At 67.3% G+C, this 57671-nt stretch carries 50 protein-coding genes, 1 pseudogene and 2 riboswitches (1 of these 53 running past the window's edge); of the genes and pseudogenes, 32 read left to right on the top strand and 19 right to left on the bottom strand.

The features are described from left to right. The 4 genes from thiC to DFP85_RS05515 form a co-directional block, all read right to left on the bottom strand. A protein-coding gene (thiC, locus tag DFP85_RS05530) for a phosphomethylpyrimidine synthase ThiC (protein ID WP_133635308.1) crosses the window boundary here: on the bottom strand, positions 1-1843 show its 5' portion. Its footprint begins 62 nt before the window's first position; only the first 1843 of its 1905 coding nucleotides appear in the window; it begins with the start codon at positions 1841-1843; its stop codon lies beyond the left edge, outside the window. Positions 1844-1922: 79 nt separating this feature from the next. Then, positions 1923-2034, bottom strand: a riboswitch (TPP riboswitch). An 85-nt stretch (positions 2035-2119) separates the two neighbouring features. Next, positions 2120-2788, bottom strand: a complete 669-nt coding sequence (tenA, locus tag DFP85_RS05525; protein WP_133635307.1) for a thiaminase II — start codon at positions 2786-2788, stop codon at positions 2120-2122. A gap of 73 nt (positions 2789-2861) precedes the next feature. After that, a riboswitch (TPP riboswitch) is annotated at positions 2862-2985 on the bottom strand. Between the two features lie 61 nt (positions 2986-3046). Continuing rightward, the gene (locus DFP85_RS05520) at positions 3047-3673 is read right to left on the bottom strand and encodes a YceI family protein (protein WP_208108456.1); all 627 of its coding nucleotides are present in this window, start codon (positions 3671-3673) and stop codon (positions 3047-3049) included. 16 nt (positions 3674-3689) lie between these two features. Next, positions 3690-4445, bottom strand: a complete 756-nt coding sequence (locus tag DFP85_RS05515) for a CDP-alcohol phosphatidyltransferase family protein (protein ID WP_133635306.1) — start codon at positions 4443-4445, stop codon at positions 3690-3692. 200 nt (positions 4446-4645) lie between these two features. Between DFP85_RS05515 and DFP85_RS05510 the strand changes: the two genes are divergently transcribed. The 5 genes and pseudogenes from DFP85_RS05510 to DFP85_RS19075 all read left to right on the top strand — a co-directional run. Beyond that, positions 4646-5632: a zinc-dependent alcohol dehydrogenase gene (locus tag DFP85_RS05510; protein WP_133635305.1), complete on the top strand. Its 987-nt coding sequence runs from the start codon at positions 4646-4648 to the stop codon at positions 5630-5632. Between the two features lie 17 nt (positions 5633-5649). Continuing rightward, positions 5650-6048, top strand: a complete 399-nt coding sequence (locus tag DFP85_RS05505; protein WP_106230076.1) for a 6-pyruvoyl trahydropterin synthase family protein — start codon at positions 5650-5652, stop codon at positions 6046-6048. Continuing rightward, complete coding sequence (locus tag DFP85_RS05500) at positions 6048-7187, top strand: glycosyltransferase family 4 protein (protein WP_243737211.1); 1140 nt, start codon at positions 6048-6050, stop codon at positions 7185-7187. Before DFP85_RS05505 ends, DFP85_RS05500 begins: the two co-directional genes overlap by 1 nt. Next, on the top strand, positions 7184-8059 hold the full coding sequence (locus DFP85_RS05495; RefSeq protein WP_133635304.1) for a class I SAM-dependent methyltransferase: 876 nt from the start codon (positions 7184-7186) through the stop codon (positions 8057-8059). Before DFP85_RS05500 ends, DFP85_RS05495 begins: the two co-directional genes overlap by 4 nt. Before the next feature lie 2 nt (positions 8060-8061). Then, positions 8062-8934, top strand: a pseudogene (locus DFP85_RS19075) (lysylphosphatidylglycerol synthase transmembrane domain-containing protein); the annotation flags it as partial. 84 nt (positions 8935-9018) lie between these two features. Here DFP85_RS19075 and DFP85_RS18870 read toward each other — a convergent pair. Beyond that, a complete protein-coding gene (locus DFP85_RS18870; RefSeq protein WP_243737220.1) occupies positions 9019-9666 on the bottom strand; it encodes a RibD family protein in 648 nt (215 codons plus the stop codon). A 274-nt stretch (positions 9667-9940) separates the two neighbouring features. On the opposite strand from DFP85_RS18870, the gene ribA reads away from it, so the two are divergent. Continuing rightward, positions 9941-11083, top strand: a complete 1143-nt coding sequence (ribA, locus tag DFP85_RS05485; protein WP_133635302.1) for a GTP cyclohydrolase II RibA — start codon at positions 9941-9943, stop codon at positions 11081-11083. Between the two features lie 21 nt (positions 11084-11104). On the opposite strand, the gene DFP85_RS05480 is transcribed toward ribA, so the two are convergent. The 4 genes from DFP85_RS05480 to DFP85_RS05465 are packed head-to-tail and all read right to left on the bottom strand — an operon-like array spanning position 11105 to position 16237. Further along, positions 11105-11920, bottom strand: a complete 816-nt coding sequence (locus tag DFP85_RS05480; protein ID WP_133635301.1) for a creatininase family protein — start codon at positions 11918-11920, stop codon at positions 11105-11107. Next, positions 11917-12717 (bottom strand): FkbM family methyltransferase, encoded by an 801-nt coding sequence (locus DFP85_RS05475; protein WP_133635300.1) that lies wholly within the window; start codon positions 12715-12717, stop codon positions 11917-11919. Before DFP85_RS05475 ends, DFP85_RS05480 begins: the two co-directional genes overlap by 4 nt. Before the next feature lie 20 nt (positions 12718-12737). Further along, positions 12738-14684 (bottom strand): glucans biosynthesis glucosyltransferase MdoH, encoded by a 1947-nt coding sequence (mdoH, locus tag DFP85_RS05470; RefSeq protein ID WP_133635299.1) that lies wholly within the window; start codon positions 14682-14684, stop codon positions 12738-12740. Beyond that, on the bottom strand, positions 14681-16237 hold the full coding sequence (locus DFP85_RS05465; RefSeq protein ID WP_133635298.1) for an OpgD/OpgG family glucan biosynthesis protein: 1557 nt from the start codon (positions 16235-16237) through the stop codon (positions 14681-14683). The genes mdoH (DFP85_RS05470) and DFP85_RS05465 overlap by 4 nt, the downstream gene beginning before the upstream one ends. 129 nt (positions 16238-16366) lie before the next feature. On the opposite strand from DFP85_RS05465, the gene DFP85_RS05460 reads away from it, so the two are divergent. Genes DFP85_RS05460 through DFP85_RS05450 form a run of 3 tightly spaced genes read left to right on the top strand, consistent with a single transcriptional unit; the run spans position 16367 to position 20051 of the window. After that, positions 16367-18004: a sulfatase-like hydrolase/transferase gene (locus DFP85_RS05460; protein ID WP_133635297.1), complete on the top strand. Its 1638-nt coding sequence runs from the start codon at positions 16367-16369 to the stop codon at positions 18002-18004. Positions 18005-18033: 29 nt separating this feature from the next. Next, entirely contained in the window at positions 18034-18624 is a 591-nt protein-coding gene (locus tag DFP85_RS05455) for a YceI family protein (protein ID WP_133635296.1), read from the top strand. Positions 18625-18644: 20 nt separating this feature from the next. Beyond that, on the top strand, positions 18645-20051 hold the full coding sequence (locus DFP85_RS05450) for a mannose-1-phosphate guanylyltransferase/mannose-6-phosphate isomerase (protein ID WP_208108455.1): 1407 nt from the start codon (positions 18645-18647) through the stop codon (positions 20049-20051). Between the two features lie 47 nt (positions 20052-20098). On the opposite strand, the gene mdoH (DFP85_RS05445) is transcribed toward DFP85_RS05450, so the two are convergent. The 5 genes from mdoH (DFP85_RS05445) to DFP85_RS05425 form a co-directional block, all read right to left on the bottom strand. Further along, on the bottom strand, positions 20099-22003 hold the full coding sequence (gene mdoH / locus DFP85_RS05445; RefSeq protein ID WP_133635295.1) for a glucans biosynthesis glucosyltransferase MdoH: 1905 nt from the start codon (positions 22001-22003) through the stop codon (positions 20099-20101). Further along, positions 21990-23534 (bottom strand): OpgD/OpgG family glucan biosynthesis protein, encoded by a 1545-nt coding sequence (locus DFP85_RS05440; protein ID WP_243737210.1) that lies wholly within the window; start codon positions 23532-23534, stop codon positions 21990-21992. Before DFP85_RS05440 ends, mdoH (DFP85_RS05445) begins: the two co-directional genes overlap by 14 nt. A 186-nt stretch (positions 23535-23720) precedes the next feature. After that, entirely contained in the window at positions 23721-24650 is a 930-nt protein-coding gene (locus DFP85_RS05435; RefSeq protein ID WP_133635294.1) for a lysophospholipid acyltransferase family protein, read from the bottom strand. Between the two features lie 3 nt (positions 24651-24653). Then, positions 24654-25037 carry a DUF4870 family protein gene (locus DFP85_RS05430; RefSeq protein ID WP_133635293.1) on the bottom strand — a complete coding sequence of 128 codons (384 nt, stop codon included), beginning with the start codon at positions 25035-25037 and terminating at the stop codon, positions 24654-24656. An 84-nt stretch (positions 25038-25121) separates the two neighbouring features. Continuing rightward, positions 25122-25505 (bottom strand): VOC family protein, encoded by a 384-nt coding sequence (locus tag DFP85_RS05425; RefSeq protein ID WP_133635292.1) that lies wholly within the window; start codon positions 25503-25505, stop codon positions 25122-25124. A gap of 87 nt (positions 25506-25592) precedes the next feature. Between DFP85_RS05425 and DFP85_RS05420 the strand changes: the two genes are divergently transcribed. The 11 genes from DFP85_RS05420 to DFP85_RS05370 all read left to right on the top strand — a co-directional run bounded on the left by DFP85_RS05420 (position 25593) and on the right by DFP85_RS05370 (position 40689). Continuing rightward, positions 25593-26231, top strand: coding sequence for a class I SAM-dependent methyltransferase (locus DFP85_RS05420; RefSeq protein WP_133635291.1), 639 nt, complete (start codon positions 25593-25595; stop codon positions 26229-26231). 377 nt (positions 26232-26608) lie between these two features. Beyond that, a complete protein-coding gene (locus tag DFP85_RS05415) occupies positions 26609-27958 on the top strand; it encodes a purine-cytosine permease family protein (protein ID WP_133635290.1) in 1350 nt (449 codons plus the stop codon). A gap of 164 nt (positions 27959-28122) precedes the next feature. Continuing rightward, positions 28123-30168, top strand: a complete 2046-nt coding sequence (locus tag DFP85_RS05410) for a hydantoinase/oxoprolinase family protein (protein WP_133635289.1) — start codon at positions 28123-28125, stop codon at positions 30166-30168. After that, positions 30165-32138 (top strand): hydantoinase B/oxoprolinase family protein, encoded by a 1974-nt coding sequence (locus tag DFP85_RS05405; RefSeq protein WP_133635288.1) that lies wholly within the window; start codon positions 30165-30167, stop codon positions 32136-32138. Before DFP85_RS05410 ends, DFP85_RS05405 begins: the two co-directional genes overlap by 4 nt. Before the next feature lie 131 nt (positions 32139-32269). Continuing rightward, complete coding sequence (locus tag DFP85_RS05400; RefSeq protein WP_208108454.1) at positions 32270-33292, top strand: helix-turn-helix domain-containing protein; 1023 nt, start codon at positions 32270-32272, stop codon at positions 33290-33292. Positions 33293-33361: 69 nt separating this feature from the next. Then, entirely contained in the window at positions 33362-33649 is a 288-nt protein-coding gene (locus DFP85_RS05395; RefSeq protein WP_133635287.1) for a cupin domain-containing protein, read from the top strand. A gap of 285 nt (positions 33650-33934) precedes the next feature. Continuing rightward, on the top strand, positions 33935-35329 hold the full coding sequence (locus tag DFP85_RS05390; RefSeq protein ID WP_133635286.1) for an MFS transporter: 1395 nt from the start codon (positions 33935-33937) through the stop codon (positions 35327-35329). 138 nt (positions 35330-35467) lie between these two features. Beyond that, positions 35468-37261, top strand: coding sequence for an acyl-CoA dehydrogenase (locus DFP85_RS05385; RefSeq protein ID WP_133635285.1), 1794 nt, complete (start codon positions 35468-35470; stop codon positions 37259-37261). Positions 37262-37322: 61 nt separating this feature from the next. After that, positions 37323-38954, top strand: a complete 1632-nt coding sequence (locus tag DFP85_RS05380) for an acyl-CoA synthetase (RefSeq protein WP_133635284.1) — start codon at positions 37323-37325, stop codon at positions 38952-38954. Positions 38955-38979: 25 nt separating this feature from the next. After that, the gene (locus DFP85_RS05375) at positions 38980-39828 is read left to right on the top strand and encodes a 3-hydroxybutyryl-CoA dehydrogenase (RefSeq protein ID WP_133635283.1); all 849 of its coding nucleotides are present in this window, start codon (positions 38980-38982) and stop codon (positions 39826-39828) included. A gap of 87 nt (positions 39829-39915) precedes the next feature. Beyond that, positions 39916-40689, top strand: coding sequence for an enoyl-CoA hydratase-related protein (locus DFP85_RS05370; protein WP_133635282.1), 774 nt, complete (start codon positions 39916-39918; stop codon positions 40687-40689). A gap of 88 nt (positions 40690-40777) precedes the next feature. On the opposite strand, the gene thpD is transcribed toward DFP85_RS05370, so the two are convergent. Continuing rightward, entirely contained in the window at positions 40778-41728 is a 951-nt protein-coding gene (thpD, locus tag DFP85_RS05365) for an ectoine hydroxylase (protein WP_133635281.1), read from the bottom strand. A gap of 390 nt (positions 41729-42118) precedes the next feature. Between thpD and rbsD the strand changes: the two genes are divergently transcribed. Genes rbsD through DFP85_RS05340 form a run of 5 tightly spaced genes read left to right on the top strand, consistent with a single transcriptional unit; the run spans position 42119 to position 47008 of the window. Continuing rightward, positions 42119-42538: a D-ribose pyranase gene (gene rbsD, locus DFP85_RS05360; protein WP_133635280.1), complete on the top strand. Its 420-nt coding sequence runs from the start codon at positions 42119-42121 to the stop codon at positions 42536-42538. A gap of 5 nt (positions 42539-42543) precedes the next feature. Continuing rightward, positions 42544-44067 (top strand): sugar ABC transporter ATP-binding protein, encoded by a 1524-nt coding sequence (locus DFP85_RS05355; protein ID WP_243737219.1) that lies wholly within the window; start codon positions 42544-42546, stop codon positions 44065-44067. A 4-nt stretch (positions 44068-44071) separates the two neighbouring features. Then, a complete protein-coding gene (gene rbsC, locus DFP85_RS05350; protein ID WP_133635279.1) occupies positions 44072-45037 on the top strand; it encodes a ribose ABC transporter permease in 966 nt (321 codons plus the stop codon). Between the two features lie 50 nt (positions 45038-45087). Continuing rightward, positions 45088-45975, top strand: coding sequence for a ribose ABC transporter substrate-binding protein RbsB (rbsB, locus tag DFP85_RS05345; RefSeq protein ID WP_133635278.1), 888 nt, complete (start codon positions 45088-45090; stop codon positions 45973-45975). A gap of 13 nt (positions 45976-45988) precedes the next feature. After that, positions 45989-47008 carry a LacI family DNA-binding transcriptional regulator gene (locus DFP85_RS05340; protein WP_133635277.1) on the top strand — a complete coding sequence of 340 codons (1020 nt, stop codon included), beginning with the start codon at positions 45989-45991 and terminating at the stop codon, positions 47006-47008. On the opposite strand, the gene DFP85_RS05335 is transcribed toward DFP85_RS05340, so the two are convergent. Further along, the gene (locus tag DFP85_RS05335) at positions 46989-47744 is read right to left on the bottom strand and encodes a Mut7-C RNAse domain-containing protein (RefSeq protein WP_133635276.1); all 756 of its coding nucleotides are present in this window, start codon (positions 47742-47744) and stop codon (positions 46989-46991) included. The two genes, DFP85_RS05340 and DFP85_RS05335, sit on opposite strands and share 20 nt — an antisense overlap. A gap of 35 nt (positions 47745-47779) precedes the next feature. Next, positions 47780-48661 carry a DMT family transporter gene (locus tag DFP85_RS05330; RefSeq protein ID WP_133635275.1) on the bottom strand — a complete coding sequence of 294 codons (882 nt, stop codon included), beginning with the start codon at positions 48659-48661 and terminating at the stop codon, positions 47780-47782. Between the two features lie 274 nt (positions 48662-48935). Here DFP85_RS05330 and DFP85_RS05325 point away from each other — a divergent pair, with 274 nt between their 5' ends. The 7 genes from DFP85_RS05325 (at position 48936) to DFP85_RS05295 (ending at position 55834) form a co-directional block, all read left to right on the top strand. Next, positions 48936-49280: a hypothetical protein gene (locus DFP85_RS05325; protein WP_133635274.1), complete on the top strand. Its 345-nt coding sequence runs from the start codon at positions 48936-48938 to the stop codon at positions 49278-49280. 52 nt (positions 49281-49332) lie between these two features. Continuing rightward, positions 49333-50181 carry an MOSC domain-containing protein gene (locus tag DFP85_RS05320; RefSeq protein ID WP_133635273.1) on the top strand — a complete coding sequence of 283 codons (849 nt, stop codon included), beginning with the start codon at positions 49333-49335 and terminating at the stop codon, positions 50179-50181. A gap of 606 nt (positions 50182-50787) precedes the next feature. Beyond that, positions 50788-52065: a hypothetical protein gene (locus DFP85_RS05315; RefSeq protein ID WP_208108453.1), complete on the top strand. Its 1278-nt coding sequence runs from the start codon at positions 50788-50790 to the stop codon at positions 52063-52065. Between the two features lie 320 nt (positions 52066-52385). Continuing rightward, the gene (locus tag DFP85_RS05310) at positions 52386-53201 is read left to right on the top strand and encodes a methyltransferase domain-containing protein (RefSeq protein ID WP_133635272.1); all 816 of its coding nucleotides are present in this window, start codon (positions 52386-52388) and stop codon (positions 53199-53201) included. 45 nt (positions 53202-53246) lie between these two features. Beyond that, entirely contained in the window at positions 53247-54020 is a 774-nt protein-coding gene (locus DFP85_RS05305; protein ID WP_133635271.1) for an ADP-ribosylglycohydrolase family protein, read from the top strand. A 436-nt stretch (positions 54021-54456) separates the two neighbouring features. After that, positions 54457-55158: a hypothetical protein gene (locus tag DFP85_RS05300; protein WP_133635270.1), complete on the top strand. Its 702-nt coding sequence runs from the start codon at positions 54457-54459 to the stop codon at positions 55156-55158. A gap of 91 nt (positions 55159-55249) precedes the next feature. Continuing rightward, positions 55250-55834: a hypothetical protein gene (locus DFP85_RS05295; RefSeq protein WP_133635269.1), complete on the top strand. Its 585-nt coding sequence runs from the start codon at positions 55250-55252 to the stop codon at positions 55832-55834. A 260-nt stretch (positions 55835-56094) separates the two neighbouring features. On the opposite strand, the gene istB is transcribed toward DFP85_RS05295, so the two are convergent. Both istB and istA read right to left on the bottom strand, forming a co-directional pair. Further along, complete coding sequence (gene istB / locus DFP85_RS05290; protein WP_133635268.1) at positions 56095-56901, bottom strand: IS21-like element helper ATPase IstB; 807 nt, start codon at positions 56899-56901, stop codon at positions 56095-56097. Beyond that, on the bottom strand, positions 56898-57671 hold a 774-nt coding region (gene istA, locus DFP85_RS05285), incomplete at its 5' end, for an IS21 family transposase (RefSeq protein WP_133635267.1). The genes istB and istA, both read right to left, overlap by 4 nt.

Genomic DNA, 57671 nt, shown 5'->3' with positions numbered 1-57671 from the left:
CCTGCATCACGGCGTCCCGGTCGCCATCGAGGCCCCTGTCCTGAGCCCCGTCCTTGAAGACCGAGTCGCGGACCTCCTGGCTGATCTTCATCGAGCAGAACTTGGGCCCACACATGGAGCAGAAGTGCGCCACCTTGGCCGAGTCCTTGGGCAGGGTCTCGTCGTGGTACTCGCGGGCGGTGTCCGGGTCGAGCCCCAGGTTGAACTGGTCCTCCCAGCGGAACTCGAAGCGCGCCTTGGAGAGGGCGTTGTCACGGCGCTGGGCCGCCGGGTGCCCCTTGGCCAGGTCCGCGGCGTGGGCGGCGATCTTGTAGGTGATGATGCCGGTCTTGACGTCATCCTTGTTGGGCAGCCCCAGGTGTTCCTTGGGCGTGACGTAGCAGAGCATGGCGCAGCCGTACCAGCCGATCATCGCCGCGCCGATGCCGGAGGTGATGTGGTCATAGCCCGGGGCGATGTCGGTGGTCAGCGGCCCCAGGGTGTAGAAGGGCGCCTCGTCGCACTCGGCGAGCTGCTTGTCCATGTTCTCCTTGATCAGGTGCATGGGCACGTGGCCCGGCCCCTCGATCATCACCTGGACGTCGTGCCGCCAGGCGATCCTGGTCAGCTCGCCCAGGGTCTCGAGTTCGGCGAACTGAGCCGCGTCGTTGGCGTCGGCCACCGAGCCCGGGCGCAGGCCGTCGCCCAGCGAGAAGGCCACGTCGTAGCGCTGGCAGATCTCGCAGATCTCCTCGAAGTGGGTGTAGAGGAAGCTCTCCCGGTGATGGAAGAGGCACCACTTGGCCATGATCGAGCCGCCCCGGGAGACGATGCCGGTGACCCGCTTGGCGGTCAGCGGAACATGGCGCAGCAGCACGCCGGCGTGGATGGTGAAGTAGTCCACGCCCTGCTCGGCCTGTTCGATCAGGGTGTCGCGGAACACCTCCCAGGTCAGGTCCTCGGCCACGCCGTTCACCTTCTCCAGCGCCTGGTAGATCGGCACGGTGCCGATCGGCACCGGGGCGTTGCGGATGATCCACTCGCGGGTCTCGTGGATGTTCTGCCCGGTGGAGAGGTCCATGACGGTGTCCGAGCCCCAGCGGATGCCCCAGGTCATCTTGTCGACTTCGGCCTCGATGGAGGAGGTCACCGCCGAGTTGCCCAGGTTGCCGTTGATCTTCACCAGGAAATTGCGGCCGATGATCATCGGCTCGGATTCCGGGTGGTTGATGTTGCAGGGGATGATCGCCCGGCCAGCCGCCACTTCCTGGCGGACGAACTCCGGGGTGATTTCCTTGGGGAGCTTGGCGCCGAAGCCCTGGCCCGGGTGCTGGTGGCCGAGGATGCGCTCGACCTCCTCGGTTCCCAGGGCTTGTCGACGCTGATTTTCCCGGATGGCGATAAATTCCATCTCCGGGGTGATGATCCCCTGGCGCGCGTAGTGCAGCTGGGTGACGTTCTTGGCTTCCTTGGCGCGGCGGGGCGTGCGGGTCAGGTCGAAGCGCAACTGGGCGAGCGTGGGGTCATTGGCGCGGCGCCGGCCGTACTCGGAGCTGGGCCCATCGAGGAACTCGGTGTCGCCGCGCGCCTCGATCCAGGCGCGGCGCAGCTCGGGCAGGCCCTTTCGCAGGTCGATCTCGGCATCCGGGTCGGTGTAGGGGCCGGAGGTATCGTAGACCAGCAGCGGCGGGTTCTGCTCCTCGGCGCCGGAGGTCCTGGTGGGCGAGAGCGATATCTCGCGGAAGGGCACGCGGATGTCCGGGCGCGAGCCCTCGACGTAGACCTTGCGCGAGCCGGGCAACGGCTGGACGGCGGCCGCGTCGACGCGGGCGGTCTCGGCGAGGAAGTGGGCGGTCTTGCTCATGGTGTTCTCCCTTGGATTGTCGGGGTCTTGTCAGGGAGGACACAGGCGGGAAGGACAGGGGCTGCGGCGTCAGGGGGCACACGGCCTGTCGCTTGATCCCTACGCTGGTCCTAGCCAGTTAAGGTTCAACGGGATCCATGCTCGAAAGCGCATGATCTCAGCCGTCTTCAACGGCACCCCGTCAAGCGAGTGGTCGGGCGATCTTTCGGTCACCAGTGTGGTGTTGCCCGCTGGCATGACCAGGTCCAGCGGGCGGGTGGCAATGGGGCCAGTGCCTCAGCTGGCGAGCTCCAGCCCCATCTGACAGAAGTCGATCTCCAGTCGCGTGGCATCGCGGAACACGCTGCAGAGCTCCGCGAAGCGGCGCGGTGTCACCTCCGCCAGGCGGGTGTCTAGCCACTCGAGCTCGGCATGCATGGCGTCCTGGAAGTCGTCGCTCTCGTACATGGCGATCCAGGCGTCATAGGGGTTGGCGTCGCCTCGCACGGTGAAGGACTGGGCATTCAACCAGTGGGCGATCTCGCCGTAGCCCACCAGGCAGGGGGCCAGCGCCACGTGCAGGTCGAGCAGGTCGCCGCGGTGGCCGGTGTCGAGCACGTAGCGGGTGTAGGCGAGGGTCGCGCGGGCCTCGGGCAGGGCGGCGAGGTCGGCCTCGCTGATGCCCCACTCCCGGCAGTAGCCCACGTGCAGGTCGAGCTCCACGTCGAGGATCGCCTTGAGCCCCTCATGGGCCTGGCGCAGGTCCTCCAGGGTGCGACTCTTGTAGCCGGCCAGCGCATAGGCGCGGGCGAAGTGGATCAGGAAGAGGTAGTCCTGCTGCAGGTAGTGGCGGAAGGCGCGCTCGTCGAGGGTGGCGTCGCCCAGGCCGCATACGAACGGGTGCTCGATATAGGCGCGCCAGTCGTCCTGGCAGGCGGTGGTGAGATCATTGAAGCGGTAGCCCATCTTGCCTCCGGTAGCGGTATCGATCCGGAGCATGGGCGAGGGAGGGGTGGCCGGACAGCGGCGCCGAGTCGGCGCTGGCTCACCGCTTGATTCCTACGCCGGTATGAGCCGGATCAGGTTCCACGGGACCAGCGCTCGGTGTCTCTCGACACCCTGCGCCATCTCAGCCGGATCCACCGGCACCCCGTCAAGCGTCGGGTCAGTCTAGCAGGCTGGTCATGACTTGCCAGCCCGTCTATGTATTCCTGGCGAGATCGGCTATTGCCTGATCGCCTCCAGTTCGAGGATCAGTTCCACCTCGTCACCGACCAGGCCGTTGTCGACCCCGTAAGTCATCCCCCAGTCGCTGCGGTTGAGGGTCGTGCGTGCCGACAGTCCCAGGGTGTGCTGCCCGTGGCCGAAGGGATAGGCCTCGGCCTTGTTGAGCGTGATCGCCAGGGTCACGGGGCGGGTCTCGCCGAGCAGGGTCAACTCGCCTTCCAGGGTGCCCTCGCTGTCGCTGTGTGCCTCGAAGCCGGTGGCCTCGAAGACAATCGTCGCGTGACGGCTGGCGTCGAGGAAGTCGCCGCTGCGCAGGTGGTTGTCGCGCTCCTCGTGATTGGTGAACACGCTGTCGGTGGCGATCTCGACCGTCCCGGAGTGCAGCTGCCGAGTCTGCTCGTCGTAGACGAACTCGCCCTGGCCCTCCAGGAACATGCCGAGTGTGTCCGCATAGCCGACGTGTTCGGTCAGAAAGCCGATGGAGAAGTGCTCGGGGTCGATCTCGTAGGTGCGTGGCTCGGCACTGGCGGTCTGTGTCGAGAGCATGCCCAGCGCCAGGGCAAGCCCCGTGGCGAGCGTCAGGGAGGCGCGTGGGGCCGGGGTGTGAGGATGAGACACAGGCATCAGGGTGTCCTTCGGTTCATGAGTGGCTGCCGGCTCGATAGTCCTCTGGAGGTCTTGCCGCGGCATGGCGATACAGCCAGCGGATATCGACGAGGAACGACCAGGTCAGGCCGAGCAGTGCGCTACCCGCCAGCCAGGTCGTCGCGGTGGCACCGACGGCGGGCAGCAGGGCGATCATCAGGGCCGTCACCTGCCAGACGCAGACCGCCTTGCGGCGACGACTCTCCGGCAGGGCAGCGGTCAGCCAGGAGAGCGCGATACCGGCGATAACGAAAGCGTAGCGCATGGCCCCGATGGCCAACACCCAGGGGCCGGCCTTGCCGAGCGACAGCAGTGCCAGGCACAGCACCAGGATCAGGACGGCATCGAGTTCCATGTCGAAGCGTGCTCCGAAATCGCTCTGGGTCGCGGTGCAGCGCGCGACGGCCCCATCCACCCCGTCCAGCACCAGCGCCAGCAGGGCCAGGGCGGCGAGGGGAACGGCGTATTGCGTCAGCAGGCCGGGATCGGCCAGGGTGCCGGCCAGCAGCGCGATCAGCGTCCCGCGCCACAGCGTGATGCGGTTGGCCAGGCCCAGTCCTCCCCAGTGGCGGGGCACGCCTGCCAGGATCAGCCCGGCCATGACCAGGTAGGCGACGGCCGCCAGCAGGGGCACCCATGGGCTTGCGCCGAGCCATGACCACAGCAGTGCCGTCGAGGCCAGCAGGCCCAGGGCGCCTGCCCCAAGGTCACGGACGATCGGGAGGGGCTGGCCTCCGGCGCTCCTCGTCATGCCCAAAGGCGGTTGTCCTGGCATGATGCGGTGCTCGATTGACAGTGTTGCATTGTGCACCCCAGTATTGATGTATCGATATTGTAGAAGAATGAGCGTGCCGCCAACAGCGTTGTCATATGGATTCGATGCTAACGATGTTGCTCACGGTCTCGTTGTGACCTGTGCCGACTGCTGATACTCACGATACGGATCTTGCCATGTCCCATGCTACCGCTACCGCCTTCTGGACGCTGGCCCCGGGTCAGGGCGCCCTGCGACAGGCGCCAGTGGCCATGCCAGGCCCCGGCGAGGTGGGCGTTCGAACCCTCTATAGCGGCATCAGTCGCGGTACCGAATCGCTGGTCTTCGAGGGCCGGGTGCCTAAAAGCGAGTGGCAACGCATGCGCGCCCCCTTTCAGGAGGGCGATTTCCCTGGCCCGGTCAAGTACGGCTACGTCAGCGTCGGTGTCGTCGAGGCCGGTGAGCCTGCGCTACTCGGACGGGAGGTGTTCTGCCTGTACCCGCACCAGGATCGCTACGTGGTGCCCGCGGCCGCCGTGACGCCGTTACCGGACGGCCTGCCAGCGGCGCGTGCGGTGCTGGCGGCCAACATGGAGACGGCCATCAACGGGGTCTGGGACGCGGCCCCCGGGGTGGGCGACCATATCAGCGTGGTCGGCGCCGGTGTGGTCGGCGCCCTGGTGGCCTGGCTTTGCGCAGCGATTCCCGGGACCCGGGTAGAGCTGGTGGACGTGGCCCCGGGCCGCTCGTCACTGGCCGAGGCTCTGGGGCTCGACTTCTCCCTCCCGGCGGCTGCCCGGCAAGAGAATGACCTGGTGGTCCATGCCAGCGGCAACCCCGAGGGACTGCGCCTGGCATTGGCGCTGGCCGGTGACGAGGCGCGGGTGGTGGAGATGAGCTGGTTCGGCAGTGGTGAGGTGACCCTGCCCCTGGGCGAGGCCTTCCACTCGCGTCGTCTGACCCTGCAGGCCAGCCAGGTCGGGCACATGGCGGCCGGCCGCACGACACGCTGGGATTTCCGCCGTCGCCTGGCGCTGGCCCTGGACCTGCTGCGCGCGCCCTGCCTCGACGCCTTGATCAGCGGCGAGAGCGACTTCCAGGAGCTGCCGGCATTGATGCCCCGCCTGGCCGCCGGCGAGGGCGACGTGCTCTGCCATCGACTGCGTTATCCCACCCCTTCCTGATGCGAGGTGCCTGCCGCATGTACCGCCTGAACGTTCGCGACCATTTCATGATCGCCCACAGCTTCCGGGGCGAGGTCTTCGGACCCGCCCAGCGCACGCACGGTGCCACCTATGTGGTCGACGTGACCTTCCAGCGCCGCGAACTCGATGATGACGGCCTGGTCGTGGACATCGGCCTGGCCGGTGAAGCCCTCAAGCGGGTGCTCGCCGAGTTCAATTTCCACAACCTCGATGAGGTGGAGGAGTTCCAGGGCCGCAACACCACCACCGAGTTCATGGCGCGGGTCATCTTCGAGCGTCTCGCCACGGCCGTCCAGCTCGGCCAGCTCGGGGAGGCGGCCATGGGCCTCGACTCGCTGTGCGTGACCCTGCATGAATCGCATGTGGCCTGGGCCAGCTATGAGGGCGCGCTTTGATGCCCGAGGACGCGATGCCCCGGGGTGAGATGCCAGCGCTGACGCTGATCGTCGCCGGTGATCCCGACCAGTGCACCGGGGGCTATGTCTATGATGCCCGGATGGCGGCGGAACTGCGCCGGCAGGGATGGCGGGTCGAGGTAGTCGGGCTCGAGGGACGCTTCCCGTTGGCTGACCCTGAGGCCCGTCGCAGCATGACAACGGCCCTGGCACGGCTGCCCGATGGTGCCCGGGTGGTGATCGACGGTCTGGCCATGGGCGGCCTGCCCAAGGAGATCGAGCAACATGCCGCGCGCCTGCGGATCGTCGCCCTCGTCCATCACCCCCTGGCCGAGGAGACCGGCCTCGGCGTCGCCGAGCAGAGGACGTTTCGCTCAAGCGAGGCCCGGGCGCTGGCCGCGGCCCGCCGGGTGATCGTCACCAGCGCCCACACCGCTCGGGCCATGCCGGGGTATGGCGTCCCCGATGAGCGTGTCCGGGTGGCGGAGCCCGGCGTCGAGCCGGCCTCGCTGGCGGCCAGCGCCCTGGATCACGAGGCAGCGACGCCTCCCTGGCGGCTGCTCTGCGTGGCGACCCTGACGCCCCGCAAGGGGCATGACGGACTGCTGGAGGCGCTGGCCGGGCTGCAGGACCGCGACTGGACCCTCGAGGTCATCGGCAGCCACTCGCGAGACCCCGCCCACGCCGCCCGACTGCTCGAGATCACGCGTCGGCATGGCCTGACCTCGCGCATCGTCTGGGCCGGTGAGCGGGATGCCGCGGAACTGGCAGCGGCCTACCACCGGGCCGACCTCTTCGTGTTGCCCTCCCTCTACGAGGGCTACGGCATGGTCGTGACCGAGGCGCTGGCGCGGGGTCTGCCGGTGATCACCACCACCGGCGGCGCCCTGGCCGATACCCTGCCACCCGAGGCAGGCATCGCCGTGCCCCCTGGTGATGCCCGCGACCTGCGCGAGGCGCTGCGCCGCTGGATGGACGACCCCGGTGTCAGGTGCCGCCTGCGCCGCGGTGCCGTTCGGGCCAGGCAGGGGCTGGCGGATTGGCAACGGGCGGGGCAAGCGTTCATGGCCGCCCTGGAAGCCCTTCCCGAGGCGCCGATAGGTGACCTGGCCCGCCCCGAGCGGAGGCTGTCGTCATGAGTGCCTCCACTGCCCACGACCTGTTCTCCGCGGCGTGGCTGGCGCTGCGGGAGGGGCTGGATGCCCGGTCGCGCAGCCATCGCCTGACCGGGCTCGCCATGGAGTGGCTGAAGGCGCGCCCCGCCCCCCATGGCATCGTCGATCTGGGCAGCGGCAGCGGCAGCAACCTGTGCTTCCTGGCTTCACGCCTGCCAGGCCCCCAGTGCTGGCAGCTGGTCGATCACGATGCCGGCCTGCTGTCCCATGCCCGCCGGCGAGCTGACCGGCTGCGCGACCGCGCCGGCGCCCCGATCGCCCTGACGACCCGCTGCCGTGGCCTCTCGCCGGTCGATGGGGAGCTGCTCGCCGAGGCCGACCTGGTGGTCGCCTCGGCGCTGTTCGACCTGATGCCCCGCGCCTGGGTGGAATCGCTGGTGGCGGCCTGCGCGGCCCGTGGCCAGGCGCTGCTGCTGACCCTCAGCGTGGACGGCGACTGGGCCTTCCTGGACCGCCAGGGCGCGCGCGTCGAGGAGCGCGAGGACCTCGCCGCGCGCACCCTCTTCCAGGCCCATCAGCGCCGCGACAAGGGCCTGGGGCCCGCACTGGGCGGCGAGGCGCCCGCAGTGCTGGCCAGCACCCTGGCTGGCGCCGGTTTCCGGGTGGAGAGCGATGCCAGCCCCTGGCACCTGGCGGCCGGCGACGCCACCCAGCAACCGCTGGCCGAGGCCCTGGTCAGCGGCTGGCACGATGCCGCCCTCGAGCAGGCGCCGTTGGAGGCGACTCGCCTCGGCGCCTGGCGAGACCGCCGCCTGGCGGCCATCCGCGCCGGGGAGCTGGGCGTGACGGTGGGGCATCGCGACCTCTTCGCCCGGCCGGCGGCGGGTCGAGGGTGACCATGGGGCTGGCTCGACCCTCCCGCCTGTGGCGACCACTGGCCAGCCTGCTGCTGCTGGGCGGGCTCTGGGTGTGGCTCGAGCCGGGGGAAGTGATCGATGCGGTCGGTCCCCTGGCGCCGGGCTGGGTCCTGCTGGCGCTGGCCCTGACGCTCCCCCAGGTGCTGCTTTCCGCCTGGCGATGGAGGCTGACCGCGTGCCGTCTCGGTCTGTCGCTGGGCTGGGGGCGGGCGCTTCGGGAGTACTACCTGGCTCTGTTCCTCAACCAGGTGCTGCCCGGCGGGGTGGCGGGGGATGCCGCCCGGGCCTGGCGGCACTCCCGGGCCAGCGGACGCCGGGGCAGCGCCTGGCGGGCGGTGATCATCGAACGCGCCTCCGGCCAGCTGGCCCTGCTGCTGCTGACCCTGCTGGTGGTGGCCCTGTCGCCGATGTGGCAGGGGCTGCTCGGCGAGGCGCTGGACGGGCTTTCCTCGGCGGGCTGGATGGGGGTCGCCGCGCTGCTGGCCGTGCTCGGCGTGCCGATGACGCGCCGTCTCCTGCGCCAGCCACCGGCGGCACTGGCCGGGCTGGGGGGAGACCTGCGGCGCAGCCTGCTGGCCTCCTCTGTCTGGCCACGGCAGCTCGCCGGCTCCCTGCTGCTGGTCTTGAGCTATGCCCTGGTGTTCGCCTGCGCGGCCCGGGCGATCGGGGTCACGCTGCCCCTGGGGACGTTGCTGTCGCTGGTGCCCCCGGTGCTGATGGCGATGTTGATTCCGCTGTCGCTGGCGGGCTGGGGGGTTCGCGAGGGGGTGGCGGCGCTGGTCTGGGGACTGGCCGGCCTGCCGCCGGCCGAGGGGGTGGCGGTCTCCCTGGCCTATGGCCTGCTGGTGCTGATGGCGAGCTTGCCCGGCGCGCTGTGTCTGCCGGGTCTGCTCCGCCGCCGCGCCGGTGACGTGCCGTCGGGTTCGGGTCCCGAGGGATCAGGACCGGGTGAGGTCCAGGTCGAAGAGGGTGTCGTCCCCACAGCGGAAGGTCCGCGCGGCGGGGCGACGCGCCTGCTCCAGGGTGGCAATGGGCGACATGGCCAGTCCCGGCCGGCCGGAACCGATCAGCAGCGGTGCCACGAGAAGATGCAACCGATCGAGCACGCCGGCCTCCAGGAACCTCGACACCGTGATGCCGCCGCCCTCGATCAGCACGCGCCTGAGCCCCCGGGCGGCAAGTGCATCGAGCACGGCGGCGGGGGCGAAGCCCTCGCTGCCCAGCGGCAGCCGCAGGCGGGTGACATGAGCGGCCGCCGGCGGGGCGATGTCGGCCTGCTCGCCGACCATGTGGAGGCAGGGGGCCTGGGCCTCGCGCAGCAGGCGCAGCGTCGCCGGCACTCGGCCCCGCGGGTCGAGGATCACCCGCACCGGCTGGCGCCCGCTGACATGGCGCACCGTGAGCAGGGGGTCGTCCTCGCAGGCGGTCCCGGCGCCGACCACCACGGCATCTACCAGGGCCCTCAGCCGGTGCAGGTGCATCAGGCTCTCGGGACCATTGATGTAGTGGGAGTGTCCGCTCTCGGTGGCAATGCGCCCATCCAGGCTCTGGCCGAGCTGGGCCAGGGTCAGGCGGCCGGGGTGCATCGCCAGCGGGGCCAGGTTGTCGAGCATCTCCCGGGCCGCCTCGCTGGACGGGATATCCGACGTCCAACCGCTGGCCGTCAGGTGAAGCGGGCCGTCCCGATGCACCGGCGCTGCGCTGCGGGTCACGGTCTCGCGGGCGCGGCAGAGAACCTGCCAGGCCGTCTCGTGGTCCAGGGTGTCGGGCGGGGTCGGGGGCATGTGAGCTCCAGGCCAGGGGAAAGACTTCATCATGCGCAGTCCGCCTCGGCGGGACAAGGCGTGCAAGGAGGGCACCATGCATCAGGTTGAACGGGCCATCTTCGATCTGCGACGGGGGCTGCCGGTGGTCGTCATCGCCGGTGACACTCGCGTGCTGGTCCAGGCCATCGAAGGGGCGACTGACGCCTCGGTCTCAGGGTTGGCCGGCCACGCCGGCGGCACGCCCGCGCTGGTCCTGAGCCGCCACCGCCTGGCGATTCTCGGTGAGCCGGAGGCCCGAGGCGCGGCCCGTCTGTCACTGCCCGAGGGGACCGGCCGGCGGCGGCTGGTCGACCTGGCCTTCGGTATCGCCCCGGAGGTGGCGATGGAACCGGAGGCACTGGCCGGCTGGCGCCGGTCGCTGGAGCCCGCCCAGGCGGCCGACCGGGCGGCCCTGGCGCTGATGCGTCGGGCGCTGCTGATTCCGGCCGCGCTGGTGGCTCGGGTCAGCGAAGCGCAGCGGTCGGCCGTGGAGGCCCGGGTGTCGGAGGGCACCTGGCTCGCGGTCGGGGCGGAACAGGCCGAGCGTTGCCTTGAGGGGAGTGTCGGCATGCTCCAGCGCGTCAGCGAGGCGCAGATTCCCCTGGCGGATGCCTCCGACTGCCGCTTCATCCTGTTTCGTGAACCCGACGGCCTGCGCGAGCACGTGGCGGTGGTGATCGGCGAGCCCCGCAGCGGCGATGTGGCGGTGCCGCTGCGCCTGCATTCGGCCTGCCTGACCGGCGATCTCTTCGGCAGCCTGCGCTGCGACTGCGGTGAGCAGCTGCGCAATGCCGTGGCCGATATCCAGGCGCTGGGCGGTGGCGTGCTGCTCTACCTGGCTCAGGAGGGGCGTGGCATCGGGCTGGCCAACAAGCTGCGGGCCTATACCCTCCAGGACAGCGGCCTGGACACCCTGGACGCCGACCAGATCCTGGGCTTCGGCGAGGACGAGCGGCGCTATGGGGTCGCGGTGGACATGCTGGACGCCCTGGGTATTCGTCGCGTGCAGCTGCTGACCAACAACCCGGGCAAGATGTCAGCCCTGGCCGAGGGCGGTATCGAGGTGGTCGAGCGCCAGGCCCTCTATGGCAGCCTCAACGATCACAATCGGCGCTACCTCAGCGCCAAGTCGGAACGCGCCGGCCACCTGCTCGATGCCGTGTTCGACGGCGATCAGGGGCCGACCGCCCGGTCGTGAGGGAGCTCAGAGCGACGAACGCTAGCGACGGCGGAAGGTATCGACCGCCATGTCCCGGGTCTCGCGCAGGATACGAGCGATTCGCTTGCCGTAGTGGGCCACCAGTCGCTGGCCGAGTTCGGCCGTGGCGAGGCGGGCATTGCCCACCACCCCCGCGGGATGCAGATCCTCGGCCAGCCAGGCGAAGGCGGCCTCTCCCTCCGGGCCCAGCAGCAGTCCCTGCTCCGCCATGGCCTCGCCCCTCGAGGCCGGGTGGTCCAGCTGGTCGAGACGCACCTTGTCCGGGGCCAGGTGGCGCATCATGGCGGTTTCCAGCGCGCCTCCGTGGAGCCCGTGGCGCAGCTCCTCGGCGGGCAGGCCGCCGGCGGGCAGGGTGCCCGGCGGCGGCATTCGAGTGTAGTGGACCTTGACCACCAGCATGCCGTGCCGGCGGCGCAGCCGCAGGGCGGCCAGGTCCATCACGGCCTTGTTTCCGCCATGGCTGTTGATCAGCACCAGCCGCTGCAGGCCGGCCCGAGCCACGGCGTCGCCATGGGCCTCCAGGGTGGCGATGGCAAGCTCCGGTGGCAGGCTGAGGGTCCCGGGGAAGCTCAGGTGCTCGTCGCTGGCCCCCACTGCCATTGGCGGCAGGGTCACCAGGGGGAAGCGCTCGGGCAGGTGGGTCAGGGCCTCCTGCAGAAGCCCCTCACCAATATCGAGGTCGGTGGAGAGTGGCAGGTGGGCGCCGTGCTGTTCGATGGCGCCCACTACCATCACCGCCACGGTAGTGCGCGGCAGGGTCGCTATCTCGTGACAAGTGAGATCCTGCCAGCGGGGACAGGGGGGAAGATCACTCATGGGCCATGGCGCTCCGTATCCTGCCGGTCGTCGGTATGCCGTGCGTAGAGGTCGCCCGAGGCCAGGCCGTCGGCGCCCTCGGCCAGCCACTCACGCGTGGCCGCCGCTGTACGCCATGTCGTCCACGCGAAACGTCGACCCTCGCCGGCGATGGCGTTGAAGCGATAGTCGCCCAGCTCGTCCAGCCGCGCCACGCAGCGGTCGGCCACGTCCAGGGCACCGGCGACGAATTCCACCGAGATCCCCTCGATGGGCCGGGTCAGCCCGGCCAGGACCTCGGCCTCGAAGCCCTCCACGTCGATCTTGCAGAAGCGCGGCAGCCCATGCTCGGCGATCAGCCTGTCGAGGGTGGTCACGGGGACGCGCTGGCGGCCTTCCCAGCGTACCTTGCGAAAGCCGGGGTTGCGTTCGCCGATCTCGCGGCGCCATTCGTGGGCCAGGGTGGAGACCGTCGGTGTCGCCTCACTCACCGCCAGGTCAGCCTCGCCGGGTGCCGCCCCGGCGGCAGTGGGCAGCAGGGTGACACCCCGGCGCCGTCCCACCAGGCGATTCAGCCAGAGAAACAGGGCCGGCTGGGGCTCCAGCGCGACCACTCGGGCACCCAGCCCCTGGAAGGCGGCGGTGCGATCGCCGAGATGCGCGCCGATGTCGAACGCCAGGTCGCCGGGCCCGACGAAGTCGGCATAGAGCCGCTTCAGGGCTCGCTGGCGTCCCGGCCGCCAGTAGATGACCAGCGAGCGCGCCAGTCCCAGGCGGCGTGACAATCGACGGGACGCCGCGACCAGCGTAGCGGGCATGCCAGGGCCTCCGGTGTGCTTCATTCGCGTTTCGCCCTCGGGTCGGTGTTGGCCAGGGCCGTCGGCCGCTGGGCGGGCCTGGGGGAAGCCGCTGGGTGTCGCGGTGGCCAGGTGGAGAACGACTGAACCGGCATCTCGCCGGGACAGTCCGGCGGCGGGGGAGCCAGGCGGGCCTCCGGTTGGCTCGGCGAGGCCGTTGCCAGCTGCTGCAGGACGGCCGTGGGCATCACTTCCGCGGGCACCCTCAGCAGGCCGGCACGGTAGAGCCTGTGGCCATGGGTGAGGCTGCTGGTCAGCCTGACCAGGGGCGCCGCCATCAACAGGCCCAGCCAGACCGGGGAGAGCCACCAGAAGAACAGCGGGGCGAGCAGGTAGGTCGATCCGGCCCATAGCGCACCGATCAGGGTCGCGAGCCAGGTGTGGCGAAGCGCATCCCGCCAGGGCACCGACCGCCCTTCGCGGACCTGGGCGTCCCAGCTCACCTTCCGGCCACTGAGCACGGCCAGGATGAATCCGCTGTGGAGCAGCATCATGAGCGGGGCGATCAGGATGGCGATGGCGATCTCCAGGAGGGTGCTCGCCAGCAGGCGTGCCCGGCCGCCGAAGGCGGCGGGGCGCTGAATGAAGGCCAGCAGGAACCCCAGCACCTTCGGTAGCAGCAGTACCACCGCCGTGCTGATGAGCAGGGGCATGATCAGCTCGGGCGTGGCAACGGGCCAGTCGGGAAAGAGCTGGAAGCCGGCACGGAAGAAGTCATGGCGACCCTGGGCCCGGCCGATGGCGTCCACGGTGCTGACCACCAGCATCAGACCCCACAGCAGCGAGGTCAGGTAGGCCAGCGCGCCGAACAGGAAGTGCAGGCGGTTCATGGGATGAAGGCCGGCGGCGGCCAGCAGCCGCAGATGCTGCAGGTTGCCCTGGATCCAGCGCCTGTCGCGCTTGGCGAACTCGAGGATGTTGCTGGGTACCTCCTCGTAGCTTTCGCCGAGACGGACATCCAGGTGGACCTCCCAGCCCGCCCGTCGCATCAGCGCCGCCTCGACGAAGTCGTGGCTGAGTATCTCGCCGCCCAGCGGCGGCTTGCCGGGCAGGTCCGGCAGGCCGCAGTGGGCCATGTAGGCCCGGGTCCGCAGGATGGCGTTGTGTCCCCAGAAGTTCGCCGCATGCCCTTGCCAGAAGCACTGTCCGGTGGCGAGCAGGGGGCTGTGAAGCGCGGCGGCGAACTGCGTGAAGCGCCCGAACACGCTGGCCGAGCGAACCGGGATCGGTACCGTCTGGATCAGGCCAGTCCGAGGGTTGGCCTGCATGGCGCTTACCAGCGACACCAGCGTCGCGCCTCCCATGCGGCTGTCCGCGTCCAGCACGACCAGGTAGTCGTAGCGACCTCCCCAGCGGCGACAGAAGTCCGCCAGGTTCCCGGCCTTGCGACCCCGGTTGTCCTCGCGGCGACGGTAGTGGACCCGCAGGCGGGGAGACAGCCGCTGCTGCAGGCCGGCGATGGCGGCGTGCTCCCGGCGGGCGATCGCGTCGTCCCGGGTATCGCTCAGCACGAACACCTCGAACCCCCGGGCGTCGGGCTGTTCGAGCAGCGAACGACAGGTGCTTTCCAGACCCGCCGCGACCCCCGCGGGATCCTCGTTATGGATGGGCATCACCAGGGCCGTCCGGTGCTCGCCAGGCTCGCTCGCCGGTGGGCGGCGAGCGAGGCGGTCCAGGGTCAGAGGGTCGCGGCGAGCCAACTGCAGCAGGAAGCCGATGATGGCCGTCCAGAAGGCGATGGTGATCCAGCCGAAGGTGATCACGAACAGGCCCAGCACGCTGCCCTGCAGCGCCGTGATGCCGTTGACGCGCAGGATCTCGAACATGGCCCAGCCCCCCAGGGCGGTCGTGGCGAGCACCAGCAGGGCGAGCCCCGCCTGTCGTGCGGCCAGCCATGGCACCCGGGGGGAACAATCAGCACAGTTCATCGGGGCTTCCAGGCGCCGGGGTTCAAGACATAGTTCCAGGTTTCGCTCATGGGCGCGTCGCGCAGCGTCAGCCGAAGACGCATGTCCATGGGGGTCTCCCCCTCGGGTTGCACTCGGAAGGAGGCGCGCCAGGTGTCGCCGTCGGGCAGGCGTTGCACCATCAGCTGTCGGGCCTCGCCGCTCGAGACCTCGAGTTCGGCGTGGACCGGGTGGCTTGCGTGCAGGCTCGAGAGCTCACCCCCCCTGAAGTCGACGACGAACTGGCGCAGGCTGCGCGGCGGTGGGTCGCTCTGGCCCGGTACGGCCCCCCAGCCCTGTCGGGTGCGCACGACGCTGGCCAGGGTCTGCTCGGGACGCTGGGCATCGAAGGTGGCCAGCCGGTAGCGGTAGGTCCTTGACCCGCCGGCCTCGAGGGGCTGCTCGGGGACCCAGTAGACGGCGATGTTGTCGTTGGTCTCCGAGTCGCTGGGTATCTCGACCAGTTCCACGCTGCCCGGTCCCCAGTCGTCGCGCGGGGTGACCCAGTGGCTGGGGCGGCGCTCGTAGCGCGACTCCATGTCCAGGTAGCTGTCGAAATCGCGGTCGCGCTGGGCAAGGCCGAACCCCGCCGGGCTCTCGTCCTGCAGTCGGGTGATGCGCAACTCGCGCGGGTTGCTCAACGGACGCCAGATCCACTCCCCGGCATGGGTCTGCATCAGCACGCCCTGGGAATCATGCACTTGGGGTCGGAAGTCGTCGGCCGGGTAGGGGCTGACGCCGCCATGCATGAACATGCTGGTCAGCGGGGCGATGCCCAGCTTCTCCACGTCGCGGCGGGCGAACAGTCGGGCCTCGACCTCCACCTCGACCTGCTCGCCGGGCAGCACCCGGAAATGGTAGGCGCCGGCCAGCGAGGGGCTGTCGAGCAGCGCGACGATGTCGATCCGGGTTGCCTCGGGGGCGGGCTTTAACAGCCAGAATGCCCGGAAGGCCGGGAACTCTTCCCCGCCGGGGGAGGCCGTATCGATGGCCAGACCCCGAGCCGAGAGGCCATAGCCCTGGTCGCGTCCCACCAACCGGAAGTAGCTGGCGCCCTGGAAGACCAGGAACTCGTCGTGGTAGTCCTTGCGATTGAGGGGGTAGTGCAGGCGAAAGCCAGCGTACCCCGCCTCGCTCAGGTCCTCCTCCGCCAGGGGAGCGGCGGCACTGTCGTAGCGGAAGAAGGATGACTGGAAGGGAAGGTCGTGCGGCTCGTCCCCCTCGACCAGGTGCAGGCGGACCGGCCGCTCGAACAGGAAACCGGCATGGAAGAGCTGCACCGAGAACAGCCCCTCGTCCTTCCACAGGGCGTCTTCCGGGCGAAAGCGGATCGAACGGTAGGTATCGTAGTCGATATCGCGCAGCGCCTGGGGCAGGTCACCGGCCCGCTCTTCAAAGGGAGATGCCGCAAGCCCTCGCGCACGCTCGGTGACCTCCTCGAAGATGCCGGGCGGGTCCGGGTCGGGCTCGGCCCAGCTCGCAGGCGTGATCCCCGCGATGAGCAGGCTGGTGGCCAGCCACCCTGATGGGGACATGGCATGATCCTCCTTGAATGGCATCTCCCGTCGAGGTCACAACAGGATCGGTGGCAAGTTGCAATGATGTCTTTATACAAAGATTATACAATGAAAGCTTGGTGGTCCATCTAACCCGGGTGATTGCCCATGCCGTTTCGCTCCCGCCTCCGCTGGTTCCTGGCCCTTGCGCTGCTCAATGGCGTGTTGCTGGCGCCAGTGTGGCTGTTGTACGGCGAGCTGACATCCCGCTGGATTGCGCTGGAGGCCATCCTGCTGGCGGCGGGGTTATCACTGCTGCCGTCGGCCGGCCGGCTTGCCGGGCTGCGCTGGCTGGTGGTGGCCCTGCTCATGGCATTCCTGCTGGTCGGCCTCGGTGACGTGGCGACCCATCTGGCGTTCGGGCGCTCCCTGAATCTCTACCTGGACCTTCCCCTGCTGCGTTCCGTCTTCCACCTGCTCGAGGGCAATCTGGGGTTTCCGGTGGCAGGCCTGCTCACCCTGCTGGCCATGGTCCTGCTGGCATTGGCGACCTGGCTGCTGGCGAAGGTGGCCGCGAGCCTGCAGGGCACCGCGCGCAGCGGCCTGGCGGCGACCGGTGCCCTGGGGGTGCTGGTGGCAAGCGGCATGCTGATCGCCATCGAGTTCCCGCAGAGTCGCTTGCTACCAGTGGCGCGCACGCCCTTGCTCGACACCCTGCATTTCCAGGGGCGGCAACTGGTCGAGACGCATCGCGCCCACCGTGACTTTGCCGAGCGGATGGCGGCCGGGCCCGATCCGGTCGCCGCCTTGCCGGGGCTCGCCGGACGCGATGTGGTGCTGGTCTTCGTGGAGTCCTACGGCATATCGGCACTGCTCGATGACCGCTATGCCCGGGTGCTGGGGCCGCGCCTCGAGGAAATGGCCGAGCGGTTCGCTGACGCCGGCCTGTCGGTGGCGTCCGGCATCCTCGACTCGCCGATCCGTGGCGGCCAGTCCTGGCTGGCCCATGCCACGGCGCTGAGTGGCCTGCGGGTCGACAATTCGCTCTGGTACCGGTTGATGCTGGGCAGCGAGCGCACCACCCTGGTGGACGATTTTCGGGCTACCGGCCATCGCACCCTCGCGGTGATGCCGGCCATCACCATGGCCTGGCCGGAGGGGCGCGCCTACGGGTTCGACGAGATTCACGCCGCCGCGGACCTCGAGTATGCCGGACCGCCCCTGAACTGGGTGACCATGCCCGACCAGTATACCCTGCACCATTTCCAGGCGCGGATCCGCCAGGACGTCGAGCCGTCGCCGCTCTTCGCCCAGATCGCGCTGATCAGCAGTCATGCGCCCTGGACCCCGATTCTCCCCGTGCTCGATGACTGGGATGCCGTCGGCGATGGCAGTGTCTTCGCACGCTGGGAAGACGCCGGCGAGTCACCCGACGAGCTCTGGCAGGATCTGGAACGGGTGCGCGATCACTATGCCAGGTCACTGGACTATGCTCTGGGGGCCAGCATTCACTGGGCCGAGGACTTCGTGGACGACCAGACCCTGGTGATCCTGCTGGGGGATCACCAGGCGGCGCCCCTGATCACCGGCGACAACGCCAGCGGCGGTGTCCCGGTCCACGTGATCAGCGGCGATGCCCGCCTGCTCGATCCCTTCCTGGCGCGGGGCTTCGTGTCCGGTACCCGGCCACCACGGCTTGAGAGCTATCCCGATGGCGAGCCGCCCGGCCAGGAGGTGCTGCGCGGCTGGCTCCATGAGGCGTTCGGCGCCGAGAACGCGCCGGGTGCCTCTGTCACGACCCCCTGACCGCAGGGCCGGATGGCCCGGGAGGCAAGATGCCACGACCGACTCCGAGGATAGCGCGACCCGCAACGGCAGCCCTGCTGACGGGCCTTGCCGGGCTGATGGCCGTTGCCACGGCCGGGGCCTGGGAACTGGATCGGGACGCGAGCCGTATCGAGCTGATCGGCACCGCCGACGGCCGCGAGGCGGTGACCCGTGTCGAGGCGTTCGAGGTCGACCTTGAAGGGGATCTGGACCAGCCGGCCGGGGGGAAGCTGGTGCTGACCCTTCAGTCGGACAGCATCACGGGCGGCAACGACATCGTCGACGGCATGCTGCACGGGCGAAACTGGTTCGATGCCGAGACCTACCCCGAGATCATCTTTCGCAGCACCGAGATCGAGGCACCGGCCGAGGGCGAACTGCGCATCGAGGGCGAGCTCGAGCTGCTGGGCGACACCTATCCGCTGACGGTGCCGGCGAGCTGGACGCGGCAGGGCGAGCGGGTCAAGGTCGACGGCCGCCTGACCCTGGACCGTACCGATTTCGATATGGGACGCGGCGCCTGGCGCACCGAGGGCACGGTGAAGCATGAGGTCCATGTCGACTTCGCCCTCGAACTGCTGGCGCCATCGCGCTCCTGATCCCTGGAGGAGACCTGCCCTTGTTCACCCCCCTGATCCTGGCTGGCGGCAATGGGGTGCGGCTCTGGCCGCTGTCGCGTCGGCAACGGCCCAAGCAGTTCCTCTCCCTGGAAGGCGAGGGGAGCCTGCTGGCCAACACCCTGGCCCGCCTCGAGGGGCTCGGCATGGCCGCGCCCATCGTCATCTGCCAGGAGGCGCACCGCTTCCTCGCCGCCGAGCAGCTCCGTCAGGCGGGTGTCGAGGGGGCGACCCTGCTGCTCGAGCCCGAGGGGCGCGGCACGGCCCCGGCCATCGCGCTGGCCGCCCTGCTGGCGCGCCGCCAGGAGCGCGGGGCGCCGCTGCTGGTTTTGCCGTCGGACCATCACCTGGCCGACGAGGAGGCCTTCCGCGCGGCCCTGGAACCGGCGGCACGGCTGGCCGGCGCGGGCCACCTGGTGACCTTCGGGGTGGTGCCGAGCCGTGCCGAAACCGGCTATGGCTATCTCCAGGCCGGTGAGGCACTGGGCGACGCGGGCCATGCGGTGGCGCGTTTCGTGGAGAAGCCCGACCTCGCCACCGCCGAGCGTTTCCTGGCGGCCGGCGACCATTATTGGAACAGCGGCATCTTCGTGCTGCGACCCGATGACTACCTGGACGCCCTGGCGGCCTTCGCCCCCGCCATCCTGGCCGCCTGTCGGGGCGCCATGGACGCGGCAGTGGTCGATCTCGACTTCCTGCGGCCGGATGCGCGGGCCTTCCGGGAGAGTCCCGCCGACTCCATCGACGTGGCGGTGATGGAGCGTACCGACCGAGCGGCCATGGTGCCGCTGGCCGCCGGCTGGAGCGACATCGGCTCCTGGCAGGCCCTCTGGGAGGCGCTGCCCCGTGATGTCGACGACAACGCCCTGCGCGGTGACGTGGTCTGCGAGCAGAGCCATGGGCTGCTGGTGCATGCCGATTCACGGCTGGTGGCCACCCTGGGGGTAGAGGATCTGGTGATCGTCGAGACCGACGATGCCGTGCTGGTGGCGGAGCGCGCCCAGAGCCAGCAGCTGCGGGGCCTGGTCGAGCGTCTGGAGGCCGAGGGTCGAAAGGAAACCCGATCCACCACCACCGTGCATCGCCCCTGGGGCCACTACCAGGTCGTCGACGCCGGACCGCGCCACCAGGTCAAGCGCATCACGGTGCGTCCGGGTGCGCGGCTCTCCCGGCAGCTCCACCACCACCGGGCCGAGCACTGGGTGGTGGTCAGCGGCACGGCCCGGGTCACCCTGGACGATGAGGTCTTCCTGGTGGGCGAGAACGCCTCGACCTTCATACCGGTGGGGCGGGTCCACTGCCTGGAGAACCCCGGCCTGATTCCGCTGGAGCTGATCGAGGTGCAGTCCGGCAGTTACCTGGGCGAGGACGACATCGTGCGCCTCGATGATTGCTACGGGCGGGAGTAGGTGCCCTCGTCGCCTGGCTCCCCCTGCCGGGATTCCACTGTCTGCCGCTACCGGCCCTCCGGCGACAGGGTCCGATGGCGGGTTGCCGAGAAGGACTGCACCGGCATCTCGCCGGGAAGTTCCGCGGGGGGTGGCAGGGGAGGGGCCTGGCCGGTCGCCGCCGGTCGCCTGTCCAGTTCCCGAAGTACTGCAGATGGCCGCGTCTCGCTGGGCACCAGCAGCAGACCGGCGCGATGCAGGGCGCGGCCCAGGGCCAGGCTGCTGCTCCACCGCACCAGCGGCGCGGACAGCAGCAGCCCCAGCCAGACCGGCGTCAGCCACCAGAAGAAGACGGGGGTGTACCACCAGGTGATGACCGCCCAGAGCAGCCCGGCCAGGGTCGCCTGCCAGGTATGCCGCCAGGCCTCCTGCCAGGGGACCGCGCGTCCCTCGCGAGACTGGGGGTCCCAGGAGACGGTACGCCCGCTCACCACGCCGATGACGAACAGGCTGTGGAACACCATCATCAGGGGCGCGATCAGCATGGCGAACAGCGCCTCCAGCAGCACGCTTGCCACCAGGCGCCGTGGTCCGCCGAAATCCGCCGGGCGCTGCGTCAGCGCCAGTGCCAGTCCCAGCACCTTGGGCATCAGCAGCATCGCCAGGGTGCCGGCCAGCAGCGGCATGATCAGCGGCGGGGGAGCGAGTGGCCAGTCGGGGAAGAGCTGGGCATCCGTGGTGAAGAAGTTCGGGTCGGTGAGGGCGCGGCCCAGGGCGTCTGCCGTGCTGACCATCAGGATCCCCAGCCAGATCAGCGAGGCGAGGTAGGCCAGGGCGCCGAACAGGAAGTGCAGCCGGCTCATGGCGTGCAGGCCGCGCCCAGTGAGCAGGCGCAGGTGCTGAAGGTTGCCCTGGACCCAGCGGCGGTCGCGCTTGGCGAAGTCGAGCAGGTGGCTCGGCATCTCCTCGTAGCTGCCGCCGAGGTCGGTCTGCATCTGGACCTGCCAGCCGGCTCGGCGCAGCAGGGCCGCCTCGACGAAGTCGTGGCTGAGTATCTCGCCGCCCAGCGGCGGGGCGCCCGGCAGGTCGGGCAGGCCGCAGTGCTCCATGAAGGCGCGGGTGCGCAGGATGGCATTGTGGCCGAAGTAGTTGGCCGCATCGGCATGCCAGAAGCTCAGTCCCGCCGCCAGCATGGGCGCATAGAGGGAGGCGGCCAGCTGGTTGGCGCGACCGAACAGGCTCTCCTGGCGTACCGGGATCGGCACCGTCTGCAGCAGCCCGAGACGCGGGTTGGCCTGCATGGCGTCGATCAGCGCGGCGATTGTGGCGCCGCTCATCAGGCTGTCGGCATCCAGCACCAGCAGGAAATCGTAGTGACGTCCCCAGCGGCGACAGAACTCGGCGAGGTTGCCGGCCTTGCGGCCGTCGTTGCTGTCGCGGTGGCGATAGTGCACGCGGCAGCGCCCCGCCAGTCGCGCCTGGAGGGCACCCACCTGGGCCGACTCCTCGGCGACGATGGCCTCATCGGTGCTGTCGCTGAGCACGAAGGCCTCGATCCGCCGCTCCGGGGTCTCCTCGGGCAGGTCACGACAGGTGGCCTCCAGGCCGGCGATCACCCGCGCCACGTCCTCGTTGTGGATCGGCATGGCCAGGGCGGTTCGCGAGCGGGCGCCCGCGGGCGGGGTCGGCGGCCTGATGCGCGACAGCGTCACCGGGTCGCGATGGGTAAGCCTCAGCGCGAAGCCGATCACCGCACTCCAGAAGGCGATGGTGATCCAGCCGAAGGTGATCGAGAACAGCCCCAGGATGAGGAGTTCCAGCGGCGAGATACCGCCCACGATGAGGATTCGGAACATGGCCCAGACCCCCAGGGCGACGGTCCCCGCGAACAGCAGGGCGAAGAGCAGGCGGCGCGTCCTGCGCCAGGGCGGACGGGTCGTGAACGCGGAGACGCGGGCATCAGCGGAATTCATCGGGATACCAGACATAGTTCCAGGTTTCCGTCAGTGGCTGGCCATGCAGTGTCAGCGACAGCCGCATGTCGGCGGGCTTGTTGCCGTCGGGAGCCAGCTGGAAGAGGGCGCGCCAGCTCTCGCCATCCGGCAGGCGCTGCACGCGTTGTTCGAGGATCTCGCCGCTTGAGGTCGTCAGGGAGAGCTGCACGGGGTGGGTTTCCGCCAGCCCGGACAGTTCCCCGCCGCGGAAGTCGACGACGAACTGGCGATGGCTCGCGGGGGGCGGCTCGTTCGCACCGGGGCGCTGCGCACGCCCCTGGCGGGTGCGAATCACATGCGCCAGCGCCTGCCCGGGCGGGACGGCATCGAAGGTATGCGTTCGATAGCGGTAGGTGCGTGACTCCCCCGCGGCCAGTGGTTTTTCGGGAATCCAGTAGGCGGTGATGTTGTCGTTGGTCTCGCTGTCGCTGGGAATCTCGATCAGCTCCACGTGCCCCTTGCCCCAGTCGCCCTCGGGCTGGACCCACTGGCTCGGGCGACGTCCGTAGCGGAGCGCATTGTCCAGGTAGGCGTCAAAGGCGCGCGGCCGCTGGACCAGCCCGAAGCCGCGGGGCGTCTGGTCCTGGAAGCGCGACACCTTGAGCTTCTTGGGGTTGCTGAGTGGGCGCCAGATCCACTCGCCGCTGCCGTTGTGCATGGCCAGGCCGCTGGAATCGTGGACTCGGGGCTGGAAGTCATCCTCCGCAACGCGGTCGATCTCGCCATGCAGGTACATGCTGGTGAGTGGGGCGATGCCGAGCTTGCCGATCTCCTCGCGGGCAAACAGCCGTGCCTCGGTATCCACCGTGGTGTGCCCCCCGGGGCGGATGTCGAAGCGGTAGGCGCCGGCCACCGAGGGGCTGTCGAGCAGGGCGAGGACGGTCATGCGGGCCTCGTCCGGCCCAGGCTTGACCAGCCAGAACTCGCGGAAGGCCGGGAACTCCTCGCCATGGGGCTCGGCAGTGTCGATGGCCAGGCCGCGCGTGGAGAGCCCGTAGCCCTGCTGGCGTCCCACCAGGCGGAAGTAGCTGGCGCCGAGGAACACCGCGAACTCGTCGCGGTAGTCGCCACTGTTGAGCGGATAGTGCAGCCGGAACCCGGCATGGCCGATATCGTCGAGCGCGAGCTCGGCGAGGGCGGAGGCGTCGCCGTCGTAGCGGAATCGCTCCTGGCGGAAGGGCAGGGGGCTTACCTCGCCCTGCTCGTCAACCAGGTTCAGGCGTACCGGCTGGGTGTAGAGGAAGCCAGGATGGAACAGCTGGACCTCGAAGAGGCCCTCGTCCTTCCAGATCGCTTCCTCCGGGCGAAAGCGAATCTCCCGATACTGGTCGTACGCCATATTTGCCAGCTCGGGCGGCAGGGGCGATTCGGGTGCCTGGTAGGTCTGGGTGGCAAGCTGTCGGGCGCGGTCGGTGACTCGGTCGAACAGCTCATCCGGGGTCGTTGCCGAGGCATCCATTGCCAGGGTCAGCGCCCATGCAACACTGAAGCGTCGCAGCGCGGTCTTCACGTGCAACTCTCTCCCTTTGGTCCCGCCGGCACTCCCTGCGCAAGCCGGGCCAGGAGAAGATGTGAATCATCAAGGCGCGTCGTTTTTGTATCGCCTTGAAGCCTGGGTCTTCGACGGTTGGCGCCGGTGAGAGTTCCGCGATGCCCCACCCGGACGACGGACGGTCGAGGCTCCCATGCAGCGGGGTCAGTAGAGGCGGAAACGCTTCCAGCCCGGCTTGCCTTCCGCCTCCTGCGGGGTCTTGCGATAGCGCTTGTACTCCCACTGGTACTGGGCCGGGTCCAGGGCGATGGCGGCCTCCACGCTGGCATTGACGCCGGTCGCCGAGGTGACCTCGTCGGGGTCGTAGACCCGCGCGTCGGCGGCCAGGAAATGCAGCACAAAGCCCTTGCCGGGTAGGCGCAGCGCCACCCCGGTGACGACTCTTGCCTCGGTGCGGGCCACCAGCTTGGGCAGCAGGGTGGCGGTGTAGGCGGGGCGGCCGTAGAAGGGGGCGAAGACCCCGCTGCCCCAGCTGGGGACCTGGTCGGGCAGGATGCCCACAGCCTCGGTGCGCTTGAGGGCCTTGAGCAGGGCGGCCACGCCGCGCGGATTGGTGGGCACCAGGCGCGCGCCCCGGCGTTCGCGGCCCTGGCGGATGATCGGGTCCAGCGGGGCGAGCTTGGGGGGCTCGTACATGGCGGTGAAGGGGAAGTGGCCGGAGAGCCAGAAGTTGAGCACTTCCCAGTTGCCGAAGTGGGGGGCCAGCACGATGACGCCGCGCCCCTCGGCCCGGGCCTCGTCCAGCAGCTCGCGGCCATGGACCTCGAGGATCGCGGCCTCGACCCGCTCGGGGTCGCCCATCCAGGCGAAGCCCAGCTCGAGCATGGTGGCGGTGGAGTGGGTCAGGCTCTGCCTGGCCAACTGCTGGCGCTCGGCCGCACTGCGGCAGGGGTAGACCTCGGCCAGGTTGGTCCGGGTGACCCGTCGCTCCCGGCCACTCAGCCGTTCCACTAGCGGACCGATCAGGCGAGCCAGCCGCCACAGGGTGGCGAGGCGGCGGCCGGCGAGGTTGCGCCACAGGGTGGCGATGGCACGGGCCTGAATGATGGTCGAACGGGACTCACTTCCGGCCATGGATCAGACCCACCAGCTGTCCACGTTGTCCGGCGCGCGATGCTCGTTGAGGGCCTTGAGCCCCTTCACGCAGCGGATCACCAGCCACACCACCGCGGCCAGCCAGGTGAGAAAGCCGATGAGCACTAGGGTCAGCAGGCCGGAAATGCCGAAGTAGAGCAGGGCGATCCAGAAGGTGCGGATCTGGTAGCGATAGTGCTCGTCGAGCCAGGCCGGCCCGTTGCCGCGGTAGACATAGGCGATCACCACGCCGACCAGCGAGGTGACGCCGCCGGTGACCATGCCGGCCAGGTGCAGCACGTAGACCACGATGGGAATGGTCGTGTCGGGGGCGGCGCCCCGTTCGGCGATGGTACGGTCGTCGTCCTGTGGCTGCGGGTCGTTCATGGCGCGTCCTTGTAGAGCGAATAACTGACGCCAATCATACCGGTCGAGGACGACAATGCCACAAGGCCTCGGTCCAACAGGCGCCTAGGGCTTCACGGGGCGGCTGAGCTCCAGCAGGTTGCCGTCCGGGTCGCGCAGGTAGAGCGAGGTGATCTCGCCGGTGGCGCCCTGTCGATTCACCGGACCGAGCTCCACCTCGACGTCCAGCGCCTCCAGGTGGCGCTGCACCTCCTCGAGCGGCAGCAGGCTGCGCAGGCAGAGATCCAGGCTGCCGGGCGTGGGCGTGGCGGCCCGGGGGGTGACGTCGGTGGCGGTCCAGTGCAGGCGCAGGGCGACATCGCCCAGCATCAGGTCGACGCGCTCGCGGTCGCGGTAGCGCACTTCCAGCCCCAGCACCCGGGAGTAGAAGTCCACGGCACGGGAAATGTCGGTCACGGTGATGACCAGGTGGTCCAGACCTGACAGCATTCGGGTCTCCTTGCGGGGTTCTGGCTTGCGGGGTTCTGGAGAGAGCAGGGGAATCCTGGGAGCGCTTGTTCTGGCACAGAGGATACGATGATGCTGACCTGTCCGCTATGTGCGTCCACCGACACCGGACACTTTCACCGCGATAGCCGGCGCGACTACCATCGCTGCCGGCGCTGCGCCCTGGTGTTCGTGCCACCCGGCCAGCGACCCGGGCCGGCAGCGGAGAGGGCGGTCTACGACCAGCACGAGAACTCGCCGCACGACCCGGGCTATCGCCGCTTCCTGTCGCGGCTCTTCGACCCCGTGAACGAGCGCCTCGCTCCCGGGGCCCGCGGGCTCGACTTCGGCTCGGGGCCGGGGCCGACGCTGTCGGTGATGTTCGAGGAGGCGGGCCACCCCATGGCGATCTACGACCCCTTCTATGCGCCTGAAGCGTCGGTGCTCGAACAGACCTACGACTTCATCACCGCCAGCGAGGTCGCCGAGCACCTCTTCGCGCCGGGGGAGGAGCTTGCACGGCTGGCGGGCCTGCTCCCCGCCGGCGGCTGGCTGGGGGTGATGACCAAGCGCGTCACCGACCAGGCGGCCTTCGCGCGCTGGCACTACATCCTCGACCCCACCCATGTAGTCTTCTTCAGCGAGGCGACCTTCGTGTGGCTGGCGAGTCACCTGGAGATGCGGGTCGAGTTTCCCGCGGCCGACGTGGCCCTGCTGCAGCGGCGCTGATGGATCGGCGGCGATCCAGGCATCCCCCCGTGCAACAAGTTACATAGATAACTCTAATAAAGTTAAACCTTCTCTTTCCGGCTAATGATTAGCTGCGCGGAAGTGGCCTTTGTGTATACCCGTGACGCTCGGCGGGGGTGCACGCCATGCCAATCGACAGTGCATCTCACGACAAACGCTTCTCTGCTCTTCGTGCCTATTGTGTATGGGTACCGACCGGTTGTCAGACCGAGATGGCATTTCAATAATAACAGCCGTGCATGCGAGATCGTCTGGTCCGGTGATTTATTAGTCTGTCCCTGTGGGGCTTACATGCTAACGAAGTATGTGTGATTAAGCATGATAAAACAGGGCGCACAATAACAATGGAGAAAACGATGAAAGAAACCACGAACAGTGAGGCTCAAGACCTCGATTTTTCTGAACGCCCCGTTCCGGCAGAAGGCAGGATGCCGCGTGCCAATCTGATGATGGCCTGGTGGGCGGTATGCAGCGCGATCTTCTATATGGTGGTGGCAGCCGCCATGGCGCGCACTTATGGAACTGCTAATGCCTTGCTGGGCATTGTCTTGACGGTGATTGCCTATGGCCTGATCAATGGCATCATCAGCCGTTACTCCATGAAGACGGGGTTGACCGTTGCGCTTTTCTCGAAGGTGCTTTTCGGCCACTTCGGTGCCGTCGTGGCGACGCTGATATTCTTTGCAACCGCCCTCTACTACGCGGTGTTTGAAGGTTATGTCATGGCACTGGTGCTGTCGGAGTGGAGTGGAAGCCTCTCCATGCCGTTGGCCACGGCAATTGTGGTTATATTCGGTGTCGCCTTGATATTCGGCAGCGTGCAACATTGGCTGGACAAGTTTAATGGGGTGCTGTTGCCAGTCTATGTGATTGGCATGCTGGTTGCCGTTGGCATGGCAGTGGCCGAGTTCGGGTATCCGTCGGGCTGGTTGACCCTTGTGCCGGAAGGTGGTGCTTCCCCTTGGGGCTGGTTGCACACCTTTGCCTACTACATGGGCGTCTGGGTGCTGATGATGTTCACCTTCGACTATGCGCGCTTTGGACGCAAGGAGGACTCGGGGTTTCATGCCCGCATCACTTTCGGCGTTCCCTTCTATGCCATGACCTTCCTGTTCAGCGGTGTCGTCGGCATCCTTCTCGATTCCATGATCCCCACGGATGGGCTATCCGAGGCCTCCATCGTCCTGGGCCTTCTTGAGCTGATGGGGGTAGGCGGTCTGTTGCTGGTCTGGGTGACCCAGAGTCGTATCAACACGGCCAACTTCTATCTCGCGACCGTCAACTTCGAATCCTTTGTTCGCAAGGTGACGGGTATTCGCCTGTCCAAGGTGCTGGCGGGCTGCATGATAGGCGTGATCGCTTATGTGTTGATGATGGCGGATGTCTTCTCCTACATCCTTCAGGCCCTGGCTTATCAGGGTGTCTTCGTGGTGGCTTGGGTGGGAGTTGCTCTGGCACACATTCTGTCCCGCACCTATCAGGACCGCTTCAATGGCCATGTGGAACTGGACAACGCCTATATCCCTGCCTTTAACCCCTGTGGGCTGATGGCATGGTGCGGAGCCGCGTTGCTCGGCATCGTGATCATGCAACTTCCTTCGATATCCGGGTTCTCCGCGCCGGCCACCTTCCTGTGCGCCTACGTGACCTATGCGCTGGGCCTTCGTGTCGCCAAGGAGGAGTGGTACGTGGCCAGCCTCAAGTAGCCATCGGATCGGTCGCGACTGAATCTTCCAGGATTGCGTCAGTCGCGACTCTTCCCCCCTGATTACAGCAACATGACCCAAGGTATTCGTACTCCTTGCTGAAACAGAAAGATAAATAAAGCACTTGCAACAACAACAGCCTCAACAACAAGAGGGTAATCACTATGTCCAAGCTAAGAGTCGCCGTAGATGCCGGCGGAACCTTTACTGACGTCTGTATCTACCATGAAGATACTCAGCAGTTCCGCGTCACCAAGGTTCCCTCTACGCCAAGCAACCCCAAGCAGGCCGTGATCGATGGGGTGCGGCGTGGCGAGATCGACCTGTCGGACGTGGACTTGTTCTTTCACGGCACTACCGTTGCCACCAACGCGCTGATCACCCGTCGCTTTCCCAAGGCGGCACTGGTCACCACCCAGGGCTTTCGCGATGTGATCGAGATTCGCGACGGCACCAAGGATAACCTCTGGGATGCCTACGAGGACGTGAGTGGGCCCTACATCCGCCGCCGCGATCGTTTCGAAGTGACCGAGCGCGTCGACTACGCCGGTGAGGTGTTGACCCCGCTGGATGAGGAGGAGGCCCGTCTCCTGGCCCGCAAGCTCAAACGGCGTGGCGCCACCACGGTGGCGGTGTGTTTCATCAACTCCTATGCCAACGCCCAGAACGAGAAGCGCATGCGGCAGATCCTCGAGGAGGAGATTCCCGAGGCCAGCGTCTCGACGTCATCGGATATCCTGCCCGAGATATTCGAACATGACCGCTTCAATACCGCGGTGGCGAATACGGTGTTGGGGCCGCTGGTCTCGGATTACGTCAAGCAGCTCGACGATGAGCTGAGTGCGGGTGGCTACGACAACGACCTGCTGCTGCTGCACTCCGGTGGCGGCTCGATGACCCCGGCCATGGCGAAGCACTTCCCGGTCCGCCTGGCGGCATCCGGTATCGCCGCGGGGGCGATCGCCGCCAAGCATATCGCCGAGCAGTGCGGTTATCGGAATGCTGTTGGGCTAGATATGGGGGGCACCTCGACCGATATCTCGCTGATCCATGATGGTGAGCTGCGCGTGACCAAGCAGTGGGGAGTGGAGTATGGCCACCCCATCGTGTTCCCGAGCATCGAGGTGCTGACCGTCGGTGCCGGCGGCGGCTCCCTGGCGCATATCGACATCGCCGGCGCCCTGCGTAACGGGCCGCAGTCCGCGGGTGCCGACCCCGGTCCGGCCTGCTACGAGCGCGGCGGCACGGAGCCTACCAATACGGATGCCAACCTCGCGCTGAACCGTCTGGGGACCGTACTTGCCGGCGGCGCGCTCGAGCTGAACCGGGACAAGGCAACCCAGGTCATCGAGGCGCGTGTCGGCCAGCCGCTGTCGCTGGATATGGCCGAGGCGGCGCAGGCGGTCATCAAGGTGGCGAATGCCAACATGGCCGATGCGGTGCGTCTGGTGTCGATCCGCCGCGGCCTGGACCCGCGTGACTTCGCCCTCATCGCCTTTGGCGGTGCCGGTGCCCTGCACGGTGCCGAAGTGGCCAAGGAACTGGGCATCCCGGCGGTGATCGTGCCCCCCAACCCCGGGGTGACCTCGGCGATGGGGTGTCTGCTGGTGGATATCCAGCACGACCTCTCGATGATGTATACCGCGGCGGCGGACAGTGCCGACCTGGAAGACCTCGACCGCCAGTTCCGGTCGCTGGAGGACGAAGCGGTGGACCGGCTGCACCACGAAGGCGTCGCCGATGCCGATGTGGTTCTGCAGCGTGGCATCTCTATGCGCTATCAGGGGCAGTGGCGCTCGCTGCAGGTGGCGATGGGCAGCGGCGACGCATCACTCGAGGATGCCATCGAGAGGTTCCATAAGGAGCATGAGCGGCAGTTCTCCTTCCGTCAGAATGCGCTCCCCGTCGAGATCTACCAGCTTCACCTGCGTGCCGTGGGCAAGACGCCCAAGCCGGCGTTTGCACGCAGCGAGCGGCAGCCTGGTGCTCAAGCAGAGCCGCATGCGCACCGCGAGGTGTACTTCGAGGGGCAGTGGCACCAGACACCGGTCTACGACCGGGCAACCCTGCCGGTAGGGTTCGAGTTCTCCGGTCCTGCCATTATCGACCAGCTGGACTCCACCACCGTGGTACCGCCCGATACGGTGGCGTCGATCGATGAGTGGAAGAACATTCGCATTCAACTGATTCAGTCGGGAGAGAAAGCATGAGCATGGCACACACCAACAAGGATAACGCTCTCGATCCGGTCACCTTCGAAGTCCTCAAGAACGCTTTCGCCACGAGCGTCGACCTGATGAGCGAGCAGATCCTGCGCACCTGCTACTCGTTCGTCATCTACTCGCGCGACTTCTCTTCCGCGCTGTGCGATGCCCAGGGCAACACGGTCATGCAGGGAAGCGGCGACATCGCAGTACACGTCGGCACCCTGCACTTCCAGTGCAAGGCGGTGCTCGAGGAGTTTGCAGGCGATATTCACCCCGGTGATGTCTTTGCCATCAACGATCCCTATCGTGGCGGTACGCACCTCAACGACGTCAGCTTCATTCGCCCGATCTTTTCCGAAGGGGAGATCATCGGCTTTGCCCAGAACAAGGGGCACTGGGCGGATATCGGCGGCAGTGTGCCGGGCTCCTTCGACGTCAACGCCAGCACCCACTTCAGCGAGGGGCTTCGCATCACGCCGGTACGTGTCTGGCGGGAAGGCGTCTTCCTGCACGATGTCGCCCAGCTGCTGGTCTCCAACACCCGTGCCCCGGCTCAGGCCCTGGGGGACCTGCAGGCCCAGGCAGAGGCCACGGCGGTCTGTGAGCGTGAGGTTCTCCGCCTGGTCGACAAGTACTCCAAGGCCACCGTCGTGGCGGCCATGCAGGAGACCCAGGACTATGTCGAGAGGGTTGTGCTCAAGAGCCTGGCGGGAATGCCGAAGGGCGAGTGGGAGACGGTCGACTATATCGATGCCGACCCTGCGCTGGGCGAGGGGATGGTGCCCATTCGCATCAAACTGACGCTGGATGGCAACGGCATTCACTATGACCTGTCGGGTTCGGCGCCTGCGGTCTCCACCTTTCTCAACTCCAGCTACGGGACGACTCACTCCGCCATCTACGCGGGTACCAAGACCTTCTTTCCCGACGTTCCGCTTAACTCCGGGTTCTATCGCGCGGTGACGGCCAATATCGGTGAAGAGGGCAGCGTGGTGAACGCGGGCTGGCCTCATGCTGTCACCGGCTTCTGCTCCGGCCCCTACGAGAAGGTTATGAACGGCATCTTCGAGCTGTGGAGCGGGGTCATGCCGGAGCGTGCGATGGCCTGTGCCTTCAACCTGGAGTATCTACTGATCGGGGGTAATGATGGGCGGACCGGCAGCGGCGACTACTTCATGTGGTACGACTGGATGGCCGGCGGCTGGGGCGGGCGTCAGACCAAGGACGGTTCGTCGGCCACCTCGCCAGTGTTCGGCACCGGGCTGGCGGTTCAGCCGGTGGAAGGGCAGGAGAGGCTGAACCCCGTGCTGACGATGTGCCACGAGATCAGCATGGACTCGGCCGGGCCAGGCCGCTTCCGCGGCGGCTGCGGTGTCGAGAAGGGGGGCAAGTTGACCCAGGTCGACAAGACGGTGATGAGCTACTGCTGTGACCGCGGTCGTTCGGTGACCTGGGGGGTGAATGGTGGGCTCCCCTCCGTGCCGCACGGGGTGTGGATCAACAAGGGGACGCCGGATGAGAAATACCTGGGTGCCACCTTCTCTAACGTGACGGTACGTTCCGGTGATACTTTTACACGTCCCTCGGCGGGTGGCGGTGGATTCGGTGACCCGCTGGAGCGCGAGGCGGAAGCGGTGCTGGAGGATGTGATCGATGGCTATGTGTCTGTCGAGCGCGCGGAGTGCGACTACGGAGTGGTGATCCAAGTCAACGATCCTGATATCGACGACTATGAGATCAACGCCGAGCGCACGGCCAAGGCTCGTGAGTGGATCCGGGGAAATCGGCGCGAGTGGTTGCAGGCACCTCCTGAGGACGTCGCCAAGCAGTATCGGGATGGCGAACTGAATGCCCTGGATGTGATTCGTCGCTACGGCGTGGTGCTGGACTGGGGCACTGGCGAGCTGCTGGAGAAGTCCACTCAACAGTATCGTGACTCGCTGGCCAAGCGCTCATCCAGTTACTGGACGTGATATTGCGATCGCTGACGTGAACGGGGAGACTTCGGTAGGTCCTTGGCCTGATCAGGTGGGGCCGGGCCTCCGGAGTCTCGTCTTCGTTGCGATACGCTCAGACATGGTGCGTGAGCAGAGAGAGGAATGGCATGAATACAACGACGACAATGCCAGGCACCGCCGAGTTGCCAGGATACGCCAGACCGACAAGGGCTGGTGGAGCCACAAGGCCCGACAAACGGTTAAGCTCCAACTCGAAGGATCGCTGGACGCAGATCATTTCCGACACTTACTTTCCATTGACGCTGAACTACGGTGGCCACAAGGAAGACGCCTTCCAGGGGGCGCTCAAGCTCTGGAAGGCAGCGGGTAGTGACTACTCCCTGTCGCGACTCACCTCCGACAGAGCTGAGTACTCCCGATCGCGCTCGCAGATTGCCGAGGATAGCCAGGCCTCGTTTCTGGTGACGATCCCGCTACAGGCAAAGGTGTTTTTTTCCCAGCATGGAAGAAGCTTGAGTTGCCCCCCGGGCCACTTCATCGTCGAACAGGGCGATGCGCCCTATCGGTTCGGCTATGCAACACCGAACGACATGTGGGTCTTCAAGGTACCCGAGGGTTCGATGAGGTCCCGCATTCGGCGTCCGGAACGCTATTCGCAGCACTGCTTCTCCGCCCAGGAGGGTATCGGCTGTGCCTTCGTCGAATTCCTGAAGATCTGCTCGCAGCATGTGAACGACTGCAGCGTGGAAGATCAAAGTCGCCTGTTCGAGCAGGCCCTGAGCATGCTGTCGATGGTGCTGGATCAGGACGAACGGGTGCTGAACAGCGACCAGTCGCATCTGAAGACCGCCCACCTGATGCGGATCGAGCGCTATATCTCGGCCAACCTGGGCGATCCTGAGCTGTCCCCTGCTCGCATCGCCCATTTCTGCGGCATTTCCCTGCGCTACTTGCACAAGCTCTTTGCAGGGTCGGGGTATACGGTGGGCGAATGGATACGCTCTCAGCGGCTGGAGGCCGCACATCGCGAACTCGAGTCGCTACCCGTGGGAGTCAATATCGGCGAGGTGGCCTACCGCTGGGGGTTCTCGGAGCAGGCGCAGTTCAGCCGTGCGTTTCGCAGGCGGTTCGGTTATTCCGCCAGCGAACTGCGGGATCGCCAGACGTGAGTGGCGGCAGTGTGGTTCGAAGACGGCAGATAACCGTTCAGCGTTAAGAGAAAGGAGGCAAGTCTTGCCATGCAGAGAGCACAGGCCGTGAGCCAACTTCAAATCGACGATAGTCAGGTGATCGTGACCCGCTGGGACTTTCCTCCCGGGTCGGAAACGGGCTGGCATCGCCATGAGCATGACTATGTGATCATTCCGTTAACCGACGGTCGGATGCGACTGGAAACGCCCGAGGGAGAGCGCGTGGTCACCCTCGAGGCTGGTGTTTGCTATACGCGAGTCGAGGGCACGGAGCATAACGTCATCAACGATGGCAAGGAGCCTTTCGCCTTTGTCGAAGTGGAAGTCAAGAAGTAAAAAGCCGCCTGATGAAGCGGTGTCACATGGCGACGAGATGACTCATTTCAGAAGCCTTGGAGCGAGCGGTAAAGCCGCACGGGTTACGCCTACCATCGACAGGCCCTGACGAGCCCTGTCGTCGGAGGCTGGCCAGGCGCAACAAATCGATTGACTCGCCGCCGGCCGGGAGTATGATTCGCGCGCTCACGATGCCGCGAGCGTCGTAACCGATGCCGAGAGCAGGCGCTCCACGGCACTCTCTGCCACGCTTCTCCCTTATCACCTGCTGCTGTGAGGCCCTTCATGTCGCGGCAACTGCTGGCCATGGCCCTGGCCCCCCTGCTGGGGCTCTTCATCCTCGGGATCGGCAACGGTTTCCTGGCCACGGTGATCACCCTGCGCCTGGACGCCGCCGGCGAATCGCCGGTGGTGATCGGCTGGGTCTCCTCGGCCTACTTCATCGGCCTGGCGCTGGGCGCCATGCTCAATGACCGCCTGCTGCTGCGCATCGGCCATATCCGCGCCTACGGCAGCTTCGCCTCCCTGGTGGCGGTGACCGTGCTGCTCCAGGGGCTGGTGGACGAGCCCTGGGCCTGGTTCGCCCTGCGCCTGATCGGCGGCTGGGCCACGGTGGGCGTCTACCTGGTGATCGAGAGCTGGCTGCTGGCCTCCGGCGATGCCAGGGTGCGTGGCCGCCTGCTGGCGCTCTACATGATCTCTCTTTACGCCGCCGGCGTGCTCGGCCAGCTTCTGCTCGGGGTCACCGAGGCCATGGGCGGGGCGGCGTCGTTCATGGTGATCGGCATGCTGGCCTCGCTCTCGGTGCTGCCCATGGCGATGATCCCGCGGGTCTCCCCGCTGATCGAGAAGGCCGAGCCGCTCTCCCCCCTGCGCCTGGTCACCCTGACCCCCACCGGGGTGATGGGCAGCTTCGGCTCGGGGCTGGCGGTGGCCGCGGTCTACTCCCTGCTGCCGCTCTACCTGCAGCGCACCGGCCTCCCAGTCGACCGGATCGGCCAGATGATGGCGGTGGTGGTGCTCGGTGCCATGCTGCTGCAGTACCCGGTGGGGAGGTGGTCGGACCGCCATGATCGGCAGCTGGTGCTGATCCTGATCGGGGCCTTCTGCACGCTGATCTCCGCGGCGGTGCTGTGGCTGCCGATGAATGCGTGGATCCTGGCCGGGCTGCTGTTCCTGCTCGGCGGTGGCGTCTTCTCGCTCTACCCGGTGGCGGTGGGCCACGCCGCCGACCGCGCCCCGGCGGGCGCCCTGGTGCGCATGAGCCAGGGCCTGCTGCTGATCAACGCCATCGGCTCGGCGCTCAGCCCGCCGCTGGTCTCCCCGGTGATGAGCCTGTTGGGCGATGCCGGCCTGTTCTGGGCCTTCGGCGCCCTGGGCCTGATCCTGGTGGCCTTCTTCGGCTGGCGGCGCAGCGTGCGTCCGGCGCCGCTGCCGGTGGCACCCTTCTCGCCCAGCACGCCGATGTCGGCGGCGGGGGCCGAGCTCGCCATCACCGAGGAGCTGGTGCAGGGCGCCATCGAGCACGAGCACGTCGAGGACCTTGCCGGGGCCGTGCCCGAGGTGGCGGTGGCCGAGCCGCTGGTCGGCCCGCCGCCACCCGACGAGCCGCACATCGCCTACTTCCACGATGAACCGACCCCCGAGGAGGCCGCCCTGGGCAATATCTCGCGCCCCTGAATTTCCCTCCACTTGCCATCCTCCACGAGCCCGCTGCCCGGTAGCGGGCTCGTTCGCGTCCGGGGTCGACTTAGGGCTAATGGTTAACGAAAAGTAGTGAATCTACTATCGTGGCTATCATTTTTCCCGAGGTGACCCATGATCCCCTATGCTGCCCCCGTCCGTGACGTCCGCTTCGTGCTGGAGGAGATGCTCGAGCATGGCTCGCTCGCCTTGCCCGGCTTCGAGGAAGCCAGCCCTGACCTGGTGGAGGCCGTGCTGGAGGAGGCTGCGAGGCTCGCCGGCGAGGTCTGGGCGCCGCTCAACGCCAGCGGCGACCGCCAGGGCTGCACCCGCCGCGATGACGGCGGCGTGAGCGTCCCCGACGGCTTCGCCGAGGCCTACCGCGCCTACGCCGAGGGCGGCTGGAACGGCATCGGGGTCTCCGAGGCGCTGGGCGGCCAGGGGCTTCCCGAGGTGGTGGCCAGCGCCGTGCAGGAGATGCTCCACGGTGCCAACATGGCGCTGGGCCTGTGCCCGATGCTCACCGCCGGCGCCATCGAGGCCCTGGCCCACCACGGCAGCGACGAGCAGCAGGCCACCTACCTGCCGAAGCTGGTCGAGGGCACCTGGACCGGCACCATGAACCTCACCGAGCCCCAGGCGGGCTCGGATCTCTCCAAGGTGCGCACCCGCGCCGTGCCCCAGGAAGACGGCAGCTACCGGCTGTTCGGCCAGAAGATCTACATCACCTGGGGCGAGCATGATGCCGCCGAGAACATCATCCACCTGGTGCTGGCGCGAAAGCCGGACGCCCCGGAAGGCAACAAGGGCATCTCGCTGTTCCTGGTGCCAAAGTTCCTGGTCAATCAGGACGGGAGCCTGGGCGAGCGCAACGACGTCACCTGCGCGGCCATCGAGCACAAGCTGGGCATCCATGGCTCGCCCACCTGCACCCTGAGCTTCGGCGAGAACGACGGCGCCATCGGCTATCGGGTGGGAGAGGAGGGCCGCGGCCTCAACCACATGTTCACCATGATGAACGAGGCGCGCCACAAGGTGGGGATCCAGGGCATCGGCGTGGCCGAACGTGCCTGCCAGCACGCCTTCGCCTATGCCCTGGATCGTGTCCAGGGGCGCAGCCCGCGTTCCGGGCGTAATGACTGCACGATCAGCGACCACCTCGACGTGCGCCGCATGCTGCTCTCCATGCGCGCCCGTACCGACGCCCTGCGGGCCCTGGCGCTCTTCTGTGCCGCCCAGCTCGACGTGGCCCGTCACGCCGCCGACGAGAGCGAGCGTGGCGCCGCCCAGGCGCGGGTCGACGTGCTGATCCCGGTGGTCAAGGCCTTCTCCACCGACCAGGCGGTGGAGATCGCCTCCCTGGGGGTGCAGGTCCACGGCGGCATGGGCTACATCGAGGAGACCGGCGCCGCCCAGCTGCTGCGCGATGCCCGCATCGCCCCCATCTACGAGGGCACCAACGGCATCCAGGCCCTGGACCTGGCCGGGCGCAAGCTGCAGCGCGACGGCGGTGCGGCCCTGACCCAATTGATCGACGAGGTGGAAGGGACCGCCCGGGCGCTTTCGGCGACCACCGAGCTGGCGCCTCTCGGCGAGGCGCTCGCCGGCGGGGCCGCCGACCTGCGTGCCGCCATGGCCACGCTGCTCGAGGCGGGCGCTGACCCCGAGCGCGGCGCCGATGCCGTCCAGGCCTATGCCACTCCCTTCCTGAGCCTGGCCGGCCATGTGCTGTGCGCCTGGCAGATGGGCCGGGCGGCGCTGGTCGCCACCACGGCCATCGCCAACGGCCGCGACGAACCCTTCTATACGGCCAAGCGCCAGGCCGCCGACTACGCCATCCGCCAGTGGCTGCCGGTGGGCCGCGCCCAGCGCGCGGTGATCGAGGCCGGCATGGCGAGCCTCGCCGCCTTCGACGCCGCCGCCCACTGACGCCTTCGCCGCCGGCACGTGCCGGCGGCATGCTTTCCGGACCACCTCACGGAGCCTTCCCATGAGCCAGAGCATCTTCGAGCAGGGCCTGCCCAGGACCCCCGCCAACTTCGTGGCGCTCTCGCCACTGACCTTCATCGAGCGCACCGCCTCGGTCTACCCGGATTACCCGGCGGTGATCCACGGCGAGATCCGCCGCGACTGGGGCACCACCTGGGAGCGCTGCCGGCGGCTCGCCTCGGCGCTGGAACGGCGCGGCATCCGGCCCGGCGAGACGGTGGCCGCCATGCTGCCCAACGTGCCGGCGATGTTCGAGGCCCACTTCGGCGTGCCGCTGGCGGGCTGCGTGCTCAATACCCTGAACATCCGCCTGGATGCCGAGGCCATCGCCTACATGCTCGATCACGGCGAGGCGAAGGCGATTCTGGTCGACCCGGAGTTCAGTGACGTCATCGAGGAGGCGGTGGCGGAGCTCGAGCGCAAGCCGCTGGTCATCGACGTGGCGGATGAGCAGTTCCTGCCCGAGGGGCGCGCCATCGGCGAGCTCGAGTACGAGGCGCTGCTCGCCGAGGGCGACCCGGCCCATCCCTACCGGCTGCCCGAGGACGAGTGGCAGGCGATCTCGCTCAACTACACCTCCGGCACCACCGGCAAGCCCAAGGGCGTGGTCTATCACCACCGCGGCGCCTACCTGAACGCCACCAGCAATATCCTGGTGTGGGCGATGCCCCACCACCCGGTCTATCTCTGGACCCTGCCGATGTTCCACTGCAACGGCTGGTGCTTCCCCTGGACCATCGCCGCCGCCGCCGGCACCAACGTCTGCCTGCGCAAGGTGGAAGCGAAGAAGGTGATGGACCTGATCGCCGACGAGGGGGTGACCCACTTCAGTGGCGCGCCCATCGTGCTCAACGGCCTGGTCAACCTGCCGGACGGCGACAAGCGCGACTTCGACCACCCGGTGAAGGTCACCACCGCCGGCGCCGCGCCGCCCGCCTCGGTGATCGCCGGCGTCGAGCGGCTCGGCATCGACGTCACCCACGTCTACGGCCTGACCGAGGTCTACGGCCCGGTGACCTCCTGTGCCTGGCGCGCCGCCTGGGACGAACTGCCCATGGAAGAGCGAGCAAAGCTCAAGTCCCGCCAGGGGGTGCGCTACCACATGCTCGAGGCGCTCTGCGTGGCCGACCCCAACACCCTGGAGCCGGTGCCCAAGGACGGCGAGACCATCGGCGAGATCCTGATGCGCGGCAACAACGTGATGAAGGGCTACCTCAAGAACGAGGCGGCCACCGAGCAGGCCCTGGAGGGCGGCTGGTACCATACCGGCGACCTGGCCGTGTGGCATGCCGACGGCTACATCGAGATCAAGGACCGCTCCAAGGACATCATCATCTCCGGCGGCGAGAACATTTCCACCATCGAGGTGGAGGACTGCATCTACTCGCACCCGGCGGTGGAGGAGGCCGCGGTGGTGGCCAAGCCCGACGAGAAGTGGGGCGAGACGCCTTGCGCCTTCGTCAAGCTGAAGGTGGGCTACGGGGAGGTCACCGAGGCCGATATCATCGACCACTGCCGGGCGCACCTGGCGCACTTCAAGGCGCCCAGGACGGTGATCTTCAGCGAGCTGCCCAAGACCTCCACCGGCAAGATCCAGAAGTTCGTGCTGCGCGACGAAGCGCGCAAGCATTAAGTCTTTCGATATCGAGGAGAGTGCAATGAGTGAGCAACCGATCGGCGTGGTGGGCGCTGGCACCATGGGCCAGGGTATCGCCCAGGTCCTGGCCACCAGCGGCTTCGCCGTCAAGCTCTATGACGTGGCCGACGAGCAGCTCGGGCGTGCCCGGACAGCCATCGACAAGGGCCTGGGCAAGCTGGTGGCCAAGGAGAAGCTCGGCGATGCCGACCGGGAGGCGGCCCTGGCGCGCCTGGATACCACCACCGCGCTGGACGCCCTGCGCGACTGCGAGGTGATCATCGAGGCCGCTCCCGAGCAGCCGGCGCTCAAGGAGAAGCTGTTCCGCGACCTGAGCCGCCTGACCCACGAGGCGATACTGGCCTCCAACACCTCCTCGCTGTCGCTGACCCGGCTTGCGGCGGTCTGCGAGCGCCCGGAGCGGGTGGTGGGCATGCACTTCTTCAACCCGGTGCCGGTGTTGAAGCTGGTCGAGGTGATCCGCGCCGAGCAGACCAGTGACGCCACCGTGGCGCGCATCGAGAAGCTGGCCGCCGACCTCGGCAAGACCGCCGTGCCGGTGGGCGACTCGCCCGGCTTCGCGGTCAACCGCCTGCTGGTGCCGATGATCAACGAGGCGGCCTTCCTGGTGCAGGAGGGCGCCGCCACCCCCGAGGCGGTGGACGAGGCCATGAAGCTGGGCGCCGCCCATCCCATGGGCCCGCTGGCCCTGGCCGACCTGATCGGCCTGGACGTCTGCCTGGCAATCATGGAGGTGCTGCAGGAGGGCTTCGGCGATCCCAAGTATCGCCCCTGCCCACTGCTCAAGCGCATGGTGGCCGCCGGCTACCTGGGTCGGAAGAGTGGCCGCGGCTTCCACGTCTACAGCTGATCCCGACAAAAGAGGGGATTGCCGCCCAACCAAGCGTTCGCTAGGGTTGGGCGGTCTACCCTTAGAGAACAACACCAGGAGCCCCCAATGAGCGAGACCCTGATCGAGGTGGTCGAGAACGCCGGCATCGTGCGTCTGACCATCAGTCGTCCCAAGGCGCTGAACGCCCTGAACAGCGCCGTGCTGGCCGAGCTGGAGAGCGTGCTGGCCGGCCTGGAAGGCCGCGATGACCTGCGCGCCGTGCTGATCACCGGCGCCGGCGAGAAGTCCTTCGTGGCCGGCGCCGACATCGCCGAGATGCGCGAGAAGACGCCCGCGGAAGCCCGTGACTTCGCCCGTCAGGCGCTGGATACCTTCAAGCGCCTGGAGACCCTGCCGGTGCCCACCGTGGCACTGGTCAACGGCTTCTGCCTGGGCGGCGGCTGCGAGCTGGCGCTGGCCTGCGACTGGGCGGTGGCCAGCGACAACGCCATCTTCGGCCAGCCCGAGGTGCTGCTGGGCGTGATCCCCGGCTTCGGCGGCACCCAGCGCCTGCCGCGCCGCGTCGGCCCGGCCATGGCCCTGGACCTCTGCACCACCGGGCGCAAGATCGACGCCAGCGAGGCGCTGCGCATCGGCCTGGTCAACCGCGTGATGCCCCAGGCCGAGCTCGAGGGCTACGCCGAGGAACTCGCCAAGCAGCTCGGCGGCAACGGCCCGCAGTCGGTCCGCGCCGCCAAGCAGGCGATCCACGATGGCATGGACCAGGAGCTGGACAGCGCCCTGGCGCTGGAGAACGCCCTGTTCGCCTTCTGCTTCGCCGGCGACGAGCAGAGCGAGGGCATGAGCGCCTTCGTCGAGAAGCGCAAGCCCAACTTCTGAGCCTGTGGGCCCAGCGACAACGGCCGTGGCGGAGACGCCACGGCCGTTGTCATGTGCGGGTGGGAACGGTCATGGTGCCCGTCGCTAGTCAGCGCAGCGGGCCCACGCCCTGGCCGGCAAGTTCCGGGAAGTCGTCATGCATCGTCAGCGGCTCGATCTTGCCGCGCGTGGCCAGGAACTCGGGACGCCGAGATTTGGCCGCATAGGGCTCTCCCAAGGTGTTGTCCACGCTGTTGTAGACGAAGAACAGGTTGGAGCGTGGCCAGGGCGACATGTTCTCGTTCGAGGCGTGCAAGGTGTTGCACTCGAACAGCAGCAGCGAGCCCGCCGGCCCCTTGGGCGCCTGGATGCCGCCCTGCTCGGCCATCCTGGCCAGTGCCTGATTGTCCGGCACGCCGATTTCCTGGGCCTTGAGGGACTCCTGCCAGTTCGCCTCGGGGGTCTCGCCCATGCAGGGCACGAACTGGCGGTGGGAACCGGGAATCAGCATCAGCGGCCCGTTGAACTCGCTGTTGTCGGTGAGCATCAGCGAGGCACTCACCGCCCGCATTCCTGGCATGCCATCCTCGGCGTGCCAGGTCTCGAAGTCCGAATGCCAGTCGAAGCCACTGCCCTGGAAGCCGAACTTGTCGTTGATACGTGACTGGTGGATATAGACCTCGCTGCCCAGCAGCTGCCGCACCATGCCCAGGATGCGCGGGTCGCGCGTCAAACGATTGAAGGCCTCCGAGAGCTGGTGCATGCCGAACACGGAGCGAATGTCGCCAGTGTTCGGATCCTGGATGACCTGCTCGGAACTCATCAGCGATTCGTCGTTGGCCATCTCCTTGAGTTCCTCGAAGAACGGCTCGATGCGATCCTGAGAAAAGAATCCCTCGAACCACAGAAAGCCGTCCCGCTCGTAGCGCGAGAGGGCGACTTCATCCAGTGGACCCTCCCAGCGGCGCTGGTTGCGGGAGTGCACCACCGGCTCCCGGCGGGAAAACGGCTTGCGGTATTCGGTCAGGCGAGTGGGGTAAGGGTCGAGTTGATCCGTCATGATAAGACCTCCATGTGATTCCAGTGACACGAATGCCGAATATCCCGAGGGATACGGGCCGAACACCGCCACGCCCACCCCTGGGTTGCCATCGGGGAAGGCATTCGGCATCCGCGTCTGGTGACAGCGGCGGTCCGAGGGAGTTCACCCCCTGGCCAGGATGGGCGGGGAGGTCATCCCTCAGGCTGCGCCACCCGCTCCTGCATGCGCGCGACATGGCTGCCATGCCAATAGAGCCGGCCGACGCTTGGCGTCCCCCGGAAGAACGCGACGGACATGGGCATGTGTCAAGGATGTCCCGCGCTCGGTTAGACTTATGGATAATCGCTTCCGCAAACGTTTGCGTCCTACGCTGAAGCTCATTATCGCGAAACCACGCCTGGATGTGCCATGAAACGCCAAGGCCTGCTCAATGCCCCCCTCGCCAAGCTCATCGCCGAACTTGGCCACACCGACACCCTCGTGATCGCCGATGCCGGGCTGCCGATCCCGCCGGGCGTGCCCCGCGTCGACCTGGCGCTGCGTCCAGGTCTGCCCGGCTTCCTCGAGGTGTTCGACGCCCTCTCCGGCGAGCTCTGTGTGGAGGAGGCGACCCTGGCCAGCGAAATGCTCGAAGCGAGTCCCGACCTGCACGCGCAGCTCGAGGCGCGCCTCGCGGCTTTGGAGGTGCGGGACGGCGTCACGCTGGGGCGCACCCGGGTCGCCCATGAGGACTTCAAGCGCCTGCTGCCCTCGGCGCGGGCCGTGGTCCGCACCGGCGAGTGCACGCCCTTCGCCAACGTCGTGCTGCACAGCGGGGTGCCGTTTTGAGCCCCGTGCAGCATGAGGCCGGAGCCTCGGCGCCGCTCATGGCGCTGGAGGGGATCGGCAAGTCGTTCGGCGGGGTCCCGGTGCTGCAGGACGTTGATCTGGCGCTGCATACCGGCCACATGCTGGCGCTGGCCGGGGAGAACGGGGCCGGCAAGTCGACCCTGATGAAGGTGCTGAGCGGCGTCCACCAGGCCGACGCCGGGGTGATCCACCTGCGCGGTCACGAGGTGCGCTTCGCCACCCCGCGCCAGGCCATGGATGCGGGCATCGCCATTATCCACCAGGAGCTCAACCTGGTGCCGACCCTGTCGGCGGGCGAGAACATCTTCCTCGGCCGTGAGCCGCTCACGGCCTGGGGCAGCATCGACTGGCGGCGCCTGTTCCGCGAGGCGGCCGCGCTGCTGGAGGAACTGGAGCAGCCCATCGACCCACGCACCTCGGTCTCGCGGCTGAGCATCGGCCAGCAGCAGATGGTGGAGATCGCCCGGGCGCTCTCCCTGGACGCCGAGATCATCGTCATGGACGAGCCCACCGACGCCCTGACGGACGTCGAGACCGCGGTTCTCGAGCGGGTGGTGGCCAGCCTGCGGGCCGCCGGCAAGTCGCTGGTGCTGATCACCCACCGGCTGGCCGAGATCTTCCGCATGTGCGACGACGTGGCCGTGCTGCGTGACGGCCGCCTGGTCCACCAGGGCCCCACGGCCGAGTCCAACGAGGACCGGCTGATCCAGCAGATGGTGGGGCGGGAGCTGGCCGACCGCTATCCCTACGAGCCTCCCCGGGCGGGCGAGGTGGTGCTCGAGGTCGAAAACCTCGTGGCGCCTGGGGTGCAGGACATCTCCTTCTCGGCCCGGGCTGGCGAGGTGCTGGGCTTCGGCGGACTGATGGGCGCCGGGCGCACCGAGATGTGCCGGGCCCTGTGCGGCGACGTGCCCCGTCACACCGGTCGAGTGAGGGTGCACGGCCGGGAGGTGCGTTTCACCTCGCCCCAGCAGGGCCTGAAGGCTGGCCTGGTCTATGTTCCCGAGGACCGCAAGCAGTCGGGCCTGGTGCTCGATCACTCGGTGGCCGATAACATGTCCCTCACCGCGCTGCCGGCCTTCTGCGGCCCGCTCGGCCTCATCCGCCACGCCCGCGAGCGCTCGGCCGTCACCCACTACATCGACGCCTTCCGCATCAAACTGAGCGACCCCGACCAGCCCGCCCAGACCCTCTCCGGCGGCAACCAGCAGAAGGTCTCGCTGGCCAAGGCGCTGATGCCCGAGCCTGAGATCGTCATCCTCGACGAGCCCACCCGCGGCGTCGATGTCGGCGCCAAGCGCGAGATCTACCTGCTGATCAACCGGCTCAAGCGCGAGGGCAAGTGCGTCCTGCTGATCTCCTCCGAGATGCCGGAGCTGATCGGCCTGTCCGACCGAATCCTCGTGCTCGCCAACGGGCTCGTCAGCGGCGAGTTCCAGCGTGACGACGCCACCCAGGAAAAGATCATGACCGCGGCGGCACACGTCGCCACGCCGATGGAGACCTGACCCCATGACTGCTATCACCATGAACCGATCGGCGATGCGCATGCTGATCGACAACAAGGCCTTCCTGGCCCTCATGCTTCTGGTCGCGGTCAGTGCCGCCATGAGCGACAACTTCCTGACCCCGGACAACCTGCTCAACGTCCTCCGGCAGACCAGCATCAACGCCATCATCGCCATGGGCGTGACCTTCGTGATCCTGACCGCCGGCATCGACCTGTCGGTGGGCGCCGTGCTGGCGCTGAGCGGGGCCTTCGCCGCCTCGATGACCGCCTCGGGGCTGGCGCCCTGGCTCAGCGTGCCCGGCTCCATCGCCGCCGGGGCGGCGATGGGCATGGTGTCGGGGCTCTTCGTTGCCTTCGGGCGGATCCAGGCCTTCGTGGTTACCCTGGTCGCCATGACCGTCGTCCGGGGCGCGGCCCTTGTCTATACCGATGGCCGACCGATCTCGATCGGAGGCGGCGACGTTGCCGACGCCTTCTGGCAGCTTGGCGGCGGCTACTGGATGGGGATCCCCATTCCCATCTACCTGATGTTCTTCGTGTTCGTGCTGTGCTGGAGCGTGCTGCACCACACCCGCTTCGGCCGCCACGTCTATGCTGTCGGGGGCAACGAGCAGGTCGCCCGGCTGTCGGGCATCAACGTCAACCGCATCAAGGTCAGCGTCTACGCCATCGCCGGGGCCTGCGCCGCCCTGGCTGGCGTGGTGCTGACGGCCCGCCTCGGGTCGGCCCAGCCCAATGCCGGCATGACCTACGAGCTCGACGCCATCGCCGCCGTGGTCATCGGCGGCACCAGCCTGATGGGCGGGCGCGGCCGCATCTTCGGGACCCTGGTGGGGGCGCTGGTCATTGGCGTGCTCAACAATGCCCTGAACATCCTCGGCGTCTCGTCCTACTTCCAGATGATCGCCAAGGGGGCGGTCATCCTGCTGGCGGTGCTGATCGACAGCCGCTCGCAGTCCTCGTCCTGAGCTCGGCCCGAGCCCGGACATCCACAACAAGACCTCAGGAGCCTTGCCATATGAAAAAGCTGATCCTGGCCACCGCCGTGGCTGCCGGAGTGGGCCTCACAACGGCCCAGAGCGCCATGGCCGATCGTATCGCCCTGGTCATCTCGACGCTCAATAACCCGTTCTTCGTGACCCTCCAGGAGGGCGCCCAGGCCCAGGCGGAGGAGCTCGGCCACGAGCTGATCGTGCTCGATTCGGGCAACGACGCCGCGCGCGAGCTCTCCAACGTCGAGGATGCCCTGGCGCGTGACATCGACGTGCTGCTGATTAACCCCACCGACTCCGACGCCGTCGCCTCGGGGGTGCGGACCGCCAACGCCCAGGACGTGCCGGTCATCACCCTGGACCGCAGCGCCAACGGCGGCAACGTGGTCTCGCACATCGCCTCCGACAACGTCGCCGGCGGCAAGCTGGCTGGCGAGTTCATCATCGAGCAGCTCGGCGGCGAGGGGCAGGTCGTGCAGCTCGAGGGCGTGCCCGGCGCCTCGGCCACGCGCAACCGCGGGGAAGGCTTCATGACCGCCATCGAGGGCGCCGACGGCATCGAGCTGGTGGCCACCCAGCCGGCCAACTTCAACCGCAGCGAAGGCCTCAACGTCATGGAGAACCTGCTGCAGGCCCACCAGGGCATCGACGCGGTGTTTGCCCAGAACGACGAGATGGCCCTCGGCGCCCAGCGCGCCCTGCAGGCGGGCGGCCTGGAAGATGTCGTCCTGGTCGGCTTCGACGGTACCGATGACGGCATCCAGGCCGTCAACGACGGCAAGATGGCCGCCACCATCGCCCAGCAGCCGGCGCGCATCGGCGAGCTCGGGGTTACCACCGCCGACCGCCTGCTCAAGGGTGAGAGCGTGGACGAGAACGTCCCGGTCCCCCTCCAGCTGGTGACCCAGAAGTAATCAACACAGGGCCATGATTCGCCTCAAGGACGTCGCCAGGCAATCGGGCGTCTCGGTCACCACCGTGTCGCATGTGGTCAACGGCACGCGGCGCGTTGCTCCCGATACCGAGGATCGGGTGCAGCGCGCCATCGCCGAGCTGGGTTACCGCCCGGATAGTATTGCCCGGGCCCTGAAATCGAACCGCAGCCGCACGATCGGGATGATCGTGACGGCCGCCAACAACCCCTTCTTCGCCGAGGTCATCCGCGGGGTCGAAGACCACTGCTTCGCCCAGGGCTACAGCCTGATGCTGTGCAACACAGGCGATACTGACGCCCGGCAGCTGACCTACCTGCAGGCCCTGCGCGACAAGCGCGTCGACGGCCTGATCGTGATGACCGCCCACAGCGGTCCCGACTTCCTGGAGGCGCTGGCCCGCCAGCCCCTGCCGACCGTGCTGATGGATGCCGCCCCGCCGGACGGCGACGACATCGCCGTGGTCAACGACGACTCTCGCCTGGGCGCATGCCTGGCCATCGGCCACCTGCTGGAGCGGGGGCTCGAGGACATCGCCCTGCTGACCGGGCCGGTGGCCCATCCCCGGTCGGCGGAGCGCCTGGCCGGCGCCCTGGCCGCGCTGGATGCCGCCGGCATCCGGCCGGATGCGTCGCGCATCGTCGCCACCAACCTGCTCGCCGACGGTGGCTACGACGCCATGCGGCATCTCCTCAAGCGGCGCCCCTACCCGCAGGCGCTGTTCGCCTTCAACGACCTGGTGGCCATCGGCGCCATGCGAGCGGCCCGCGAGCACGGCCTCACGCTGCCCGATGACCTCTCCGTGGTGGGCTACGACGACATAGAGCTGGGCCGCTATCTCAGCCCGGCCCTGACCACCGTACAGCAGCCCATCTACGAAATCGGTACCATGGCGAGCATCCAACTGATCGAGCGCCTGGAGCATCGCCGGCCCCTGCGGCGGCTACTGGAGCTCGCTCCCCGCCTGGTGGTGCGAGAGTCGGTGCGCGAGTCTGTCAGGACCGCCGACGGTTGAGCCCCCGCCGCCGCAGGCGCGCCACCATCGCCTCCATCCGCGAGACATGGCTGCCATGCCAATAGAGCCGGCCGCACGCCTCGCACTGCAGGAAGTCGTCTACGTACTGCCGTGTCAGTGGCTCAAGCCGGTCGATCACCGCCTCCTTGGCCACTGGGACGAGACGGCCATTGCAATGCGTGCAGCGGGTGAAGGGCGCGAAGGCCGGGACGAGGTCGAACTCCCGGCATACCTCCTCGACCTGCTGCCAGGGGGCGTCGGCGCGTACGTAGTGGGCGAGATGGATGCGCTTGCGCTTGAGCAGCCGGCGGTCGCGGGTCAGGACCACGCGTTGCGTTTCCTCGGCCCGGGCGGCCAGTTCGGCGTCGCCGATGTCGTTGCGGTAGTTGCAGTCGAAGCCGAGCAGGCGCAGGTAGCGGGCCAGCCGGCCCAGTTGGGCATCCAGCAGGAAGCGTGGGCATGCCGGTGGGCGAGGGCGCAGGTGGCGGGCCACCGGCGGGGCCGTCGTCCAGGGATAGACCTCCACTCGCTCACCGCCGGCGAGGATGTGCTCGAAGCCCACCGACGTGCCGTCGACCAGGATGACGTCCACCTCGGTATGTGGCACCCCAAGCGACTCGATCACGTCCTTGATCGCGGCCCGACGCGATACGTCACGCGAGAGAGTCCCGCCGCGTGAGGCCGGCGGCAGGAAGTCGTTCAGCCGGTCATGGAACCGGAAGTCGGCATGGGGCATGGCCTTTCCCCCCACAGGACACCTTCGGGTTCAGTCTAGGCGACACGGCCGCTGCGCCAGCGGATCATGCGGGTGGCGATGGCGGTGCCCGCGAGGGTGATCGCCATGCCCGCCAGGATTTGCAGGCTGAGACGCTCGCCCAGCAGCAGGTAGCCCCACACCAGGGCACTGACCGGCACCAGGAAGGTCACCGTGGAGGTGGCCGTGGCCCCGGCACTGGCGATCAGCCCGAAGTAGAGCAGGAAGGCCACCGTGGTGCTGAGTACCGCCAGCGCCAGGCCATTGGCCCAGGCCAGGCCACTCACCGGCTCCGCGGGCCAGAGCAGCAGCCCCGGGACGAGCAGGATCAGCGCCGACATGGCGGTGCTGCCGGCGGCCAGCACCCGCACCGGCAGGTGGGCGAGATAGGTCTTCGAGTAGTTGCCCGCCACCCCGTAGCAGAAGGTCGCCCCCAGCACGGCAAGGATGAACCAGCCATCGCCGCCCAGGGCGAAGTCCAGCCGGTCGGCCGAGAGCACATAGACCCCGAACAGCGCCAAGGCCAGTCCCAGGTACTGCTGGCGCTGGATGGGCGTGGCGAAGAACAGTGCCCCGAGCAGGGCCGTGAAGATCGGCGTGGTGGCATTGATCAGCGAGGTGAAGCCCGCTTCCAGGCGGGTGGTGGCGAGCGCCAGCAGCGAGAAGGGCAGCACATGGTTGATCAAGCCCAGCAGGAAGAGCCTGCCGGCGTTCTCGCGCACCAGCCTGAGGTAGCGAACGCTGAGCAGCAAGGGGACCAGCAGCGCCGCACCCACCCCCATGCGCACCAGGACCAGTGGCACCGGGCCGAACTCGGGCGATGCCACCCGCATGAAGATGAACGACAGGCCCCACAGCGAGGAGAGCAGCAGCAGGCGCAGGGTATCGGCGAGTGACATTCCGGTTCCTTGGATAGCGACATCGTTCGCGGGTAAACGATCAGGTTACGGCGGCCGCGGGGCGATGGGAAGTGGGGCCAGCTGCAAGACCAGGAGGCCGAGCGCGACCTGTTGCTGCACGAGTTGCTGGCCCGGGCCGGCAAGGGCTACCCGGCCGGGGCAGCAGCGAGGGGCTGCCAACCCCGCGTGCGCCATGGGGCGGGTGCTTGAGGGGGCGTGGCCCCGGCGAGAGTTCTGGTACACTCGCTTCGACCCTGTGGTTGACGGAGACACGATGGAAACGGAACTGAGCGAATTCGAGCAGCAGATGCGTCGCGAGATCAACGCCTTCATGGACAATGAGCAGGAGACCCGGCGCAAGGCGGCGACCTCGCCCCCCGAATGGCCCGCCGACGAGGCCCCTGCCCCCAAGGCGACGCGCAGCAAGCCGTCCGGCGCGCCTAAGACCGGCCACCTGGTGAAGCTGGCGGTGCGCACCAAGCCGCTGGAGCTGGATAGCGTCTTCGAGCATATCTCCTCCAGCATCTCCAAGGTCGAGGCCCAGCTGGAAGCCGAGAAAGCCGCCCGCAAGGCGGGCTATCCGATCATCGGCTATGTGGTCGAGACCCGCCGGCTGTAATCCTCGAACGGCTGGGATAGGCTTGGGGCATTTCCCGTCCCAGGAGCCGCCCGTGAAGATCACCCAACTTCATATTTACCCGGTGAAGTCGCTGGGCGGCATCCCCCTCGACCAGGCCGAACTGGGCGTTTGCGGCCTGGCCCATGACCGCCAATGGATGGTGGTCGACGATATCGGCCGCTTCGTCACCCAGCGCCAGCTGCCGCACATGGCGCGGATCGTGGTGCGCCTCGACGATGAGGCCCTGGTGCTGTCGCATCCCGGGGCGGCGCCCCTGCGTATCCCGCTGCAGCGCGACGACCAGCCCCGGCTGCCCGTCTATGTCTGGGACGACCAGTGCCAGGCACTGGACGAGGGAGAGGAGGCCGCCGCGTGGCTCGGCGCCGTGCTGGGCGATTTCAAGGGCAGCGGCCTCAGGCTGGTGCGCTTCGCCCCGGACCAGCGTCGTAACGTCGAGCCCCACTACCTGGCGCCCGGCGAGCAGGCCCACACGGCCTTCGCCGATGGCTATCCCTTCCTGGTGGTCTCCGAGGCGTCGCTGGCCGAGGTCAACCGGGTGCTCGAGACCAAGGGGCTCGCCCCGGTGCCCATGGCGCGCTTCCGGCCCAGCATCGTGGTCGATGCCGCCGAGCCCTTCGCCGAGAACGGCTGGGACACACTGGCCACGCCCGACGATGCGGTCCGGCTGGGGCTGCGCAAGCCCTGCCAGCGCTGCAAGATCACCACCGTCGATCAGGCGACCGGCGAGATCGCCGTGCCCGGCGAGCCGCTGCGCACCCTGGTGCAGATGAACACCCGCCTGGCGCCCGGCGGCTACTTCGGCCAGAACGCCATCCTGCTGGCCGGGGAGGGCTCGACCCTGGCCGTGGGCGATGAGCTAAGCGCGAGCGCGCAGCCATGACCATCAACGCCATCCCCGTCGACCAGCGGGTCATCGGCATCGATTCCCGCCGCTTCGCCTCCATCGAGAAGGCCCTGGTGGAACTGGTCACCAACTGCGACGACAGCTACGGGCGCCTCGAGCGCGCCGGCGAACCGGTAAGCGGCGAGATCCGCATCGCGTACGAGCGCCACCAGAGCGGCGCCCTGCTCAAGGTGACCGACCAGGCGGAGGGCCTGTCATTCGAGCGCGCCGCCAGCATCCTGACCTATGGCGGGGCGCACAGTCCTCTGGCCCGCGGCGAGGGCGAGGGGCGCGGTTTCTTCGGCCGCGGCCTCAAGCAGGCGATCTACGGGCTCGGCCATGGCTGGCTCGAGACGCTGCATGACGGGCGACACAGCCGCATCGAGCTTTTCCGTGCCGACAACGGCGGCTACCTCTACGAGGACGGGGACGGTGACAGGCTGGCCAGCGAGGGGGACCACCGTCGGCTCGGGATCGAGGGCAACGGCACCCGGGTGACCATCGTGGTGGAGAATCCCCAGGTGGCCATACTCCCACTACCATACCCTGGTCCAGGCGCTGGCCAACAACTTCTACCTGCGCGACATCCTGGAGCGTCGCGAGGTGAGCCTGGCGCACACGCGGCGCGGCCGCGCGCTGGAGCAGAGCGGGCGGATCCGCTTCCAGGAGCCCCCCTCGCTGCTGCTTATCGGCCCCGAGCAGCAGGGCAGCTTCCTCTTCCAGCAGCAGGCCTACCCCTTCACGCTGACTCTCAGGCGGGCCCGGGAGGCGGAGCTGATCCTGAGGGGGGACGAGCGCACCAATGGCCTGGTGGTCCTGTCCGGGATGGCGGCCCTGGACTGCCAGCTCTTCGACTACGAGAACCAGGTGGGCACCGAGTACCTGTTCGGCACCGTACGCTGCCCGGCGCTGGTCGAGAAGCTGGCCCAGGGGCAGGCCATCATCAGCGACGAGCGGGAGGGCCTCAATCCCCGCAACGCCTTCGTGCAGGCCTTCTCCCGGGCCGTCTCCCGCCTCATCGGCCCCCATGTGCTGGCCGAGCAGGAGAAGCTCAGGCACCTGGCACGCGCCACCACCTCCGGTCGCACCGCGCACATGATCGAGCACCTGCTGCAGCGCATGAGTCGGGCGGCGATCCAGGACCTGGGCATCGCGCCGCCGCCGGCCAGGTCACCGGTGGAGGAGCACGCCGCGCCGCCCACGGCGCTGCGCTTCACCACCCCCTTCTACTACCGCCGGCCGGGTCACCCCTTCCATGTGGCCCTGCTGGTGGACGCCGAGCAGCTGCCCGAGGAGGCGGTGCTGACCATCGACTACGCGCTGCCCGATTCGATCGCCATCGATGCCGCACCGCGTGAGGTGCCGGTAGCCGAACTGGGCGAGGCGGGGCGCCTGACGTGGACCCTGAGCGGCGAAGCGGCCGGGGCACGGGGCGAGATCAACGTGCGAGCCGGTGCCTACTGGGCCTGGTGCGAGATCGTGCTGTCCGAGCAGGCCTCTCACCACGGCCAGGGTGGCGTGCCCCATCCGCCGCGCCACGGTCCGGCACGTGACCACGGCGAGGCGATGTTCCTGGGCTACGAGTTCCGCAACCTCGAGGACACCCTGGACCGGGCCGTCTACAGCCCCGAGGAGCGCAAGATCCTCATCAATACCGGGGCTCCGACGGTACAGCTCTATGTCGACGGCCGGGGCCATTTCCGCGACTCCGCCCGGTTGCTGCTGGCGGAGCTGTTCCTGGACGTGATCGCCGAGGAGCTGGCCACGCGCTCGCTGGAGGGCTCCGGGCGGCAGGGCAGCGTCGCCGACTTCCACGCCACCAAGCAGGCGATCATCCGACGCTACGGCAGCGAGGTCCATCGCGCCTTCCTGACCGGATGACCCCCTGCCTGGCGCGACGCCGTCGGCGAGGCGCTGGCGCCGAGACCGCGTTGATCCCCTGATCACCGAATCCCCCGATTCTCCGGCTCCGGCCGCGCCCCGCATGCTCCCCAGGCTCCGTGCCGAACTATACTGCAGGAGAGGACGGGGAACGGGGGCGCTGACCTGTCGCCGCGTTCTCCCGCACGCTCCCCTCAGCGCCATGGCCCGCCTCATTCCGCTCTCCTCGGGTGACCACCTTAACACCATGCCCCGCCGCTATTGTTGTCGCCGGGCCGCATGGGGCGCCTGAGGAGGGGCGATGGCAGGGGAGGTGAGTGATGAACGATCATGCGTTGGCTCAGGAGGTCGAGGCGGCCCGCGCCTACGAGGCGCTCTTCGTGCCTTCGCTGTTCCGGCAGTGGGTGCCGCAGCTGCTCGACGAGGCGAGGGTCGCGACCGGGGACCGCGTCCTCGACGTGGCCTGCGGCACGGGGGTGCTCGCCCGAGAGGCGCTGCCCCGGGTTCAGCCCGCCGGCCTGGTGGTCGGCCTGGACGCGATGGCGGGGATGCTCGAGGTGGCACGGGAACTCGCCCCGGCGGTGGTGTGGCACCAGGGCGACGCGCAGCAGTTGCCCTTCGATTCGCAGGCGTTCGATGTGGTGGTGAGCCAGTTCGGCCTGATGTTCTTCCCGGACAAGCCGGGGGCGCTGCGCGAGATGCATCGCGTGCTGGTGCCCTCGGGGCGACTGGCACTGGCGGTGTTCGACGGCCTGGAACGCAACCCCACCTACGCCCGCGAGGTGGCCCTGCTGGCGCGAACCGCCGGCGAGGCCGCGGCGGAGGCCGCGGCGGAGGCGCTCAAGGCCCCCTTCGTCCTCGGTGACGCGGAAGCGCTGGCGCGCATGACCCGCGAGGCGGGCATGGAGGCGGTCGAGGTGACTACGCTGAGGGGGACGGCCGACTTTCCCGGCATCGGCAACCTGCTCGAGGCGGACCTGCGCGGCTGGCTGCCGGTCATGGGGGTGAACCTCGACGAGGCCACCATCCAGGAGGTGCTCGCCCGGGCCCAGGAGGAACTGGCCGACGTCATCGACCCGCGCGGCCGGGCGGTGTTCGAGGTGTCGGTCCACCTGGTCAGCGGCCGTCGCGGCTGAGGGCTCGCGTCGGGGATTGGAGGCACTGGACGACGGAGGTGACGCATGCTGGGAGCCATCGCCGGCGACATCATCGGCTCGGTCCATGAGCAAGCGGGGACCAAGACCCGCGACTTCCCCCTTTTCACGCCCGAAAGCACCTTCACCGACGATACCGTGCTGAGCGTGGCGGTGGCCGAGGTGCTGCTCGAGGGCGGCGACTTCGCCGAGGCCTTCCACGCCTACTACCACCGCTACCCGGAGGCCGGTTTCGGCGGCCATTTTCGCCAGTGGGCGATGAGCGGCGAGCGTCACCCCTATCACAGCCTCGCCAATGGCTCGGCCATGCGGGTCAGCCCGGTGGGGTTCGCGGCCGGCTCCCTGGATGAGGCGCTGACGCTGGCCCGACGCAGCGCCGAGGTCACCCACGACCACCCCGAGGGCATCCGCGGCGCCCAGGCGGTGGCAGCCGTCATCTTCCTGGCCCGTCACGGCGCCTCGCGGCTCGAGATCCTCACCGAGATCGAGCAGCGCTTCGACTACGACCTCGCGCCACGCCTCGACGATATCCGCCCCGGCTATCGCTTCGACGTGACCTGCCGGGGCTCGGTGCCCCAGGCCATCATCGCCTTCCTGGAGGCGGAGGGCGTCGAGGAGGCCATCCGCAATGCCATCTCGCTGGGCGGCGATGCCGACACCCTGGCCTGCATGGCGGGCGGCATGGCGGAAGCCTTCCACGGCAGCGTGCCGGCCGCGATCGCCGAGGAGACCCTGGCGAGGCTCGACCCCGAGCTGCGCTCTGTCGTCGAGGCCTTCCGGGCGTGCCACCGCCTCGACTGAGCTCTTCCCGGGCCCCGATACCGGCAGATACGCAGGGCCTGCTGTGAAAGCAGGCCATCTCCCCATGACCGTTGCGGCTTCGCCTCGAGACCTATCGACTGCCAGAGGCCGGCCAGCCATTGGCACCAGAAACCTACGACCTTTTCATCAGACTCCGATGATACAACCCGAAGCAATCTTTGCTAACGTGAAGTGATTCGATGTTCGCAGGGATGGCGAGGCTGATATCCCGCAACGGCCAGGATGGCAGCCCCTCACGCGCCTTCCAGGCGGTAGCGTGACACGAGATCGGGGACGTAGGCCCACACTCGTCAGTTCGCGGCCGCGGGATTGTTTGTGTCTATGTATTGGTCGAAGGACAGCTTTCGACCCACAGCCGACATGTCGGAAAATGCAGTAGGCTCTTTCATCCTTATTAGCTTTCTAGGAGGGATTCGTGCTACCTGGAGATGTATTACTAGTAACTGGTGAAGGTAAATTGTCTTCATCACTTGTAGCCGCGCAAAAGTTAATTTATCCCAACGCCAGTTCAAGTCATGTTGAACTTAGTTTGGGTAATGGTGTTTTTATACATTCGACAGGTGATAAAGGTGTTCATCTAACTTTGTTGCTTGATGAAGACATTTCTTGCAATCATAGGTGGAGGGCTATTAGGCATAAATCTATTACTGGAGTGTGCTTGGATACTGAGAATCTTCAGAAAGCAGCGATGTTTTTCTATGCTCAAGATTACAATAAAGTCTTCATGGGCTTAGGAAGTGACTCTTCTTCATTCTGCTCAGAACTAGTTGCCAAATCCTATGAGAGGGCAGGAATAGAAATTATTGAAGGAAAACTTCCAAGTAAAGTCACGCCAGCTCATTTTGATAAAGAAGCCGATAACTTGGAAGATTGGATTGATGTCACTAAAGAATACCAAACGATTCTTGCGGGCATGAAAGAAAATTATTTTTCATATAGATTGATTGCTAACACTTTAAGTGATGTCATGACAAGGCGAAAAGCACATGAGCCCTTCAGGCAAAAAAATATTGAGCGCATTGAAAGCGGCTCGCCAGAAAATCAAGAGATAGCTCGTAAAATGAGAGAAATGCTAGCGGGAAGAGAGCTAAAGTATTGGTATGAGAAAGACAGCTAACAAAGTGGTCAACGGGAAGCCAACTACGCTTCGCTCCGTTGGCGCCCATTTCCACCGGCGTTAGGTATTCAATCAAAAATCAGGGAACATGATGACGAATGAGGAATTCGTAGAGCTGGCATGCCCCCATAGCTGGTTCTTGGTTGCTGACGATCTACACGCGCAAGCTGTGGAATTGCGGCGAATCTTTGGACAAGGCCACCTCACACATCATGATTGGCGGTCTGGGACGAAGGCGAGTTGGGACAATACGAACAGGTCAACTTTCCTCTTGGCGTCATTTGCCTTGGAAAACGCGATTAAGGCCTTCCTCGTTTACGAAAACCCGGGTTGGATTTCTAACGGTAAGCTTTCTAAGTTATTGAAGTCCCACAAGCTCACAGACCTAGCAGAAAAGTCTACTAACATCCCGTACAAAACCAAGGGATGCGGCACCCTGAAAGCATTTGAGGAAGGCAACGAATCATGGGCTAGGTATCCCTGTGCGCTGAGCAAAGAGAATAGTGCTCAGCCATCGACCCTTGATGAGGGGGTTTGGGAAAAATATGAATGGCTGATGGCCGCTTATGGACGCCGTTTAATCAAGCTTTTATCTGTTTATTGGAAAGGCCCACACGGATTTGGAGGTAAGTACGAGATCAAAGGCGGCTTCCTCGGAGCCCCTCCGCAGGCCTAACCAGTTGTTGCAGTTCATTCCGGCCTTTTGGGCCTCCACCTAACCGGTTTGCTACGCGGCGCTACGCAACCCGGCCGCAGAACATCGGCATTAGGAACTTACTTTCTATGCATGTATACCACTTCCTAAGCGAGCGCTTCGGACTCGAGGCGATTCGTAACGGGCGCCTCAAGGTTGGGCGTCTGAACGCGTTGAACGACCCATTGTCAACGCCACTGAAGGTTGTCCGGATTTCATCAACTCAGATTGTCCGGTTTTTATCAGTGCTCTTTCATCGGAACAGATTCAGGCTCGTGTGAGGGTTCGTCCTCCTTTGTGGTGGGTGTGGTCACCAGCCCGGCTCGGCGCTTGTCCTTCAGCCGGTAGCTCTCGCCTTTGATGTTCAACGTGGTCGAGTGATGCAGCAGCCGATCCAGTATCGCCGTGGCGATGACCTGGTCGCCGAAGATCTCGCCCCAGTCCATGAACGACTTGTTCGAGGTGAGGATGGTGCTGGCCCGCTCGTAGCGACGGTTGATCAAGCGGAAGAACAGGCTAGCCTCCTCGCGAGTCATCGGCAGGTAGCCCATCTCATCCAGCACCAGAACCTTGGGGTAGGTCAGCTGCTGGAGCTGCCGATCCAGGCGGTTCTCCTGGCGAGCGCGCAGCAGCGTGCTCACCAGGCGATCCAGGGTCATGAACAGTACCCGGTGGCCTGCTTCGGCCGCCTTCACGGCCAGAGCAACGGCGAGGTGCGTCTTCCCGACGCCGGGCGGCCCGAGCAGCACGACGTTTTCCCCGCGCTCGACGAAGCCCAGACCGGCCAGCTCACGCACGATCTTGTGGTCGATGCTGGGCTGGAAGCTGAAGTCGAACTGCTCCAGGGTCTTGATCCACGGCAGACGTGCCTGCTTCAGGCGGGATTCCAGCCCCTTCTGGTGGCGCCCGCCCCACTCCTGTAGCAGGGCCTGCTCCAGGAATTCCCGGTAGTTCAGATCCTGCTTGCTGGCGTGCTCGCAGAGGCTGTCGAGCGAGACCTGGAGGTGCTCCATCTTCAGGCGATTGAGCAACTGTTCCAGGGCCATCACAGCACCTCCTCGTAGACCCGCAGGTCACGCTGCTGCACTGACAGGGTTTGCTGCCACAGGGCAGCATGGTGCTCCGGGACGGTACGCCAGCCGGCCTGTGGCACTTGCAGACGGTGCTGCGCGATGGCGTCACCGGCCGGCGAGTAGACGGTCAGCTCATCGTTCAGGCTCAGTCGTATCACCACTGCCTGGCCGCAGTAACTCTCGGGGACGCTGTAGCGGTTGCCCCGGACCTCGATGTAGCCGTCCCAGCCGACCTGGCGCAGATCGTGGTAGCGGGTATCGAAGTCCGTTGCCGGCAGTGCCTGGAGGGTCTCCACCTCGGCGGCAAAGCGTTCCGCCGGGGTCTGGCGAAACTGCCGTAGCGGCCGCTGATCGGCCACCCGCTCCAGCCATAGCTGGAGCAGCTGGTTCAGGTGGGCATAGCTCTCGAACTGCCGGTAGCGCTGGAAGAAGTGTTGCTTCACGTAACCCACCATACGCTCGGTCTTGCCCTTGGTGCGCGGACGCTGCGGCCGGCAAGCCTTGGGCGCGAACCCATAGTGGTTGGCCAGTTGCAGGAAGCCGGTATTGAAGATGACGCGGTGGTCGCGGTCATGCTTCAGGACCGCCGCTTTCTGGTTATCGACCAGCACCGTGCGCGGGACGCCGCCGAAGTAGCGGAAGGCCTGCACCAGCGCCTCGTAGGTGTGCTCGGCATCCTGGCTGGGGGCCGCCCAGACATGGAAGCGCCGCGAATAGCCCAGCGTGTTGACGGCGAAGCTGACCTT

This window comes from Halomonas ventosae (assembly GCF_004363555.1).
Lineage (GTDB): Bacteria > Pseudomonadota > Gammaproteobacteria > Pseudomonadales > Halomonadaceae > Halomonas > Halomonas ventosae.
Note: the sequence above shows the minus strand (reverse complement) of the source record. Positions and strands in the feature narration are given on the sequence as shown.

Coding starts and splice junctions, on each gene's coding strand:
- DFP85_RS05405 (WP_133635288.1), top strand. CDS start 30,165: ATGAGCATGGCACACACCAACAAGGATAACGCTCTCGATCCGGTCACC.
- DFP85_RS05370 (WP_133635282.1), top strand. CDS start 39,916: ATGAGCGAGACCCTGATCGAGGTGGTCGAGAACGCCGGCATCGTGCGT.
- DFP85_RS18870 (WP_243737220.1), bottom strand. CDS start 9,666: ATGCACCCCGGCCGCCTGACCCTGGCCCAGCTCGGCCAGAGCCTGGAT.
- DFP85_RS05475 (WP_133635300.1), bottom strand. CDS start 12,717: ATGCCCGCTACGCTGGTCGCGGCGTCCCGTCGATTGTCACGCCGCCTG.
- DFP85_RS05460 (WP_133635297.1), top strand. CDS start 16,367: ATGCCGTTTCGCTCCCGCCTCCGCTGGTTCCTGGCCCTTGCGCTGCTC.
- DFP85_RS05510 (WP_133635305.1), top strand. CDS start 4,646: ATGTCCCATGCTACCGCTACCGCCTTCTGGACGCTGGCCCCGGGTCAG.
- DFP85_RS05495 (WP_133635304.1), top strand. CDS start 7,184: ATGAGTGCCTCCACTGCCCACGACCTGTTCTCCGCGGCGTGGCTGGCG.
- DFP85_RS05425 (WP_133635292.1), bottom strand. CDS start 25,505: ATGCTGTCAGGTCTGGACCACCTGGTCATCACCGTGACCGACATTTCC.
- DFP85_RS05505 (WP_106230076.1), top strand. CDS start 5,650: ATGTACCGCCTGAACGTTCGCGACCATTTCATGATCGCCCACAGCTTC.
- DFP85_RS05410 (WP_133635289.1), top strand. CDS start 28,123: ATGTCCAAGCTAAGAGTCGCCGTAGATGCCGGCGGAACCTTTACTGAC.
- DFP85_RS05435 (WP_133635294.1), bottom strand. CDS start 24,650: ATGGCCGGAAGTGAGTCCCGTTCGACCATCATTCAGGCCCGTGCCATC.
- DFP85_RS05305 (WP_133635271.1), top strand. CDS start 53,247: ATGCTGGGAGCCATCGCCGGCGACATCATCGGCTCGGTCCATGAGCAA.
- DFP85_RS05340 (WP_133635277.1), top strand. CDS start 45,989: ATGATTCGCCTCAAGGACGTCGCCAGGCAATCGGGCGTCTCGGTCACC.
- rbsB (WP_133635278.1), top strand. CDS start 45,088: ATGAAAAAGCTGATCCTGGCCACCGCCGTGGCTGCCGGAGTGGGCCTC.
- DFP85_RS05455 (WP_133635296.1), top strand. CDS start 18,034: ATGCCACGACCGACTCCGAGGATAGCGCGACCCGCAACGGCAGCCCTG.
- ribA (WP_133635302.1), top strand. CDS start 9,941: ATGCATCAGGTTGAACGGGCCATCTTCGATCTGCGACGGGGGCTGCCG.
- DFP85_RS05500 (WP_243737211.1), top strand. CDS start 6,048: ATGCCCGAGGACGCGATGCCCCGGGGTGAGATGCCAGCGCTGACGCTG.
- DFP85_RS05385 (WP_133635285.1), top strand. CDS start 35,468: ATGATCCCCTATGCTGCCCCCGTCCGTGACGTCCGCTTCGTGCTGGAG.
- DFP85_RS05380 (WP_133635284.1), top strand. CDS start 37,323: ATGAGCCAGAGCATCTTCGAGCAGGGCCTGCCCAGGACCCCCGCCAAC.
- DFP85_RS05330 (WP_133635275.1), bottom strand. CDS start 48,661: ATGTCACTCGCCGATACCCTGCGCCTGCTGCTGCTCTCCTCGCTGTGG.
- mdoH (WP_133635295.1), bottom strand. CDS start 22,003: ATGAATTCCGCTGATGCCCGCGTCTCCGCGTTCACGACCCGTCCGCCC.
- DFP85_RS05295 (WP_133635269.1), top strand. CDS start 55,250: ATGACGAATGAGGAATTCGTAGAGCTGGCATGCCCCCATAGCTGGTTC.
- rbsD (WP_133635280.1), top strand. CDS start 42,119: ATGAAACGCCAAGGCCTGCTCAATGCCCCCCTCGCCAAGCTCATCGCC.
- DFP85_RS05465 (WP_133635298.1), bottom strand. CDS start 16,237: ATGTCCCCATCAGGGTGGCTGGCCACCAGCCTGCTCATCGCGGGGATC.
- DFP85_RS05310 (WP_133635272.1), top strand. CDS start 52,386: ATGAACGATCATGCGTTGGCTCAGGAGGTCGAGGCGGCCCGCGCCTAC.
- DFP85_RS05395 (WP_133635287.1), top strand. CDS start 33,362: ATGCAGAGAGCACAGGCCGTGAGCCAACTTCAAATCGACGATAGTCAG.
- DFP85_RS05390 (WP_133635286.1), top strand. CDS start 33,935: ATGTCGCGGCAACTGCTGGCCATGGCCCTGGCCCCCCTGCTGGGGCTC.
- DFP85_RS05335 (WP_133635276.1), bottom strand. CDS start 47,744: ATGCCCCATGCCGACTTCCGGTTCCATGACCGGCTGAACGACTTCCTG.
- DFP85_RS05415 (WP_133635290.1), top strand. CDS start 26,609: ATGAAAGAAACCACGAACAGTGAGGCTCAAGACCTCGATTTTTCTGAA.
- thpD (WP_133635281.1), bottom strand. CDS start 41,728: ATGACGGATCAACTCGACCCTTACCCCACTCGCCTGACCGAATACCGC.
- DFP85_RS05325 (WP_133635274.1), top strand. CDS start 48,936: ATGGAAACGGAACTGAGCGAATTCGAGCAGCAGATGCGTCGCGAGATC.
- DFP85_RS05430 (WP_133635293.1), bottom strand. CDS start 25,037: ATGAACGACCCGCAGCCACAGGACGACGACCGTACCATCGCCGAACGG.
- DFP85_RS05520 (WP_208108456.1), bottom strand. CDS start 3,673: ATGCCTGTGTCTCATCCTCACACCCCGGCCCCACGCGCCTCCCTGACG.
- DFP85_RS05480 (WP_133635301.1), bottom strand. CDS start 11,920: ATGAGTGATCTTCCCCCCTGTCCCCGCTGGCAGGATCTCACTTGTCAC.
- rbsC (WP_133635279.1), top strand. CDS start 44,072: ATGACTGCTATCACCATGAACCGATCGGCGATGCGCATGCTGATCGAC.
- mdoH (WP_133635299.1), bottom strand. CDS start 14,684: ATGAACTGTGCTGATTGTTCCCCCCGGGTGCCATGGCTGGCCGCACGA.
- DFP85_RS05375 (WP_133635283.1), top strand. CDS start 38,980: ATGAGTGAGCAACCGATCGGCGTGGTGGGCGCTGGCACCATGGGCCAG.
- DFP85_RS05420 (WP_133635291.1), top strand. CDS start 25,593: ATGATGCTGACCTGTCCGCTATGTGCGTCCACCGACACCGGACACTTT.
- DFP85_RS05400 (WP_208108454.1), top strand. CDS start 32,270: ATGAATACAACGACGACAATGCCAGGCACCGCCGAGTTGCCAGGATAC.
- DFP85_RS05515 (WP_133635306.1), bottom strand. CDS start 4,445: ATGACGAGGAGCGCCGGAGGCCAGCCCCTCCCGATCGTCCGTGACCTT.
- tenA (WP_133635307.1), bottom strand. CDS start 2,788: ATGGGCTACCGCTTCAATGATCTCACCACCGCCTGCCAGGACGACTGG.